The organism is Sphingomonas beigongshangi, assembly GCF_016820445.1.
Classification (GTDB): Bacteria; Pseudomonadota; Alphaproteobacteria; order Sphingomonadales; family Sphingomonadaceae; genus Sphingomonas; species Sphingomonas beigongshangi.
The window spans coordinates 336316-382617 of record NZ_JADHDT010000004.1 but is presented as its reverse complement, the minus strand read 5'-3'; the positions used below and the strand labels follow the sequence as shown (position 1 = coordinate 382617).

Genomic DNA, 46302 nt, shown 5'->3' with positions numbered 1-46302 from the left:
ACTATGCTGCCGCAAACATCGTCGATATGGCAGCGTGACTCACATCCAACGGCCTCCGGCAAACCCGGCGCGGTTCAACAGGCTGGTGCGATGCCGCTCTCAGTAGATGACGTGCTGGTCGCCATCCGTTCTTTGCCTGCAGAGGAGGAGCTTACAGCTTACCGTTGCCGAGAAGGAGTAGCAGTTAGTCACGCTAGCGAGGGTTGGTGGCTCCTTCTGCCGGAGGCGGAACATCGTCCAGATGTAGTCGAAAAGGACAATGCGTCCCTTGAACGCAGAGAGCGGGGGGCGAAGGTATGCTGATGCGCATCTACTCCCTTGGCAGCGCGTGTTTCGGGATTGCCTCGCGCATCGGAAGGAGCGGCCTAGGCGTCGGGCGGTCAAAGAGGCGCCCCGCTCTTGTTCAGCTTACCTTATTCCGCTTTGTGGTGATCCTGCCCGGCGGCGGCCTCAATGGGCGGGGCCGCTCGTGAGTACGTCGGCGCAACCCTGCATGATCGCCGTCGCTTTTAGCAGCGGAGGCGACGTTGCGATGTGGCTCGCAAACCTCACCGCGCTACAGGTGGAGCAAGTAGAGCGGATGCTGGAAAGCCTACGCCAACTGGGACATGTTGCCACCTACGCTGCAGGCCCGCTTCGCGAACTAGGCTGGGTTGACCCCATCGAAAGATTGAGGTTTCGCTGCGGTAGCCTCGCCGTTGATGCATGCCTCAACGCATCTGCCGATCGCGATCAGGCACCCCCAGGCTATTTGATGCCGGTGTGGCCATTCGATCACGAGATTGATGGCAGCCCGGCATCGACGGCCCAGTTCATTGGGCTCGATTTGACGGTCACCGCGTCACCAAGTTTCGACGAGGAAATCGGAGTGGCGCTTCCAGGCAGAGCTGGCCTCTGGCTGATCCACGCTCGTCCTATGTTCTGACGCCTTCGGCCGCAAAGTCCCCCATCGACCCTCAACAGTAGATTGTCGCCCCGCGCTGATCCGCGGGCGACGCCCTTTAGCATCGGAGAATATCGTCATGCCCGCGTTGACCCGCGGCTTGGCGTCGAACCCGCCGGCAGTGCCGGCCGGGAAGGCGAAATTGCGCCTGTTCGACGACAAGCTGATTGGCTTTTTCATGGAGGTCCGCACCTCCGGAAAGGTCACGTACTACTGCCGTTATAATGATGCCCGCGGACGGCAGCGCGAGGTGAGGATTGGCCGTCACGGCGACGTGACCGTCGACCAGGCTCGCAAGCGGGCGCAGGAAATCAAGGCTGCCGCGGCTCTTGGGGGTGATCCCGCCGCCGAGCGAGATCGCTTGCGATCCGTGCCAACGTTCGGCGAATTCGTCGAAGGCCGCTACCTCCCGCACATCAAGGGGAAGTTGCGTTCGTATCGAGATCAGGAAAGCTTCTTCCGTCTTCGGCTGAAGGCAGCGTGGGGTAATCGGTACCTCGACCAGATCCGTCCGGGTGATGTCGCCGAGTTCCAGGAGCGATTGACCCGCGAGGGTCTGTCAGGCGCCTCACGGAACCGGTACACCGCCTTCATCAAGCGAGTCTTCAACATCGCCTTGCATTGGGAGGTGTATGAGGGGCGTAATCCGGCTCAGCGAGCGCAAATGCAGCGTGAGCATGGGCGCGAGCAGTTCCTGACGGACGCGGAACTGGTTGCTTTGTTCAAGGCGCTCAATGTCGAGCCAAGCCGGACAGCCGCATGCGCGATCGCGCTGCTTGCGGCGACCGGGGCACGCCGAGGCGAGGTGCTTGGCGCTCGATGGGAAAACGTCGACATAGAGCGGCGCATCCTAACTGTGCCAGCGGCTTCGTCGAAGAGCGGGCGGACTCGTTACATACCGCTGTCGGACGCAGCGATCCGCATCCTTCAACGGTTACCCCCTACCGAAAGCCCGTGGGTGTTCCCCGGCACTGATCCGGCAAAGCCGATCAGCGACCTCAAGAAGGTGTGGGTTCGAGTGAAAGCGCGCGCCGGCATCGATCCGCGCTTCGTGCTTCATCAACTGCGTCATACCTATGCATCGCGGTTGGTTGGGCAGGGGCGAAGCCTCTACGAGGTGGGGCAACTGCTTGGCCATGCGTCGACAGCGATGACAGCCAGATACTCGCATCTGGCGCCTGCACGACTTGTCGAGGCAGCCAATCTGGCACTCCCCGACGGCGTTTGATCGCTCGCAAGCAACGTCAACATCACGGCCCCGCGGAGACCTTCCGGGGGCCGTTCTTTTTTGGAGCTTATCCCATGTCGGGCATTCAGAAGTTCAAACTCAAGGCGCGAGCATCGCAAACCTCCAGCCGGCCCGAAGCGTCGCCGGCCACCGCGCAGCCACCGGTGCGCGATGCTGATCCAATTGTGGTGGCAATGGAACAGGCATCGGCTGAGGTTCCGATGCTTCTCCTGCCCCGAACGGTCGGCGAGATGCTCGGTCTGACCGAGCGGACTTTGGAGCGGTGGCGGATTACCGGCGAGGGGCCGAGGTACGTCAAGCTGAGCCGAAGCACGGTTCGTTATCTGGCTGAGGATGTGGCCGCGTTCATTGCCGCCAGCCTTCGGGCAAACACGGCGCAGGTATCGTAGGTCGTCACGCAGACGGATCCCCCAAAAAAGATGACCCCAGCCGCTCATTGCGGCTGGGGTACTGATTAATCAAAAGGAGGGCACCTTCTCGGCGGGTTTGCGCCTCTCGACATCGGCAGCGAAGCGCTCTGCGTAGGCTTGCTGCCGTGCGGGATCATTGCCAATCAGGTCGAGGTGACGGCTGCTGGGCGACGCGACCAGCAGCGGGTATTTGGCGTCGTTGTACTGCTCGCAGTCGGGTGCCTTGATCGTGCACCAGCGTAGCTCGTTGGCGTCTTCGTTCACTGGCTGGCCGTACTTTGCCACGGCTCGGCGAGCGAACTCCGCTGACGAAATCGGCGCGCCATCCTTGGCCCAGTAGTTGATCTCGTTGACCCGGGGCCCCTCGGGCAACGCAATCAATTTGACGCTGATCTCTTCCTTACCCTTGTTCCAGAGCAATTCCTTTTCGACGTGCTCGTTGAGGCTGCCCTTGTAGTCATACGTCGTGTGCCATCGGTACACGATCGTCGCGGCGTACGAATCCTGCGTATCGCGGGGGCCTGCGTCGACGTAACCCGCTGCGCGCAGCGCGGTCTGCGCTTGCCGGACCGTCATGCCGAGGCGGACGCCGGCAATGTCGAGATTACGCGGGTCGTTGCGATTAGCCGGATCGGTCGGCCCTGCTGCTGGCTCGTAGGCGAGGGGAGGCGTCAGCTCTAGCAGCACCTTCCGCTGCTGGTTGTTGGTTGCGACCGCGTCTACCAGCCGCACCAGTGATCGCCCAAGATCGTTCGTCTGTGCAGCTAGGGCGCTTGGCACGGTCACGGCCACAATGATGGGGAGCGCGATAAACAGGCGGTGTATCATGGTAGGTCCTCGGTCATCGTTCAAAGGGAAGCCGTCGGGCTCTGTCGCGATGTTAAGGAGGCGGACTACATGGCTGTCCCGCTGGCGCCCTGGCCGAATTCGGCTGGCTTGGCTGTGACCGAGATCATGCCATCCTCGTAGGTGCCCTCGGAGCCACCGGCCTCGAATGCGATCTTGTCACCGTTGCGCCGCATTGTGCCGCGATCGTCGCAGCCGGGGATTTCCTGTCCGGGCAGCGCGCGACCATTACGCGCTCCGACAAGCACATGTGTTCCGGGGCACGCGGCTCCGCCGATGATGGTGACCCAGGCGACACTCTCCTGCGGCAGTTCGAAGACGCCGATCAGCGAGATGCCAGAGTTTGCCGCCACCGGTTGCGGAGCGTTCGTCCCGCTCGCGGTGAAGCGGGCAGGCTTGCCGTTGACGGTCAGCATGTCGACGCCGTCGACATTCTCGATGGCGAAAAGCCCCTGTTGTGCCGCAACCTTGGTGAGTGGCGCGCCGGCGTCGCCAACAGTCGTGAGCATATCGGGCCCAGCGGGTGCAGTTGGTGTGGGCGCGATGCCGCCACTAGCTGCCGTTGCTTCGGTAGCCGTGTCCGCCCGATTTGCGACGGCTTCGTTCCGCTCGCTGCAACCGCCTGCAGCCAGCATTACGACAGCAGCCGGCATGCAAGTCCAGACAAAGCTTCTTTGAGATTTCCCCATTTTACCCCTCTTCGGTTCCGGGGGCGCGGCAAAAGCCGGATGTTCAGAACCTGCAGGAACCCTCCAGGCGCGGACGCCTTTGGGCCGGAGCCTTGGACATGCGCGCCCGCCACCCGGCCGTGAAGCACGACCAGCGGGTTCCTTTCTGGGGTTCTGAAGCCCCACCCCCATTCTCGTGGAGGCAGGGGAGGGTTTCATCGCTTCTGCCGCACTTTGCAATATGCCTCCACGATTTGCTTGCGGCTGCCTGCAGGCCGCAGAGGCCGGCCAACTGGCCGCAATATCATCTGCCCGTACTTGGACGCGGAGATGAGCATGAAGACGTTCGACAGTTTGGCCGAGATGCGCGCGTTTCTGCCCGAAGGGGCCTGCGCGCCGACGGCCGCGGTGCTGACCAGCATGCGGGATTACATCGAGGGGCCGCTTGAAGAGGCCAGCTTTACTGCGCTGTTTGGCGCAACGGCCTACCTCGTAGAGCAGGTGGAGGATCTCAGTGCAGTGCTATCATTCGATGAAGTGGACGGACGTCGTGTGTCGCTCTTTGATGCGGCGTCATGCGCCTTTGACGTTGCGGAATGGATCGATGACGGCCGGTTCGCACGCTTTGTTACCATCGAAAGCGCAGAAGGGGGGCCGCAGTACCTCATCCCGCGCGAAGTCGCCGATCAATTCAAGTCTGTCCGTGAAAGCATCGAGAGTCTCAAAGCACCACTTTGAGAAACCCGGCTGCCGCGGCGGCCGGGTTTCTCGAATTTTTTTTGAATTGCGCCCCGTCCTCTTGAGTGCGCTAAATTTCCATAACCGACCGCTTATTCAACCTTGAGGTCGTGGGTGAGTACGCCGTCTCACTCGAACTGCCCCTCGCTCCGTGCGTCCTCTTCATCCCAGCGCCGGATGTCTTCTTCAAGTCGTAGCGATGCCTCTCGCGCCCAGTTGCGGACCCGTCGCTCCGCATGGCGGGCCATCGCGGCGACAAGGGGCCGGCGCCTCACGAACCTGCTTGCAAAGGTGCCGGATCCGCTCCCACTCCAAAAGCGACGCTCCAGCGTCTCTAGGACTTGCACCGGGTCGGGTGCGGTGTCGATCAGGATGAGCGCGATCGCCGACCATTCAAGCTCGTCGGCATCCTCTACCCTCCTGAAGTAGGGGACGAACTCCGCTAGCCGATTGGCCCTTGGTCCAGGATCTTGGGCCACCCAGGCGAGTGCCGCGTCTTCGTCAAGCGCGTCCTTCGCCTCGCCGTCGTCGTCATCGCGGAAGATGCCGCCGAAGAACTCGTCAATGATCCCGTCTGGGTGCGGCGCACCGACGATCTCGTCCAAGACCACCGTCGTGAACCGGCTCGTCAGCATCATGCACAACTTGCCAAACCTCTGGCCACCTTCGTTTGAACCGCTGTGGTTGGCTAAGGCACGGCAGATGGCGCGCGCGACCGCTTCGGCTCCAGAGCCGGAGAGCGCGAGCCCCGCGAGTGTCTCCAAGCCGTGATCGGCGCGTGCGTGCGCGCCCACATAGGAACGCGTGTCGGTGACGAACTCCATGGCAAGCTCGATCAGCTCGGGCGCAACGGCGCGCTTGTCCTCCCGATCGCCGAAGATGCGCATGTGTAATATCTGCAGCGCGGTCAGCGCACCCTCGTTGCTGGAAAACAGTTCGCGCAGGAATGCTGCCAGTTCGTCCGCCGGTATGGCCTTGCTTACGCCGCCATACATCAGCGCCTCGAACTTCGGCGGGGCGACCGATCCATCGCGCAATGCGGCTGTGAACCGGCGCATGGTGGGACGGTCGATCGGCACACCGAGATGAAGCGTGACGAGCTGTGGTCCGAGTTCGGGATCACCGGCCGCGTCGTCCAGCTTGCCCTGCACCCACCGCTCGTCCCGTCCCGCCATGCCAGCGAGTAGGCCGGCCAACACGGCGACGCCGCGTCCGTCTGGCGGCAGCCGCGAGTAGCAATCTCGCGCCGCAAACCAGATTTCGTCCGGATCGCTGACCGCGTCCCCGAGCCCTCGCGCGAAGTCGTAGACACTGGTCTGACCGCTGGCGCCGATCGCCCGTTCGAGAAAATTGGCGGCGACGCCTTTGCCTGCCACGCACGCTCCGAAGCGTCGTGCGAGCCTCGCCACGTCGCGCGTGGAGCGATGCTCGCGACCGCTGGGACGCCAATGCCGCCACGGCTCGCCGAGGACGAACGCCTCGAAGAGCTCGTCTGCCGTCGCGGGCCGGAAGGCGCGCTCGAGCGCGACGACCGAGGGCACGAGCTCGAGCGACAGGCTGCCGCGACGGAAGCTTAGAGCCTCGCAAATGGCGTTCCAGCCGGCATCCCAGTAGCCGAGCCCGCGCACCGCCTTCATCGCCTCGACCGGCATGCCGTTCCCGCCGGCGCTGAGCTGCTGGCGGAAGTTGTGGGCCACCACCTCGCGTGCGCGACCGGCAGCCGCCCCCGATCCGAACGCCGCAGCGACGAGACGCTCGTAGGCCGCCTTGCACCAGGCGTCGTAACCGTCCTGGCCCCGCGGGTACCATTGCCGCGTAAGCGCGCGGGCGCCGAAGCTGATATCCATGGACGAGCTGAAGTACGTGTCCAGCATCCGGTCTAGACATTCCACCCCGATCAGCCTGACGCGCTCATCGTCGTCGTCGAGGAGCCGGTCGATGAAGGCGAGGCGCGTCTCCTGGGTCGCCAGCGTGAAGGAGAGGCGCGGCCAGAACCGCTGATGGAAATAGTCCGCGACGGAGTGACGGCCTTGGTCGCCGGATTCCGCGACGACGAATGGCAGCATCGTCTCCATGGCGCGGGCGAACAGGGCGTCGTCGTGGGCAATCTGCGCGAGCAGCATCGCGAAGTCGCGCCTTGCTTCGCACCGCACGTCCACCAGCCGCTCGCGCTTTGGACCGGCCAGGGCGCGGGCGATCGCTTCGACGGCGTCCGCCGGGGAAGCCGGTGCCAAGCGCATTAAGGCGGTGCGCATTTCGCCCTGCAGCGTTGCCGGATCCCCCAGCGCACCGCCCGGGGCGAGCAGGGTCTTGGCGAGTGACACCGCCTCCGGGACCGAGTGGAGGTAGCCAAGCCGCCGCGCGAAGGACTTAAACAGCCGGGGCGGAGCTGCCTGGAACGCCGCCAGCAGGGAAGCCGGGTCGGACCTTCGGATCATAGTGGCGGCCAGCATGTTGGCGATCGGCGGCGGCATGATGGCGCGCTGTGGTCCACGGCGCTGGGCGATGCCGAAGTCGACCAGCCGGGAAACCTCTCCGTAGAAAGCGTCCGGCCCGACCCCGGCGAGCACGGCCAAGACGGGATGCTCGACCTCGGCGTGATCCCGCGCGTCGGCGTGGAAGGCGTAGACCAGCGACGCCGCATCCGCGCATCTGCGGGCGTCCGACCCCAGCCTACCGCGATCGGTCTGGAACAGCCGGTCCAGCATCTGGCTATCATTGAGCGAGGAGATGTCGACGCCGTCGCGCGACCCCTCCGCGATCTTGAGCGCGACGCGGGCATTGCCGCCGGCGAAGTCCGCTAGGTGGGATGTCTCCGTTCCGGTCAACCAGGGACACCGCTGAGCCAGCAGGCCAGCGAGCGCCTCTGGGCTGTTGTCACCCATCCTGACGACGAGTGAGCCGTCCATGCCGCTGTCGTCGAGTTCGTGGTCGATGGTCAGCAGGCTTGTGCGACCCGCCGGCCTGGACACGATCGTAGAGACCTGGGCGTGGATGCTGCCTGGGCAGTTGTCCGCGACGATGACGGCGGTCACCCCCGCGCCCGCGAGTTGCTCGGCGAGCACTGGGACACTGATTGCGAGATCGTGGCCGACGTCGGCGTAGATAGCCGCGTCGCGGTGAAGCGCGCGATTGCCGACCCGCTCGTCGAAGATGGCTTCGGCGAAGCGCGTCTTGCCCATGCCTGAAATCCCGATGAGCCTGACCGCGCCGCCTGCTTCCCGCAACGTGTCCCGCACGGTCTCGAGGGCCTCGGCCGAAGTGAACGGGACGCCGCCAATCAAGATGCGGTCCTCGCTACTCGAGATGTAGTCGCCCGTGGTGCTACCCGGGGCCGACCAATCGCCATACGGCCGCCAGCCGGTGACGCTCCGTCCGGACCGGCTGAGCAGCCACAGGGCGACGCCTATGTGCTGGTTCGTCCAGCGCGCGATGTGGTCGGCCCCGAGGAACCGCAGCTCAATCCGTTTTCCGCCGGATACTTCCGAGGCGACCTCGCGCATGGCCTTCATGCGCTCGTCAAGCCGCGTGCCCGCCGGGTCGTCGGTCGTGAAAACGACGTACGCGCCGTCGCGCTCGGCGAGATTGGCGAACAGCGGACGTGGCCCGTCTCCCGAACGCATCTCCTTGCGCAGGTCAGCCGGGCGCATGCGCTCGGCCTTGCACTGGAACGCGATGTCGCGCGCGGGCAGCCACCCGCCCGGCGCGGGATCGCCCGTCCAGTGCAGCGCTACGTCGACGCCACCGTCGGGTGCCGTCTGGTTGCCGCCCGCACGAATGGCGGACTGGTCGATGCCGCGGTTACGTGCCTCGGCCTCGAGAAGGCGGACGAGCAGTTCCCGCAACGCCTCGTCCCCAAGTGGGGCGACGGTTTCCTTCGTGACGCGGAACGGTTCCATCACGTCAGGATGGCCCTTGCCGGCCGTTCTCTCAACCACCGGATTACTCCGGCCAACCCTCCGGTAGGCCGAAGATCTCACGGAGCGATCGCCCGCCGTGAGTCTGCAGGCGATCGTCGACCACCTCGCGCACCTCCACGCCCAGTGGAACGTCGCCGAGTGGGGAGCGCGCCCAGGGATTGAGGATGAGCTTAAGCGACCGTTGGCCCACGCTCCAGGCCGACAGGCGCTCGACGAACAGGACAGCGCTTGACCGGGTGTAGACGGGTCCGCCGGGACCGCGCCATGCGCCGTCCGGGTTGCGCACGGGGCGCGGCTCGCGTCCTTCACTGAACGCGGTTGCGGTCGTCCCAAACAATGCATCGATGGCGGCGTCCACCCCGACGTAGTCCTCGAGCGCGTTGACGGCGATGACCAACGGAAGGTCGATATCGCCGTAGCGACCGGCCTTGCCCTCCACCGCGGACTTGATCGCCAGTTCGGGTCGGACGATCCCACCGGGCAGCGTCCTCCCGCCGACCGCCCTACCACCCGGTCTGCGCACGTTCTTAGGGACGGGACGGAGGACGAGCCGGCAGCCGTGCTCCTCGTGCTGGAACACCGGGGCGACATCCTGGGCCGCGGTCCCGTCCGCCGCGGCCTTCTCGTAATCGAGACCGTCCACGAACCGCTGCACGGCGCGCCGGAGCCGAGCGACCGCGATGGGCTTGCTCGGGGTTCCACTCGTGTGGAGATGGAGGAAAAAGTCCGGGGACTCGACCTCGTCGATCGCCTGCAGGGCCTGACGCAGGCGCCTATCGCCGCCCACGTCCGCGCTGGCCATGCCTGAGGCGAGCGTCGCCTCGAGATAGAAGCGCGTTCCGTCTGGAGCCTCGACGAGGAAGTCCGGGGCTCTGCCGTTCGCCAGGACCGGTTCGATGGCCACGATCGTGAAGCCCTGCCGCAGCAGCAGCGCGTGGAGCATTAGCTCGAAGACGGAGCTATTGTGCAGGGTGTCGTCGCGGGACTGGATACGGCGTGTCATCTCCGCGCGGTGCGCCGCCGGATAGTCGGCCAGCCAGCCGTCGATCAGCGCTCGCACCGCACCGGCTTCGAGTCTCGCGGAGACGTTGAGGTAGTCAAACCTGCCAACAGTGTGGCTGGCCGGTCCTTCCCCTTCGCGGGCGATGTCGTCGAAGGCGGAGATGAAGTCGTCAGGTGATTGTTGGTCACTCATCGTGCACCTCCCGGACGCAGTCGAGTTTCGCCTCAGGTGAAGTGGAAGGCACCGCCGCGGTCGAAGCGGTGAATCTGCTACGCATCACGGCGGGCTTAGCTGAACCTTAGGCGGTCTTGCTCAGCCTCGGTGTCCGCTCGCTTCGCGTCCTCGTCCCACCGGCGGGCGATCGCCGTCAGCATTGCACAGGTGCGCGGACTGGCGGCGTGCGCCCTCGCCCACGACCGGTATCGGGCCGCGAGGTCGCGCTCTTGCGGCCCCCCTTCGAACATGACCTTCGTGTAGACACCCCGCATGTTTAAGCGCTCGATCATGATCGAATGCTCAACCTCGTGCGATCTGAGGCGCTCGATGACGCTGGCGACAGGTGCCGGCGGCCAGACGCCGTCAATCTGGGCGGCGTGGGCGATGGTGCGCCCGATGTACGCGGGCACGACCTTCGTGAGCTTCGCCGTTCTGCCCTCCTCGAGCATCCCGTCGACCCAGGCGTCGAGTGAGCTCTGGTCTATTACGCCGCCGGTCGCGCCCGGGACCGCGTCGTTCGCCAGCAGGATGCGGTGCGAGATCGTGCCGCGAAGCCGCTGCGTCTCGCTGGTCTCGCTCTCGCCGCCCTGCGCGTCGTCTGAGATATAGACGTCCTTCAGGATTGAGACGAAGAACTCGGGGTCTTTCGCCATCCGGTCGAACAATTCGAGCCTTTCTTCATGGTGCTCGAGTAGCGGAAAGTAGGCATATTCCCAGCGGGCAAGGTCGAGCTTGTTGACGTCTTCGCGGCGGCGCAGCGACTTGAACAGCTCTGACACGTAGAAGCCGTCCATTTCGCCGACGATGCCGCCGCGATTGATTTCTGCGATGCGGCCGCCCAATAGGGTGGCGACCGTCGCCCATGACAGCTCGCTTTCGCGCGGGTGCACGGCCATGAGCGCCGCGCCAGCCCGGTCCGCGGCGATGAACCTGCCGACGAGCGTCTCGAGGTCCGAGGTCGGGCCTTCGAACCGCATGGGCTCACGGTGTGACCAGAACCACCGCGACGCCTCGTCGCCGAGCGCGTCGACCGCGTCCCAGGTAGTGGCCTTCTCGGGCCAATGCAGCAGCATGGACGCTGTGCGGATAGGCGACCAGGAATGTGACGCGGCTAGCCGAGCGATGTCGTCCCCGAATGTCTCGCCGCGAAGGTGTCGAAGGTTGCCGGACAGCGCTGAGCTAAGCTCGGGCGCAGGGGCATGCGGATCGCCGGCTGACAGCAGATCGTCGATTACCGCACGGTCCTGAATACCGGTCGCCGCGGCCAAAGCGGCGAGCTTCGGGAAGCGGATCGTCTCGGCTAGCCTGAGGATAGCTCCCGCGCCGCCAGTGGAGGCCAGCGCGGAGACGCTGTCGGCGCGCCGTTGCGCGATCGCCCTCTCGGCCGCCACGTAGTCGCGCTCGGCATAGGGGTTCGCCTCGTCGAACAGCGCTCGCGCCTTGTCGAATGGATCATCGCTCCTGAGGCTCCCGACGATCCGTTTCAGCCGGGAGAGCGCGGCGTTTGGCAGCGCCCACTCGGCCTCACGGAACCGCTCGTGACGATCCGCGATCCGGGTCAGCGTCCGCCGGAGTTCATTCCGCTCCTCGCCCATGATGCTGGCCACCCTTCCCGTGAGCATTTCCAGGAATTGAACGCGGCGCTCCGGCGAAAACCGCGGGAACGCCTCGGCGACCTCATTCCACCGTGTCGGGTCGTCACCAACCAGCGACAGCGCGCGGTCGGTCATCGCATCGTAGGTGTCGCCGACGATCGCGTAGGTGACCGGTTCGCGTTCGGAGGCGCCCGCCTCCCGAAAGAGCGGCCGCTGCGTTGGGCCCTTTGTGTCGTACAGCTTCGGCAGCAGCGCGACGACGAGCTGCCAGCCAGTCTCCGGATAGATCGAGATGACCTCGTCAATCACCGCCAGCCGCTCAGCGAGCGACGCATTGGTGCCCGGACTCCAGGCCACGAAGATGTCGCGGAGGCTGGCGATTGGCCTGTTACCCGCTGTTCCACCCGGGTCTAAAGACGCCAGCTTGCCTAGCAGCAGCGCTACCTGCCTGAGATAGACGGGATCCCAAGCCTGCATCTCAAGCGCCCACATCAGGTTCGGCAGCCGCGTGCGCGAAATGCCATAGTCTGACGTCTCGGCGAAGACCAACGAGGCGAGCGGAGCTTCACCCTCGAGCAGGTGCTCGAGGGCCTCCAACAAAGGGCGGGGGGACGCCTCCATCAGATGGGTGAGCTGTCTTTCAAGACCGATGACTACCCGCGGGTCGTCGCGCAAACCGGGCAAATTGGCCACCACGCTTTCGACGAAACTCGCGGGATCGTCGATCGATTCCAAACCGACCTCCTGGTGCATGGCCGCCAGGATGAGGAGCGTCGTCGCGAGCCCCTCCCGCAGCGTACTGCTGTACGGTGCGTCGGACGTTCCGAGCCGCTCCGCGCCGATATTAGGCGGGTCGTCGGTCGTGAACACCGCCGTCGCCGCCGTGGCGAGCCCCGTCAGGTGCTTGCGCGTCACTAGATGAGACAGGTTCACGAAGGCGTCGACGGGAGCCCGCAGCTTCCAAAGGCCCGACCGCTGGTCGAGCGGTGCGTCCAGCCGACTCAGGTATGCGCGCATCCCCGCCTCAAAGTCGTCGTAGTCCAAGCCACTCAAATCCGACAGGATGCGCTGGTCGCCCTCTTGCCGACTGTCCCAGCCGCCTGCGAGCAGGGCGGGGATTAGCGAGGCCGCGCCGTTGGCCCAGTCGGGCCGTTTGGCCCCGGCGGCGGGCGCGTGCCGCTCAAGGATGGTCAAGCTGCGTCCCGACTTTCTGGCCAGCGCCTCCGCCTCCTCCTCGCCGAGGCCCATTGTCCGCAGCGCCTCGCTCATCTCGCGCGTCGAGGGCCGTTCGAGGCGGGGATGCCGGCCGGCAGGGGGAAGAAAGTCGACCGTCGCCACAACCGGCCCGTAGCTGCCGAGCGTCCCAGTCACCTTCTCGACTGAGGGGGACACGACGTAGCCATAGCGGTCGGCGACGGCGACCTCCCTACCTGCCTCGTCAGTATCGACGATCAGCGTACGAGCCTCTAGAAATTTTCGGTCGAGTTCCGGCGCCGTGCGGATCGCGGCAACTGCCACCGCGCTCACCTCGTCGGGCCCGTCTCCGACGAAGATCATCTGGCCGCCCTTGCCCATCAGGTGGCTGACGATGCTTGCCGCCTGTTCGTTGCGCGCGCATAGCGCGACCGCTTCGGTGAGCCGCGGGTGAAAGCGGGCGGAATATTCTGCCCAGAACTCATCAGTGCTGCGCGCACCCTTCTGCGGCACTCGTTCGAGCACCGTTCGGGCATACTTGGCGCCGACCGCGCCATGTATTCCAAGCCATGTCTCCAGCGCGGCGCCGTCCACGAAGCGAACGTCCTTGAACTCCTTCTTGTCCTGGAATTCTTTGATGTAATCCGGCAGCTTTTTCTTCGGATTGTCCCAGTTGCGCGGGGTGACGAACACGAATGTGGTCTGCGCGCGATCCGTCTTGGCCATTGACTTCGCACGCTTGTCGTAGTCGCTCTCGAACTTTTCGATAGCGTCAGCGCCGACGCCGAACTCCCAGATCGACCGTCCTGCGGGCACGTAAGTCGTGCCGACGGCGATCGTCAGGTCACCGTCATAGCCGCGCACCTGGCTCGACTCTCCGCCTGGAAAGCGCATGTGCTTGATGTCGCCGATGTCGCGTGCTGACGCGAGTATGAGGTCGCGAACCATCACGGGGAAGTCCTCTCGAGCGCCGATGCGGCCCGCCCAATTCTTCAGGTCTAATTGGTTGATCCAGATCATGCTCGTCTTTCTTCGTGTGGCACGTCGCGGCTGGCGGGCTTGTAATCTGCTGGATATACGCCCCTGCTTCAAGTTGCTGGAACCTTAGAGCCCTCCCAAGTCAAATAGCAGAAGCTGAACGGAGGGCAGATTCGGGCGAGACCTCCAGCAGCACTGAGTAGCGCCTTCTGGGTACTCTCGGTGGCGTGCAACATCGAAGCTGCGCCAGGTGATCGCAGCCGCGAAAAGGGGAAAGTCAGGGGAGACCCAAAGCACAACGGCTTCGCATCACTGCGAAGCCGTTGAAAAAACTGGTGGACGCACTTGGGCTCGAACCAAGGACCCGCTGATTAAGAGTCAGCTGCTCTACCAACTGAGCTATGCGTCCATGACCGGTGGTTCGTGGCGCTTTGGTAGGGCGCCGACCGCGTCGGGAGGCGGCCAATTAGCAGAGTTTCGCCGCCTCGCAACCCCTTTTTAGCCCCGCATGCGGTTTTTTCTCACCAGCGGACGCGGCGGCGGTTTTCCCGATCGATCGACATGAGGATGCCGAGGCACAGCAGCACCGTCATCTGCGCCGAACTGCCGAAGCTGACCAGGGGCAGGGGAATGCCAACAACCGGCGCCAGGCCCATGACCATCGCCAGATTGATCGCAACATAGAAGAAAATCGTGGTCGACAGGCCCGCCGCCGTCAGGCGCGAGAATCGCGTGCCGGCATTCTGTCCCACGTTGATTCCCCAGCGGATGACCAGGAGGAACGCGAAGATGAGGAGACAGCCGCCGATCAGACCCCATTCCTCCGCCATCGTGGCGAAGACGAAATCGGTATGGCCTTCCGGCAGATAGTCGAGATGACTCTGCGTGCCCTGGAGGAAGCCCTTGCCCCAGATGCCGCCGGACCCGATCGCGATCTTCGACTGGCTGATGTGATAGCCCGTGCCCAGTGGGTCGCTTTCGGGATCGAGGAAGATCAGCACGCGGTTCCGCTGATAGCCATGCAGCAGGAAATTGACCGCCAGCGGCGCCGCGATGGCGATACCGATCCCGCCGCCGACGAACAGGCGCAGTGGAATGCCCGCGAGGAACATGATCGTCGCGCCGCCCGCGCAGACCATCAGCGCGGTGCCGAGGTCGGGCTGTTTCATGATTAGCGCCGCCGGGACGCCGATCAGCAGCGCGGCGGGCCAGATCGCGCTGAACCGCCGCGTCTCGCCCGCGGGCAGCATGTCGTAGAAGCGTGCGCAGGCGAGCACGATCGCCGGCTTCATCAATTCGGACGGCTGGAGACGGATGAAGCCGAGGTCGAGCCAGCGCTGGCTGCCGCCGCGCACCGCGCCGAGCAGCTCGACGAAGACGAGCAGCACGACCAGCCCGCCATACGCCGGTATGGCGCCCGCACGCCAGACGCGCTCCGGCACGTAGGACAGGGCGATCGCGCCGGCGACGAAGACGTAGAAGCGGAGGCCCTGTGACAGCGCCCATGGATGCAGCGAACCGCCCGCGGCCGAATACAGCACGACCTGGCCAAACGTGCCGATCGCGACGACGAGCAGGATGACCCGCCACGGCAGACGCGCGATCGGTTCGGGAACGATGCCCCCCCGGCTCATCGGCGCGTCCTCATCGGCCCGTCCTCATCGATCGTCGCTCCGCTCGGTCGACCCACCTTCCGCGACGGTATCGCCTGCGCTCTCGTTCGCCAGCGCCGCCTGCGTCTGGTTGGCGAGGCTGGTTGCCGCCTCCACCGCGTCCGAATCGCTCGGCACGGTGGCGTCGGTCTTGGTCGCCTCCGCCGCCGGCGCGGGTGCGTGCGCCGCCCGATAGGCCGCTGCCTCCGCCGCCATCCGCGTCGCGATGTCGCCGCCCCAGGTCGGCTCCATCTCGCCAAGGCTCGTCATCGCCCGCTGCTTGTCGAACATGTAGGTCATGATGTCCCGCCCGATCAGCGGCGCGTCGAGATTGCGGACGGTATGCCCATTGTGCTCCAGCGCGATGCCCATCGCATATTTCGGATTGTCCGCCGGGGCGAAGGCGATCAGCAGGGCGTGATCGCGCAGCTTGAAGGGCAATTGGCCGTTCTTCAGCACGCCCGCCCGCCGCTCCGCCATGGTGATGCGGCGGACCTGCGCGGTGCCGGTCTTTGCCGCCAGCGCAACGCCGGGGACGTACATGCGCGCCGCACCGCCTGTGCCCCCCGAATTGACGACGCCGAACATGGCGTTGCGGACGACGGCCAGATCCTCGGCAGGGAAGGGCAGAGGTGCGGGATTGCGATGCACCTGGTCCGCGAGCAGACTCGGCTGCACCGCCTTGCCGGACGCGAGCCGCGACGCCATCACCGCAAGCTGTAGCGGATTGGCGAGCACATAGCCTTGGCCGATCGACGCGTTGAGGCCGTCCGCGACCGTCCACTTGCTCTTGTATTTCCGTAGCTTCCAAGCGGAATCGGGGACCGTGCCATAGCGTTGCGTGGCGAGCGGAAGGTCGAACTTCTGTCCCAGTCCCATTTCGCGCGCGATCGGCGCGATCGCGTCATAGCCGTGACGGCGGATCATTTCGTAGAAATAGATGTCGCAGCTCTGCTCGATCGCGCCCTTGAGGTCGAGCGCGCCGTGACCGCCCTTCTTGTGACAGTGAAATATGCCGGTGCCTACCTTCATCGCGCCGGTGCATACGACGCGGTCGCTCGTCTTTACCCCGGCATGCAGCAGCGCCAGACCGTTCATCGGCTTGACCGTCGACCCCGGCGGGTAGAGTCCCTGGGTGACCTTGTTCATCAACGGCACATGGTCGTTCTCCGACAGCATCTGCCATTCCATGTGGCTGATCCCGTTGGAGAAGCTGTTCGGATCATAAGCGGGGACGGAGACCATCGCCAGGATCTCGCCCGTGTTGCAGTCCATCACGACGACCGAACCGGAATTGGTGCCGAGGCGCCGCGCGGCATAGTCCTGAAGGCCTGCGTCGATCGTCAGTCGCTGCGTCCTGCCCGGAACGTCGGGGCGCGTCGCGAGCTCGGCCACCAGCTTGCCGCGCGCGGTCACCTCCACCCGCTTCGCTCCCGCGGTGCCGCGCAGTTGAGGCTCGAGCATCTTCTCCAGCCCGTCCTTGCCGATCTTGAACCCCGGCGTGACGAGCAGCGGATCGTGCGTCGCTTTATATTGCTCGGCGGTCGGCGTTCCGACATAGCCGGTCAGGTGCGCAACCGCCGCGCCGCCGGGATAGTGGCGCGCGAAGCCACGCGTCGGCGCGATGCCGGGCAATTCGGGCTGGCGCAGCGACACCGCGGCGAATCGTTCCCAATCGATATTCTCGGCAGCCTGCACGGGCTGGAACCCCGCGGCCCCCTTCAGGTCGATCTTGATGCGCTCGACCTCTTCCGGAGGCAGTTGCAGGATTTGTGCGAGCAGGGCGAGCGTCCGGTCGGGGTCTTCCAACCGGTCGGGGATGATGTCGACGCGGAAATCGGTGCGGTTGTTCGCGATCGGAGTGCCGTGCCGGTCGACGATCCAGCCCCGGCGGGGCGGGATCTTGGTCAGGCTGACGCGATTTTTCTCCGCGAGCGCATTGTACTTGTCGTTCTGCGCGACGGCGAGCCAGCCCATGCGGCCTGCGAGCAGCCCGCCGATGCCCAACTGCGCCGTGCCGAGGAGCCAGGCGCGACGCGAGAAGCTGTAGGTTTGGGTCGCCTCCGTGACGATCCGCTTCGAACGCTTCACGCGGCGGCGCCCCGCTTGCGATCGATCCATGCGACGAATCGCGCGGACAGGGGGAACAAGGCGATCGTGATCACGATCTGCGCCAATAGCACGAGATCGACCCGCGCACCGAGCGGCAAGGCGATCCAGCGTCCGGCGACCAGACAGAAGGCGATGCAGCCGCTGGCGATCAACCAGTCCTGCCAGAAATCGCGAAAGACGAGCCGCTGCTCGATCAGGTCGATCGTCAGGAAGCAGGCCGACCACAGCAGGACGGCGGAACCGAGCGGCTGGCCGCTGAGCAGATCGTCAAACAGGCCGAGCGGCGCGGCCGCCCAGGCGCGCAGCGAGAAGCGGGCCAGCAACCGCCAGGTCAGCAGCAGGACGAGGCCGAGCGGCGGCAGCAGCGCGAAACTGGCGACGACGGGGACAACGGCGGTGAGGGCCGATCCGCCAATCACGGTCAGCCAGGGCACCGCCCGCGCCCGCCCGGGGGGCAGGGGCATGCGGAACGGCTGGTGGTCGATCGTGTTCATGGCGCCGGTGGGGGAGCCTGCGGCGGCACGTGCGTGGCGGCGGCCGCTCGGGGTGTCGACACGGGCATCGGCAGGAACGGCCGTTCGACCAGCGCGAAGTCGAGCGCATCCGGCGCCGCGATCGGCACCGCGATGGCCGAGTCGATCGCGCTCGCGGCGATCGCCGCGACGGGGATGCCCGGCGGATAGATGCCGCCCGTACCCGTCGTCACGAACATCTCGCCCGGCTGGAAGCGCACGTTGGTTGCGTTGACCGAGCGGATGTCGACCCGCCCGTCGCCGCGGCCGGCCGCCAGCGCGGGCAGGCCGTCGCGCGTTCTGCGGACGGGAACCAGACTTTCGGGATCGGTGACGAGGAGGACGCGCGCCGCGATCGGGCCCGTCTCCAGCACGCGCCCGACGAGGCCGACGGGCCCGCGGACCGGCATGCCCGGCCGCACGCCCTGGAAACGCCCGGCATTGAGAAGCGCGAAGCGACGCGCGCTGGTCGCGGACGACGCGACGAGTCGGGCGGTCACGACGACGTCCTCGGACCGATCCCGAAGCGCGAGCAACGCCCGCAGGCGACGGTTGTCATAGGCCATGACCCGTGCGCGCGTGAGCAGCCTCGCGTCGCGCGCGACCTGGGCGCGCAACTCGGCGTTCTCGCCATGCACGCGAAACCATGACCCGATAGCGTCCGGCACCGCACGCACCACGCCCACGGTCGCGTCGAGCCCCGACGCCACCGGCGCGGCGACGCTGGCCACGGTCATGCGCAGCGCCGCGAAGGCCGGCGGATTGAAGCTCGACACGACGAGCAGCGCAATCCCCACCAGCGCGCCCGCGATCGCGAGCACGTAGGCGAAGAAGGCCGAATATTGCCGCCGTCGCGAAAAACCCGTGCGACGGTCGCGGGCAGGCGCCATGCGCCGCTCCCCTCAGCGTTGGCGGTTAACCGTTCTGGAGCACGCCCCGGAACATCGGATCCTCCAGCGCGCGGCCGGTGCCCAGCGCGACGCAGGTAAGCGGGTCTTCCGCCACGGTCACGGGCAGGCCCGTCTCGTCGCGCAGCACCTCGTCCAGTCCCTGGAGCAGGGCGCCGCCGCCGGTCAGCACGATCCCCTGGTCGACGATGTCGGCGGCGAGTTCCGGCGCGGTATTCTCCAGCGCGACACGGACGCCCTCGACGATCGTCGCGACGGGTTCCGACAGCGCCTCGGCGATCTGGCCCTGGTTGATCTGGATTTCCTTGGGAACGCCGTTGACCAGGTCGCGCCCCTTGATGTGGATCGTCGTGCCGATGCCGTCGGCGGGCGGACGGGCGATGCCGACCTCCTGCTTGATCCGCTCGGCGGTCGCCTCGCCGATCAGCAGATTGTGGTTGCGGCGGATATAGCTGACGATCGCCTCGTCCATCTTGTCGCCGCCGACGCGGACGGAGGTGGTGTAGGCGAGACCGCGCAGCGACAGCACCGCGACTTCGGTCGTGCCGCCGCCGATGTCGACGACCATGCTGCCGATCGGCTCGGTCACGGGCATGTCGGCGCCGATCGCCGCGGCCATGGGCTCTTCGATCAGATAGACCTGGCTCGCGCCGGCGTTCGACGCGGCGTCGCGGATGGCGCGACGCTCGACCTTGGTCGAACCCGAGGGCACGCAGATGACGATTTCGGGCCAGCGAGCGAACTTGCGGGGGCCGTGCACCTTGCGGATGAACGCCTTGATCATCTCCTCGGCGACATCAATGTCGGCGATGACGCCGTCGCGCAAGGGGCGGATCGCCTCGATGTTGCCGGGCGTCTTGCCCATCATCAGCTTGGCGTCGTCGCCGACCGCCTTCACCTTCTTGATGCCGTTGATCGTCTCGACCGCCACGACGGACGGCTCGTTGAGCACGATTCCACGGCCGCGGACATAGACCACGGTATTCGCGGTGCCGAGGTCGATCGCCATGTCATGCGACATGAATTTGAACAAGCGGGGGAGGGCCATCGGGCGAAAGGTTCCGTCTTCGGTGCGAGGGCTCCGCCAGCGCCGCCGTACGCCACGGTATCGGCCAAGGGGTCGTTCCGTCACGTCGTTGCGGGAGGCTCGCGGGATGCCGTCGCTTGGTATAGAGCTTGGCCGGTGTCAATACGTCGCCTGCCCGAACAACTCGTCAATCGCATCGCCGCCGGTGAAGTGGTGGAAAGGCCCGCCAGCGCGTTGAAGGAGCTCGTCGAGAATGCCATCGACGCGGGCGCGACCCGGATCGCGGTCGTGCTCGCGGAAGGCGGGCTGGCGCGGATCGAGGTCGCGGACGATGGGTGCGGCATGGCGCCTGCCGACATGGCGCTGGCGCTGGAGCGGCATGCGACGTCGAAGCTGCCCGACGAGGCGATCGAAAACGTCACCACGATGGGATTTCGCGGCGAAGCCCTGCCGTCGATCGCCAGCGTCGCGCGGCTGACGCTGGAGAGTCGCGTGCGGGGGGCGGAGGGCTGGGCGAGGACGGTCGACAACGGCGCCCTCTTGCGGGAGGCACCGGCCGCCTTGCCGCCGGGGACCCGCGTCGTGGTCGAGCAGCTGTTCGGCCGCGTGCCGGCGCGGCGCAAGTTCCTGCGCAGCGCACGCGCGGAATATGCTGCCTGTCTCGATGCGGTACGCCGTCTCGCGATGGCGCGACCGGACATCGCCTTCTCTCTGGAGCATGACGGCAGGCGGGCCCTGTCGGTCGCGGCCGGAGAGGATCGCCCCGGCCGTGTCGCGGCGCTGACCGATCGGGCGCTCGCCGGCAATGCGGTGCCGATCGACCTAGCGCGCGATGGCCATGTCCTCGGCGGGGTGGCGAGCATCCCGACCTACAATCGCGGCGTCGCGGACCACCAATATCTGTTCGTCAACGGCCGCCCCGTGCGCGACCGGCTGCTGATGGGGGCGATACGCGGCGCCTATGCGGAAATGCTGCCGCGCGACCGGCATGCGGTCGTCGCGCTGTTCCTCGACGTGCCGCCGGACCAGGTCGACGTCAACGTCCATCCCGCCAAGACCGAGGTCCGCTTTCGCGATCCCGCACTGGTGCGCGGGCTGATCGTGTCCGGCCTGCGCCGCGCGCTGGACGAGGCCGGCCATCGCAGCGTGCAGCGGCCGGCGGACTCGGCGCTGGCGATGTGGCAGGCGGAGCCGCTTGCGCGACGCGATACCGCTGACGCCATGGCCGGCGGGAGCGCGGCGGCATCGGGACTGCACGCGCTTCACGCGGGCGCGGGAGAAGGACTGTTCGCGCGGAGCGTCCACGACCGCCGTCCGGCCTTCCTCGCCCCGCCGCCGGCCGCGCGCGCCGAGCCCGCGTGGCAGCCGCCGCCGCAGACCGCCGCGCATCCGCTCGGTGTCGCGCGCGGGCAGGTGGCGAAGACCTATATCGTCGCGGAGGCCGAGGATGGCCTCGTGCTGGTCGACCAGCATGCCGCGCACGAGCGGCTGGTGCTGGAGCGTATGCGCGCCGCCCTGGCCGGCGGGCGGGTCGCGAGCCAGGCGCTGCTCATCCCGGAAGTGGTCGAGCTCGACGAGCCCGGCTGCGACCGGCTGGAGGCGCGAGGCGAAGAGCTCGCCGAGCTCGGCCTCTTGCTCGAACGGTTCGGACCGACCGCGATGCTGGTGCGCGCGACGCCGGCGCTGCTCGGCCAGGCGAACCCGGCCGGGCTGGTGACCGACCTTGCCGACGAACTCGCTGCGTTCGATGAGGCCTTGTCGCTGCGCGAAAGGCTGGATGCGGTGGCGGGGACGATGGCCTGCCACGGCTCGGTGCGCGCCGGGCGCATCCTGTCGGTCGCCGAGATGAACGCGTTGCTGCGCGAAATGGAGGCGACGCCGCATTCGGGCCAATGCAACCACGGCCGCCCGACCTGGGTGAAGCTGGCGCACGGCGACATCGAGAAGCTTTTTGGTCGTAGATGAAAGACTTGGCGCCAACTTGTGACGTGCGTCATAACCCAAACGCTCATGACAGGATGACGGGTGGCTTACACCCGAATACAGTCACTCAATTTCCGCCACGGGCGATCCGTTGAGCCACTTTACCCCCGTTGCCGATACCTCAAGGACTGGCTCGTCCTCGACTTTCCTCCAAGGCTCGGCCGAGACGTCAAACTTGATCAGGTGGAAACGTCGCCCACATGTCCGCCAACTTGTGCATGGACAAACATTCGGTGGCTCGTTCCAGGGTAAATTTGCCAGCTTCTGAAGCGCGTCGTGAGCATCGTCTCGGCTGGCATACTCTCCAAGCCATTCAGCGTGCCACTCGTCTTCGATCACAAACATGGCTCGGTCTACCGCCGGAGCCGTCGGCGCTCCACCGATTTCAGCGATTCAGGCATAGCGTTTATCGGTTGACGTTGGTGAGGCTGGCGCACGGCGGCACCGAGAAATTGTTCGCCGGAAGTGACCCGGGCGATCAGGGGCGCAGTCCCCGCTGGAGCAGATCCAGCGCCAGGGTCAGGTCGCCGTCGATGTCCTGGTCCGTGAACCGTTGCTTGGCGAGGCCGCTGAGCATGCGGACGACGAGGACGAGATCGAGCGCGTCGATGTCACGCCGCAACGTGCCGTCCGCGTGGGCATGATCCGCGAGGGGAGCGAGAAGCCGGGCGAGCTGCTGACGCAGCACCTCGAACCGGTCGCGGTTCTCGCCGGTCGGGGGGATGTCGATCGCGATCCGCTGGAACATGGCGCTCGCCCGCGTGCCGTGGCGCACGAGGTGCAGCAGCGTATCCGCGATCGGCGCAGCCGGGTCGATCAGCGCGGCGGCGGCATCGATCTCGCGTTCGAGGATCGCGATCGCCAGCGCCAATCGATCGGGAAAGTTGCGATAGAGCGTACCCCGGCCGACACCGGCCCGCTCGGCAATCTGTTCAAGCGGCACTTCGAAGCCGGACTCGCGAAAGCATTCCGCCGCGGCCGTGAGCAGCGCCTCGCGCCTGACCTGCGCATCGCGGCGTTGTACCCGACCGGTCGCCGTCCGCATCAAGATCCGTCGTCCATAAATCCCTGCATCCCCACCGTTCGATCCGGCGGTTTGACGTGTTCGTGGTTCGTGGAACCCTTGCCGAATACGGGGGTTCCTGCAATAGCGGACACGGCGTCCGCTTTCGGGTTGCGGGGCCCTCGCTTTCCACCACGACGGAACGGATGACAGATCGATGAGCGACACGCCGCATTCGGGGCAGGGCGAAGGGCAGGAGGCGGACGCCGACGCGGCGTCGGCCGGCGACGGCAAGCCGGGAAAGCGGCTGAGCGGCCGGGCGAAGGCCATCCTGCTGGCGCTTCTCGCCATCGTCGTCGTGGTCGGTATCGTCTGGTACCTGCGCTACGAGAGCCGCGGGAAATTCCTGCAGAACACCAACGACGCGACGATACAGGCGGACGCGGTCACCGTCGCGCCCAAGGTGAGCGGCTATGTCGCCGAGGTCATGGTCGGCGATAACCAGGACGTGAAGGCGGGGCAGCCGCTCGTCCGCATCGATCCGCGCACCTATCGCGCGCAGGCGGCGCAGGCGGAGGCGCAGATCGCCCAGGCCCGCGCGAGCGCCGATGCCGCGCGCGCCTCGATCGACGAACAATATGCGACCATCGCGCAGGCGCAGGCGCAGCTCGATTCGGCGCGGATCAAGGCGGCGCACGACGCGGCGGAAGTCGCGCGGTATCGACCGCTCGCCGCCTCGGGCGCCGAGACGCGGGAACAACTGTCGCAGCTGGAGCTCGCCGCGCGGCAATCGGCCGAGGCCGTCCGCGTGCAGGCCGCGGCGGTCGCCATGCAGCGCCGTCGCGTCGCGTCCTTCGCGGCGCAGCTGCGGCAGGGGCAGGCGCAGGCGCAGGGCGCCCAAGCGCAACTGGCGGCGGTCAACGTCGACGTCGGCTCCACGCTGATCCGCGCCGCGACCGACGGCCGGATCGGCGACAAGACGGTGACGGTGGGCCAGTTCGTCCAGGCCGGGACGCGCCTGATGTCGGTCGTACCGCTCGACAAGCTCTACGTGACCGCCAATTTCAAGGAGACGCAACTCGCGCTGATGCGTCCCGGCCAGCCGGCGACGATCAAGGTCGACGCGCTCGACGGGATCGAATTGAAGGGCCAGGTGCAGAGCGTGTCGCCGGGCACGGGCGCGCAATTCTCGCTGATCCCGCCGCAGAACGCGACGGGCAACTTCACCAAGATCGTGCAGCGCGTGCCGGTGCGGATCGCGATTGAAGCGAGCCCGGATGCGCGCCGGTTGCTCGTACCGGGCCTGTCGGTCACCGTTACGGTGGACACGATCGGCGCCAAGGGCCAGCTGGATCGGCTGCGCGAGCAGCAGAAGCAGCTCGACCAGCGGGGTCGCTGACATGGCCAGCGCCGCCGCGCGCCAGACGGGCGCGGGACGCGCCGCCGACCAACCGGCCGGCGGCGCGCAAAAGGCCGATCTGTCCGCATGGCTCGCGGTTGCGGCGGGGACGCTCGGTGCGCTGATGGCGACGCTCGACATCTCCATCGTCAATTCGGCGCTGCCGACGATCCAGGGCGAGATCGGTGCGAGCGGTACGGAGGGCACCTGGGTGGCCACCGCCTATCTGGTCGCGGAGATCGTGATCATCCCGATGGCGGCCTGGCTGGAACGGTTGCTGGGCCTCAGGACGTTCCTGCTCATCGCGGCGGGTCTGTTCACCGGCTTTTCGATGATCTGCGGCACCGCGACGTCGCTGACCGCGATGATCATCGGTCGCGTCGGGCAGGGGTTCACCGGCGGCGCGATGATCCCGACCGCGCAGACGATCATCGCCACGCGCCTGCCGCGGAGCCAGCAGCCGATCGGCATCGCCGCCTTCGGCGTCACGGCAATCATGGGGCCGGTGATCGGCCCGCTCATCGGCGGATGGCTGACGGAGAATATCAGCTGGCACTACAGCTTCTTCATCAACCTGCCGATCTGTGCCGCCCTGGTCATCCTGCTGCTCGTCGGCCTGCCGCACCAGAAGAGCCGGCTCGACCTGCTGGGGGAGGCGGACTGGCTCGGCATCGCGGGGCTCGCGCTGGGGCTCGGCGGCCTCACCGTCTTCCTCGAGGAAGGGCAGCGCGAACAATGGTTCTCCTCCGGACTGATCCGGCTGATGGCGCTGGTGACGACGGTCGGCTTCGCGCTTATCTTCGCGGGGCAGATCACCGCCAAGCGGCCGGTCATCAAGCTCAAGCTGCTGCTCGATCGGCAGTTCGGCGCTGTGGCCCTGATGGGGATGGTGCTCGGCGTCGTGCTGTACGGCACTTCCTATGCCATTCCGCAATTCCTCGCCTCCATCGCCGACTATAACGCGCTGCAATCGGGCAAGGTGGTCCTGTTGTCGGGCATCCCCAGCCTGTTCATGATGGCGATCGTGCCGATCCTGCTGAAACGGATCGACATCCGCCTCGCGGTGTCCGCGGGGCTCGTCATCATGGGCGGCGCCGCCCTGATGGACGCGCACCTGACGATCACGTCGGACGGCAGCGACTTTACGGCGTCGCAGCTGCTGCGCGGCGTCGGGCAGATCCTGGGCATGTTGTTCCTCAGCCAAGCGGTCGTGCGCTCGGTGCCGCCGCAGGACGCGGGCGACGCGTCCGGCCTGTTCAACGCGGTCCGCAACCTCGGCGGCAGCTTCGCGCTCGCCGGCATCTCGATCCTCCAGGACACGAGGACCTGGTTCCATTCGCGCCGGATCGAGGAAACGCTGAACGCCAATGCGGTCGCGGTGCAGGATTACGTCCACAGCCTCGGCGGACCGGGCGCGCTGCCGCTGATCGAACGCCAGATCCAGGGGCAGGCGCTGGTGATGACGTTCAACGACATCTTCTGGATCATGGGCATCGGCACCTTCGTCGTGCTGCCCCTCGTCCTGTTTCTCCGCCCCTTGCCGAAGGACGCCGCGCCCGCGGCGATGCATTGATGCGACAGACGCTCCCGCTTCTATCCACCGTCGCGCTGCTCGCGGGCTGCACCGTCGGACCCGATTACAAGGGGCCGCCGTCGGTCGCCTCCGACGCGGTGACGCGCGGCCGCTTCGTCCGGGCGCAGGATGCGGCGCTGACGCCGGCCCCCGGTCTGGCGCGCTGGTGGGAGACGCTGAACGACCCCACGCTCACCGCCCTGGTCGACGATGCCCTGGCGCACAGTCCGACGATCGACGCCGCGCAGGCGCGGATACGGGCGGCCGAGGCGCAATTGCGTGCCCAGAGGACGGCGGCGCTGCCCAATGTCAGCGCCAGCGCCACCTATCTGCACGCGCAACTGCCGGGCACGAGCCTGGGCGGCAGTGGTGGTAACGGCGTTGCTTCGGGCGGCGGCAGCGCCACCGGCGGCGCAACAAGGCTGTCCAGCCTCGACTTCTTCAATCTGGGCGGCACGGCGTCGTGGGAGCCGGACCTGTTCGGCGGTACGCGCCGCGGCGTCGAGCAGGTACGGGCGACCGTCGGCCAGCGCTTCGCCGATCTTGCCGATGCGCAGGTCAGCCTGTCGGCGCAGGTCGCGCAGGCCTATGTCGCCCTGCGCGATGCGCAGGAGCGGGCCAGGCTCAATGCCCGATCGACCGCGCTCCAGCGGCAGGCGCTCGCGCTCACGCGCCAGCGTTTCGCGGCGGGTACCGCGTCCCAGCTCCAGGTCGACCGGCTGGAGCAGCAGTTGCAAAGCACCGACGCGCAGAACATCCCGCTCGCCGCGCAGATCGACGAATACAAGGGTCAGCTCGCGATCCTGACGGGGCGGACGCCCGGCGCGCTCGATGCGACGCTGGCGACCGAAGTGCCGGTGCCGTTGCCGCCGCGCGAGGTGCCGATCGGCGATCCCGCCGCCCTGATCGCCCATCGTCCCGACGTGCGCGCGGCCGAGCGCGCGCTGGCGGCAAGCAATGCGCAGATCGGCGTGAACACGGCGAAGCTGTTTCCGTCGCTCAAATTCATGGGCCTGTTCGGCCTTGGCGGTACGAGCATCGCCGACGTCGTCGACCCCGGCAAGTTCACCGCGCTGCTCGCGCCGATGCTGAGCTGGAACATCCTCGACTTCGGTCGCGCGCGCGCGGGTGTCCGGCAAGCGGAGGCCCAGCGCGATGCCGCCGACGCGCAATATCGCCAGACCGTCCTCGAAGCTCTGCAGGATGCCGAAACGTCGCTGTCGCGATTCGGCAACGTGCGCCTTCAGCTCGCGCAGCTCGCCCGGGCGGAGGCGACCGCGACGCGGGCAGCGCAGCTCAACGACCAGCGCGTGCGCGCGGGTACGAGCACGCTGATCGACCAGCTCGACATCGAACGCCAGCGCCTGGCCGCGTCGATCGGCGTGGCGCAGGGAAAGGCCCAGCTGACCAACAGCTATATTGCCGTGCAGAAAGCATTAGGCCTCGGCTGGACCGATCCGGTGCACGCCATGCCGAACCGGGACGCCGCGGAACCATCTCGTTCACCCTCTTGAAACCTTTTGCTTCAGCGCGCATTTACATTGCGATTGGCAACGGATTTCTACGGATCATGAAACAGATTGTCCCCTTGGTGCTTGCCCTCATCCCGCTCGCGGCGGTGGTCAGCGCCTGCGTTACCTGCCCGTAAGGGAAGGCACCGGCCCGGTCAGGGCAACCCTGGAAACGAAAAGGCCGCTTCGTCGCATGACGGAGCGGCCTTTTTCTTTTGAAAGGGCCGCGATCCGCCTGAGCACGGACGGCACCGGAGCCGTATGCCGGCGCGGAGGCGGTCGTGGCCTTCATGCGTGACCGCGCGACACGAAAAAGCCGCCCGGTCGCGCGGACCGGACGGCTCTTTCGTTTCGGGAAAAGCAACGAGGGGCGATCAGCCCTCCGCCTGCTCCTCCGACTGAACCTCGGCGGTTGCGCCCGGCTCGGCGTTCGGATCGTAATCCTCGGTGAAGCCGGCCTCGTCACGCTCGAACATCTGCGCCATGACGTCGACGCCCTGCGCCTGCATCTCGGCCTCTTCGGGCGAACGGGCGACGTTGACCTTGACGGTCACCGCGACCTCGGGGTGCAGCGCGACGCGCACGTCATAGACGCCGATCGACTTGATCGGCTTGTCGAGGACGATCTGGCTCTTCGTCACCTTGTGGCCGGCAGCGTCCAGCGCCTCGACCAGGTCGCGCACCGCGACCGAGCCGTACAGCTGGCCGGTGTTCGAAGCCTGACGGATCAGCGTGACCGACGCGTCCTTGAACGAACCGGCATCCTTTTCCGCGTCGCTGCGACGGGCGGCATTGTCCGCCTCGATGCGGGCGCGGTTCGCCTCGAACACCTTGCGGTTGGCTTCGTTGGCGCGCAGCGCCTTCTTGTTCGGCAGCAGGAAGTTGCGGGCGAAACCGTCCTTCACCTTCACCACGTCGCCGATGGCGCCGAGCTTCTCGACGCGCTCCAGCAGAATAACGTCCATGTGGCTCGCTCCTTACTTCACGACGTAGGGCAGCAGGCCCAGGTGGCGGGCGCGCTTGATCGCCTGGGCGAGCTCACGCTGCTTCTTGGCGCTCACCGAAGTGATGCGCGACGGCACGATCTTGCCACGCTCGGACACGAAGCCCTGCAGCAGGCGGACGTCCTTATAGTCGATCCGCGGCGCATCCTTGGCGCTGAACGGGCACGACTTGCGGCGGCGGAAAAACGGGCGAGCCATTATGCGGCCTCCTCTTCACGGTCACGACGGGGACCACGGTCGCCGCGCGGCGCGCCGTCACGGCCGCCTTCGCGCCCACCTTCACGGTCGCTGCGACGCTCGCGGTCGCGCTCCTGCTTGCGCATCATCACGGTCGGGCCCTGCTCCAGCTCGTCCACGCGGACGGTCATGTAGCGGATCACGTCCTCGTTGATCTGCGTCTGGCGCTCCAGCTCGGCGACCACCGAACCCGGTGCGTCGATCTCGAGCATCACGTAATGCGCCTTGCGGTTCTTCGCGATGCGATAGGCGAGGCTGCGCAGGCCCCAGGTCTCGGTCTTGACGACCTTGCCGCCATTGTCTTCAATGATCTTCGTGGCGTTTTCCGCCAGCGCGTCCACCTGCGCCTGTGCCAGATCCTGGCGCGCAAGGAACGTGTGCTCGTACAGAGCCATGCCTTGTCCTTCGTTGGCCGATCGCTGACGCATGCCCCATGCAGCGCCCCTCCGGCTGTCGTCCATGCAATCGGGGCGACGAGCAAACGCCCGCCGCCCCGTTTCCATCGGTGGCCCTTAGCACAGGCCGGCCGAAAGGCAAGCCTCAAGCCGCAGCTATACCGCTGCTTACCGGAAGAGGCCGGGCCGAACCTCGACGATCGTGCCGTTGGGCCGGACCAGCAGCGCGTCGCGGCCCGAGCGCACCCAGTACATGCCGCGCGCCGGCGCGCGCAGGCGATAGGTACGGTATTCGTTCACGCGGCGATAGTTGGGCGCGTAGCGGCGATCGAAGCGCTGGCCGGTGCGCCACGTGCGCGTCGTCACGACGGTGGTGCCGTTCGGCCGCTCGCGCACGGTGGTCACTTCCTGGCGCTGCGGGGCGGCCTCCGCGGCGGTCGCGGCGAGCGGGCCGGCCACCAGCGTGGCGGCGATCGCGGTAAGAACGAGCTTTTTCATGATTGCATACTCCCATCTGCGAACAGGCGCCGTCTGTCGGCGTCGGGAAGGAAAATGGGGTCCGGTTGTCGCAGACCTCTCCCGCCCAACCGGCAAAACGGTCGCAGGATGTCGCAACTCCGACAGGTTCGTTCAGGTTGCGTGAGGGCCGCCACGGCCCTAGGGGCGCGCACCAGGATTGGCGATGAGCGCGGCCTCCGGGCTTGCGCGCGCCATTATTTGCGAGGAGAGCGCGTGATGCGGGCATTCATCTTTCCGGGCCAGGGCAGCCAGTCCGTTGGCATGGGCAAGGCGCTGGCCGACGCCAGTCCCGTCGCGCGCGAAGTTTTCGGCGAAGTCGACGAGGCGCTGGGCCAAAACCTGTTCCGCCTGATGACGGAAGGACCGGCAGACGCGCTGACGCTGACCGAGAACGCCCAGCCGGCGATCATGGCCAATGCGATCGCCACGCTGCGCGTCCTCGAACGCGAGGGCAACGTGCGTCTCGCCGACAAGGCCGAGTACGTCGCCGGCCACAGCCTGGGCGAATATACCGCCCTGTGCGCGGCGCAGGCATTCGACCTGTCGACCACGGCGCGGCTGCTCAGGCTGCGTGGCCAGGCTATGCAGGTCGCGGTCCCGGTGGGCGAGGGGGCGATGGCCGCTTTGCTCGGCGCGGACCTCGACAAGGCGCGGGCGATCGCCGCCGCGGCGGTCGAGGCGGTCGTCGCGGACGGGGGCGGGGCGCAGGTCTGCACGGTCGCCAACGACAACGATCCGGGGCAGGTCGTCATCTCCGGCCATCGCGCCCCGGTCGAACGCGCCGTCAGCCTTGCAAAGGAGATGGGGGCGAAGCGCGGCGTCCTGCTTCCCGTGTCCGCGCCCTTCCACTGCCCGCTGATGCAGCCGGCCGCCGATGCCATGGCGGCGGCGCTCGCCGATGCCCGGATCGCCGCGCCGCTCGTCCCGGTCTTCGCCAACGTCCATGCGGCGCCGATCGCCGATCCCGACGCGATCCGCGCCGCGCTCGTCGAGCAGGTGACGGGCATGGTGCGCTGGCGGGAATCGGTGCTGGCGATGGTCGAGGCCGGCGTGGCGCAGTTCGTCGAGTTCGGTGGCAAGGTCCTCGCCCCCATGGTCAAGCGCATCGCGCCGGACGCCGACGCCGTCAGCGTCGTGACGATGGACGACCTGGAGAATCTGCTTAAGACGATGTGATGGTCCCGCGGAGCCGGAGCGGAGCGAAGGGCCACGGCCGCCAAGGCCGTCGCCTCGGCGGTCTTCGACGGCTTCGATCCCGCCGTATCGTCGCGCGACCCGATAAGGATTATGAAGCATGTTTGATCTGACTGGCATGACCGCGCTCGTGACGGGCGCTTCCGGGGGCATCGGTTCGGCGATCGCCCGTGCCCTCGCGGCGCAGGGCGCGCGGCTGGCGGTGTCCGGCTCCAACGCCGACAAGCTGGAGGGCTTTCGCGCGTCGCTGGGCGGCGACCATGTCGCGCTGCCATGCAATCTGTCCGATGCGAGCGCGGTCGATGCGCTGGTGCCGCAGGCGGTCGAGGCACTGGGCGGCAAGCTCGACATCCTGGTCAACAACGCCGGCGTCACGCGCGACAACCTCGCGATGCGGATGAAGGATGACGAATGGGATCAGGTGATCCGCGTCAACCTGGAGGCCGCCTTCCGCCTGATCCGCGCCGCCGCCAAGCCGATGATGAAGGCGCGTTTCGGCCGCGTCGTGTCGATCACCTCGGTCGTCGGGCAGACGGGCAATCCGGGGCAGGCGAACTATGCGGCGTCCAAGGCCGGCCTGGTCGGCATGTCGAAGGCGCTGGCGCAGGAACTCGCCAGCCGCAATATCACGGTCAATTGCGTCGCGCCCGGCTTCATCCGCTCGGCGATGACCGACGTGCTGCCGGATGCGCAGAAGACCGCGCTGCTCGGCCGCATTCCGGCGGGCGACCTTGGCACGGGCGAGGACATCGCGGCGGCCGTCGTCTACCTCGCCAGCCGCGAAGCCGGCTACGTCACCGGTCAGACCCTGCACGTCAACGGCGGCATGGCGATGATCTAACTTGCTGGGATCGCTGGCGAACGCCGGCGACTCTTAACAGACGCTTGCCAGCCGGACGGCCCCGTTCTACGGGCGGTGCGGCAACTTTTAAAAACACCCCCAACGTGAAGAGGGAAAATACCATGAGCGAGACCGCCGACCGCGTGAAGAAGATCGTCGTCGAGCATCTCGGCGTCGAAGCCGACAAGGTGACCGAGGACGCGAGCTTCATCGACGATCTCGGTGCCGACAGCCTCGACATCGTCGAGCTCGTGATGGCGTTCGAGGAAGAGTTCGGCGTCGAGATCCCGGACGATGCCGCCGAGAAGATCACGACCGTCAAGGACGCGATCACCTACATCGACGAGCACAAGGCGTAAGCCTTTAGCCCGATGGCATCATCGGGCCGGAATTGAGCGGCTCCCCGTCCCCGGCTAGAGGGCGGGGAGCCGTTTTGCGTTGAATGAAGCAGCCGCTCCGCCGCGGGCGGAGCCACCCCGGGGCGGGGGATGCCGGTGAAGGCCGGCTGGGCGCCCGAGAGGAAGAAGAACATGCGTCGCGTCGTCGTCACCGGTCTCGGCCTCGTCACTCCGCTGGGAGCGGACGTGGAGACCGCCTGGGCCAATATCATCGCCGCAAAGTCGGGCGCGGGCACCATCACCCGCTTCGACGCGACCGATTTCCAGTCGAACTACGCCTGCGAGGTAAAGCCTGCGGATCACGAATATGGGTTCGACGCCGGCAAGCGCGTCGACCACAAGATCCAGCGGCAGGTCGATCCGTTCATCGTCTACGGCATCGATGCCGCCGGCCAGGCGCTCGAGGATGCCGGGCTCGTCGACATGCCGGAGGAGGCGCGCTACCGCGCCGGCTGCTCGATCGGGTCGGGTATCGGCGGCCTGCCGGGAATCGAAAGCGAATCGCTCGTGCTCGCGGCCAAGGGGCCGAAGCGCGTCAGCCCGCACTTCGTCCACGGTCGCCTGATCAACCTGATCTCCGGCCAGGTCAGCATCAAATACGGGCTGATGGGGCCGAACCACGCCGTCGTCACCGCCTGCTCGACCGGCGCGCATTCGATCGGCGACGCTGCCCGCATGATCGCGATGGACGATGCCGACGTGATGCTCGCGGGCGGCGCGGAGAGCGCGATCTGCCCGATCGGCATCGCCGGCTTCGGCCAGGCGCGCGCGCTGTCGACCGGCTTCCGCGACGAGCCGTGGCGTGCAAGCCGGCCGTACGACAAGGATCGGGACGGCTTCGTCATGGGCGAGGGGGCGGGCGTCGTCTGCCTCGAGGAATATGAGCATGCCAAGGCGCGCGGCGCCAAGATCTATGCCGAGGTGATCGGCTACGGCCTGTCGGGCGACGCCTATCACGTGACGGCGCCGCATCCGGAAGGTTCGGGCGCGTTCCGATCGATGCAGATGGCGATGCGCAAGTCGGGCCTCGCGCTGGAGGACATCGACTATATCAATGCCCATGGCACGTCGACGCCGCTGGGCGACGAGCTGGAGCTCGGCGCCGTCCGCCGTCTGTTCGGCAATGCGCTGGACGGCCTTTCCATGTCGTCGACCAAGTCGGCCATCGGCCACCTGCTGGGCGGCGCGGGCGCAGTGGAGAGCATCTTCTGCATCCTGGCGATGCGCGATCAGATCGTGCCGCCGACGCTCAACCTCGACAATCCGTCCGACAATTGCGTCGGCGTCGATCTCGTCCCGCATGTCGCGAAGAAGCGGAAGGTGCGGGCGGTGCTGAACAACTCCTTCGGATTTGGCGGCACGAACGCGTCGCTGGTGATGAAGGCGGTCTGACGACCGGGCCCGGGAGAGCTGACGTGCGCAAGGCCGGCTGCATCGGATTGCTGATCGCGCTCGTCGCGATCCTCGGCGCCTTCTGGGTCGTCCATGGCTGGGGCGGCAGCGGCCCCGCGCCGCGTACGCTCACCGTCCAGGTCGCGGAGGGCAGCACGCTCGCCGCGGCCGCGCGCGAACTGGAGAAGGCGGGCGCGATCCCGTCCGCCTCGCGGTTCCGCATGCTCGCGCGGCTGTTCGGATCGGGCGAGCCGATCAAGGCGGGCGAATATCGCATTCCCGCGCACACCAGCCAGTCGGACATCCTCAAGATGCTGCAGGGCGGGAAGGTCCTGCAGCGTCTGGTCGTGGTGCCAGAAGGCTATCCGTCGGTGCTCGTCCACGACGCGCTGATCAAGGCGGACGGGCTGGTCGGACCGGTCGCGGTGCCCGCGGAGGGATCGGTCCTGCCCGACAGTTACGCCTTCCAGCGCGGCGATACGCGCGCGGCCGTGGTGGCGCGGATGCAGAATGCGATGCGCACGTACCTCAAGGCAGCCTGGGCGAAGCGCAAGCCCGGCATCGCCGTGTCGACACCGGAACAGGCGATCATCCTCGCCTCGATCGTCGAGAAGGAAACGGGCAAACCCTCGGAGCGCCGGATGGTCGCGGCGGTGTACGGCAACCGCCTGCGCGCCGGCATGCCGTTGCAGGCCGATCCGACGGTGATCTATCCGATCACTAAGGGCAGGCCGCTCGGCCGGCGCATCCTGCGGTCCGAGCTGCGCGCGAAGAACGGCTACAACACCTATGCCGAGACCGGGCTGCCGGTGGGTCCGATCGCCAACCCGGGGCGTGCCTCCATCGATGCGGTTCTCGACCCCGCCCAGTCAAAGGCGCTGTACTTCGTCGCCGATGGAACGGGTGGTCACGTCTTCGCGGACACGCTCGCGGAGCACAACGCCAACGTCCAGAAGTGGTACGCCATCCGTCGCGCCCGCGGCGAGATGTAGCCCTGACGCCGACCGCCGCCCGCCTATTCGCACGCAGTTGACGCAGCTGGCGTCACATATAGTATACGATGATGAGCTTCCATCTTCGTATAGCCGGTTCCGCCCTACTGCTGTCACTGATCGCGCCGCGTGCCGCAGCGGCCGAAGACATGCCGCGGGTGGAATGGCGCGACGGACGGATGATGCTGCGCGTCGACGGCAAGCCCTTCCTCATCCTTGCCGCGCAACTGCACAATTCGAGCGCCTGGCCTGCGCGGTTGGCGGCCGCTTGGGCAGCGGCGGAGGCCATGGCGGCCAATACGATCGAGGCGCCCGTCTATTGGGAGCAATTCGAGCCGGCGCGCGGCCGATACGACACGACGAACGTCGACGCGCTGGTCGCCAAGGCGCGCCTCTCGGGAAAGCGGCTCATCCTGTTGTGGTTCGGGACGTGGAAGAACGGTCAGAACCATTATGCGCCGACCTGGGTGCGGGCCGATCCCATCGCATTTCCCCGCATGATCGACGCGCGCGGCGAGCCGATCGACGTGCTGTCGCCGCACGCACCGTCCAACCTCGACGCCGACCGGACGGCCTTCGTCGCGCTGATGCGGCACCTCAGGACGACGGATGGCGACCGCCACACCGTCATCGCGGTGCAGGTCGAGAACGAGCCCGGCGCGATCGGTGCGATCCGTGACCATGGTGCGGCGGCGGAGGCGGCCTTCGCGGACGCGGTGCCCGCCGATCTCGTCGCCAGACTGGGCCGCAAGCCGGGTCGTTGGCGCGATGTCTTCGGTCCCGATGCGGAGGAGGCGTTCGGTGCCTGGGCGACCGCGCGCTACATCGAGCGCGTCGCCGCAGCAGGCAAGGCGGCCAATCCCTTGCCCGTCTATGTGAACACCTGGCTGCGCTACAAGGACAAGAAATATCCGGGCATCGATTATCCCAGCGGCGGCGCGGTCTGGACGATGCTGGATCTGTGGAAGGCGGCGGCGCCCTCCGTCGATTTCATCGGGACCGATATCTATACCGACGACGCCGGCGAATACCGCAAGGTGCTCGACCAATATGCCCGTGCGGACAATCCGTCCTGGGTTTCCGAAACGGGCTTCGACGCCAAGACCGCGCCGTTCCTGTTCTACGTCCTCCAGCGTGGCGGCGTGGGCTTTTCCGTATTCGGCATCGACGCCGACCCCGTCACGCCGGCGACGGAGGCCGCGACCGCGGCGCATCGCGCCAATTTCCTGATGCTCGATCCGATACGCGCTCTCGTCGCCCAGGCAGCGTTCGACCGGCGTCTCTATGCCGCGGTGGAAGAGCCCGGCCGCGCCAAGCAGATGCTGTCGCTCTCCGACGGCTGGGCAGCGCAGCTCAGCTTCGGACCGCCGCCCTGGGGCGATACGCCTGCCATCCTTGCCAATTCGCCGTCACAATCGGGCCGCGCGATGGTGATCCGGCTTGGGACGGACGATTGGCTCGTCAGCGGTATCGACACGCGGGTCGAATTCGTCCGCACCGCCGCCGACGGCCGCCATGGGCAGCTGCTGCGCGTCGAGGAAGGCGAGATGCGCGACGGGGTGTGGCACGCCACACGCTGGTTGAACGGTGACGAGACCGATTACGGTCTCAATTTCGGCCCCGTCCCCAAGTTGCTGCGCGTCAGGACGGGCAGCTACTGAGCGGACGTCCGCCGTCCCGATGGCCGGGCGGGGCATCGGGAAGGCGGTCATCCGGACATTTCAGCCGTAAAGCGGGCGGATAACCCGGGTCGAAGCCGTCATGCCCCGTCAGCGGCGCAGTCCGCTCGCCGCCCGCGCCTTCGCCTCGACCTCGGCCATCGTGCCGCCCGTGACCCAGCTGCCCCCGACGCACAATACCGGATCGAACGCCAGCCAGTCGGGCGCGCTCGCTTCGGTGATGCCTCCCGTCGGGCAGAAGCGGCACTGGTAGAAGGGGGCGGCGAGCGCCTTCAAGGCCTTCAGCCCGCCGGAGGTCTCAGCTGGAAAGAACTTGAAGTGCGTGAGGCCAAGGTCGAGCCCGCGCATGATGTCGCCCGCGGTGGCGGTGCCGGGCAGATAGGCGACGCCCGCGTCGATGATCGGCCTTGCCAGACGTTCGGTCAGGCCGGGGGAGACGATGAACTCGACGCCCGCATCGATGACGTCGCGCGCCTGCCGTTCGTTGACGACCGTGCCCGCGCCGACGATCGCGCCGGGAACCGTCTTCATCTCGGCGATCGCTTCCATCGCGGCACCGGTGCGCAGAGTCACCTCGAGCACTTTCAGCCCCCCGGCGACCAGCGCCTCGGCCAGCGGTCGCGCGGTGGCGGCGTCGTCGATCACCAGCACCGGGATGACGGCGCTGGTCTGCATGATGGTGGCGATTTCGGTCATGGCGTACGTCCTTATTGGCCGGTGTGCTGCTGCGCGAAGGCGGCTGCGGCGCCGAACAGGCCGGGCTGGGGATGGGTGATGAGCTTGACTGGCAGGCCGGCCATCATCGACTGGAATCGACCCTTGGCGACGAACCGCTGATCGAAGCCGGAGCGGATCAGCTTGTCCTTGATCCTCAGGCCCAGGCCCCCGGCGATCACGACGCCCTTCGCACCATGCGCCAGCGCGAGATCGCCCGCGACCGCGCCCAGCGAGAGACAGAACCGGTCGAGCGCGGCAAGCGCGATCGAATCGGTGCCGTCGAGTGCCTCCGTCCAGATCGTCTTGTCGTCACGGCTGGGGACGGGGCGCGCCTCCATTTCCGCCAGCGTCTCGTAGATCGCGACGATGCCGGGGCCGGAGCAGATGCGCTCCGCCGACACGCGCGTATAGGTGCGGCGCAGGCGGCGCAAAATCGCATCCTCGATCGCGTCGAGGGGCGCGAAGTCCATGTGCCCACCCTCGGTCGCAAGCACGTGATAGGTGGCCGGGGTCTTCAGCACCTGCGCAACGCCAAGGCCCGTGCCCGGCCCGCAGACCGTCGTGATGCCGTCAGTCGGGATCGGGATGTCCGGCCCGCAGAGGTGGATGAAATGCTCCTGCGGCAGCTGCGCCACCGCGTGGCCGACCGCGCCGAAATCGTTGATGACGGTATAGATGTCCGCGCCCAGCCGCTCCGGGATCAGCGACGGGCGGATCACCCAGGGGTTGTTCGTCAGGCGGATGACGTCGCCGGTGATGGGCGAGGCGACCGAGATCGCCGCCGCGTTCGGCAACACGCCGCCCCGCGACGCGGCGAACGCCTGCCACGCCGTCTGGAGACTGGCGTGATCCGCCGTCTTGAGCGTCATCGGGTCGCCGATCGCTGTCACGCGACCGCCGTCCACCTCCGCGATCGCGAAGCGCGCGTGCGTCCCCCCGATGTCCACGGCTACGATGTGCATTCATCCCTCCCTAAAGGCTCGACCCGCGCCTCGCACCTCCCGCCGATCGTTCGGTCGGGGAAGACCATCGCCCGCAGGCGATGGGAGACGCGCAATCCCGTATCCTACAGTCCCGCCGCCGCGAGCATCGGCGACGCGCCCAGCTCGGCCGCATCGGCGAACTGGCGGAACATCGCAAACAGCTCGCGACCCATGCCCTCTGCCGGCGGCGGCGCGTCGGCGAGCGGCCGTGCCGCCCATTCCGCCGCATCGACCAACGCCTCCAGCGTACCGGCCTCGGCATCGAGGCGGATCACGTCGCCGTCGCGAAGCTTGCCGATCGCGCCGTTCCCCAGCGCCTCCGGCGAGCAATGGATCGCGCATGGTACCTTGCCGCTCGCGCCCGACATGCGCCCGTCGGTGACCAGCGCGACCTTGAAGCCGCGGTTCTGCAGCACGCCCAGCGGCGGCGTCAGTTTGTGCAGCTCCGGCATGCCGTTGGCGCGCGGCCCCTGGAAGCGGACGACCACGACGACGTCGCGCTCCAGCTCGCCCGCCTTGAACGCGGCAAGGACCTCCGCCTGGTCGGCGAAGACGCGCGCCGGTGCCTCGACGATCCAGCGCGATCGCTCGACCGCCGACACCTTGATGCAGGCGCGGCCGATATTGCCGGTCAGGATGCGCATGCCGCCATCGGCGGAGAAGGGGGCCGAGACAGGGCGCAGGATCGTATCGTCGCCGCTGTCGCCCACCGGCTCCCAGGCGAGCGCGTCGTCCTGCATCACCGGACGCTGCGCATAGGCGTGCAGATCGCCGCCGCCAATCGTCGGGATGTCGCCATGGAGCAGGCCGGCCGACAGCAGTTCGCGGATCACGAACGGCATGCCGCCCGCTTCCTCGAAGCCGTTCACGTCCGCCGAACCGTTCGGATAGACGCGCGCGATCAGCGGCACCGCCTGCGACAGGCGATCGAAATCCTCCCAGTCGATGACGATGCCCGCCGCCCGCGCGATGGCGGGCAAGTGCATCAGATGATTGGTCGATCCGCCCGTGGCGAGCAGTCCGACCGCGGCGTTCACCACCGCCCGCTCGTCGACGCAATGGCCGAGAGGCCGGTAATCGTCGCCACGCCAGCCGAGCCGCGCCAGCCGATGCACCGCCGCCCGCGTCAGTTCCTGACGCAGCTTGGTCTGAGGCTGGACGAAGGCGGCGCCGGGCATGTGCAGGCCCATCACCTCCATCATCATCTGGTTGGTGTTGGCCGTGCCGTAGAAGGTGCAGGTGCCCTTGCCGTGATAGGCCTGGATCTCGGTGTCGAGCAGTTCGTCGCGTGTCGCTTCGCCGACGGCATAGCGTTCACGAACCGCCGCCTTCGCCTTGTTCGCGATGCCGGTCGGCATGGGCCCGCCCGGGATCAGCACCATCGGTAGATGTCCGAAGCGCAGCGCGCCCATCAGCAGGCCGGGCACGATCTTGTCGCAGATGCCGAGCAGCGCCGCGCCCTCGAACGTGCCGTGGCTCAGCGCGATCGCAGTCGAGAGCGCGATCGTATCGCGGCTGAATAGCGACAGTTCCATGCCGGCATAGCCCTGCGTCACGCCGTCGCACATGGCGGGCACGCCGCCCGCGACCTGCGCGGTCGCGCCGACCTCGCGCGCCCAGACCTTCATGAGTTCCGGGTAGCGATAATAGACGGCGTGCGCCGACAGCATGTCGTTGTACGCCGTCACGATACCGATGTTCATGCCCGCGTCGGCGCGCATCGCGTCGCGGTCCTCGGCGGTGCCGGCATAGGCGTGGGCGAGATTGGCGCAGCCGAGGTTCGGGCGGCGCACGCCATTGTCCCGCTCGCGCTCGATCAGCGCGAGATAGGCGGAACGGGTCGGCCGGGATCGTTCGATGATCCGGTCGGTAACGGCGGAAACGGCGGGATTCATGGGGAGGAAATCCGTCCGAGAGGGTGGGGCGCCGGTCAAGGAGCCCAGTGGATGTCGACGGGCAGCTCGACGTCTGCGAGTACCCGACCGATGGGATAGGGCGAGGACGGCCCCTGGTCGATGGCCTTTTCGATCACATCGCGCTTCGCCTGGCCGGTCACCGCGATCATCAGCGCGCGCGCGCTGGCGATGGCGGCGCGCGACAGCGACACGCGGGCGACGGGCGCCTCCGGCGGCAGCGGATCGGGCATCACGCCGAGCATGCGCCGCTCCTTGGGGCCGTTCAGCGCCTCGTCGAAATCGGGGCCTGGAAAGATGGAGGCGGTATGGCCGTCGCCGCCGACCCCCAGCAGACACAGGTCGAGCGGCCAGTGCAGGTCCTGCATCAGCGCGTCGGCGGAACGGCCGGCGGCCTTATAGTCCTCGGTCTGCTTGGGGACGATCGGGATGACACGCGCGCCCTTGGGGATGAACAGCTTGCCGAGCTGCGTGACGTTCGACAGCGGATCGCCGAGCGGTACGATCCGCTCGTCGCCCGGAACGATCGTCACGCGCTTCCAGTCGAGCTTGGCCTGCGCCAGCTTCTCATAGGCGGGGAAGGGCGTCTTGCCGCCCGCCAGCGCGATGACCGCGGAGCCGCGTGCATCGATCGCGCTTTCGATGACGAACTGGATGTCGCCGGCGATCGCCTCGGCGAGTTCGCCCGCGTCGTCATAGTCCCACCATTCGATCTCGGTCATAATGCTTCTCCATCCCGGCAGTACGCGCTGCCGCGCTCCTGCGAAGGCAGGAGCCCAGGGCCACGAGCGGCCCGGCTGATCACTCTGGGTCCCTGCGTCCGCAGGAACACGTGGGTCAATCGTCTTGCCAGGTCACGCCGTCGCGTTCGGTCAGCGCGATGGCGCCGGCCGGACCCCAGGTGCCGGCGGCATAATGTTTCGGCTTGGTCTGGTTCGCCGCCCAGCCGGCGCGGATCGCATCGATCCACTTCCACTGCGCCTCGACCTCGTCGCGGCGGACGAACAGTGTCTGGTCGCCTTCGATCAGGTCGAGCAGCAGCCGCTCATAGGCGATCCGGCGGCGCGTGCCGGCAAATTCCGCGTCGAGGCTGAGGTTTAGCGGGACTTCGCGCAGGCGCAGCCCGTCGCGATCGAGCCCCGGCTCCTTGGTCATCACCAGCAGCTGGATATATTCCTCCGGCTGGAGGCGGATCACCAGCGTGTTGGGCTGAAGGATCCCGCCGCGGCCGGAGAACATCGAGTGCGGTACCGGCTTGAACTGGATCGCGATCTCGCTGCGCCGCTTGGCCATGCGCTTGCCGGTGCGCAGGTAGAAGGGTACGCCCTGCCACCGCCAGTTGTCGATGAACGCCTTGATCGCGACGAACGTCTCCACGTCGCTGTCGTAGCCGAGCTCCTCGTCATAGCCCTTGACGACCTTGCCGCCGACGGCCCCTTCTTCATACTGGCCGGTGACGGTGCACGACTGGACCGCCTCCGGACTGATTTGGCGCAGCGAGCGGAACACCTTCGCCTTCTCGTCGCGGATCGCGGTGCCGTCATAGAGGGCGGGGGGCTCCATCGCGATCAGCGCGACGAGCTGCAGCATGTGATTGGCGACCATGTCGCGCAGCGCACCCGCGCCTTCGTAATAGCCGGCACGGTCCTCCAGCCCGACCGTCTCCGCGATCGTGATCTGGACATTGTCGATACCCTGCGCGTTCCAGATCGGCTCGAACATCGAATTGCCGAAGCGCAGCGCCAGGATGTTCTGGACGGTTTCCTTGCCCAGATAATGGTCGATGCGGAAGATCCGGTCCTCCGGAAAGGCGCGCGCGACGGTGTCGTTGATCTCGATCGACGAGGCAAGGTCGTAGCCCAGCGGCTTCTCGAGCGCGATTCGGACAGTCGATCCGGTCAGCCCGACCTTCTCCAGTCCCTCGACCGCCGATTCGAACAGCGACGGCGCGGTCGACAGGTAGATGGCGAGGCCGCCCGAGATGTCGCCGATCTTGTCGGCGAGCGGCTGGAAGCTGTTCGGGTCGGACAGGTCGGCCGGCTGGAACTGGATACGCTCCATGAAGGTGCCGAGGGCGCTCTCGTCCTTGCGATCCGCCGGCAGGAACTCGTCGAGCGCCTTCTTGACCACGTCGCGATAGCCGTCGTCGTCCATGTCGCCACGCGCCGATCCGGTGATCGTCAGGTCCTTGGGCAGCAGCCCGTCGGCGTGGAGGCCGTACAGCGAGGGCAGCAGCATCCGCTTGGCGAGATCGCCGGTCGCGCCGAACAGCAGGAGCTTGCCAACGGGATTGCGCTGCATGTCGCTATTCCTTCGTCAGGGTCAGGCCGGCGAGCGGATCGAGGCCGGCCATGATGTTGAGATTCTGTACCGCGGCACCGCCGGCGCCCTTGCCCAGATTGTCCAGCGTCGCGACCAGTCGCGCCTGCCCGGTGCCCGCATTGCCGCAGACGCGCAGGCTCATGCCGTCGGTGCCGGCGTGCTCCTCGATCACCGCGGTCGCGACGTCGCCGGGCATCACGCGGACCAGCGGGCTCGCCGCATAGGCCTCCCTCAGCACCGATTCGATGTCCGCCAGGGTCGGCGCCGCGGGCAGATGCAGGAGGGGAAGGGGCACCTCGCCGAGCATGCCGCGCAAAAGCCGGGCGACGGCCGGTGCGAAGATCGGCGGATGCGTCAATCCGGCATGCGCGCGCATTTCGGGCAGGTGCTTGTGCGCGCAGCCGAGCGCATAGGCCCGAAAGGCCGTGTCCGTCGCGCCTTCCTCGAACTCCGCGATCATCGCCTTGCCGCCGCCCGAATAGCCCGACACGGCGTTGAACGACAGCGGCCAGTCCGGGGGCACCAGGCCGGCGCGGACCAGGGGCCGCACCAGCGCCAGGAAAGCCGTCGGGTAGCAACCTGGGTTGGCGACGAACCGGGCCGCCGCGATCCGATCGGCCTGATCCGGCTCCAGCTCCGCGAAACCATAGGTCCAGCCCTCCGCGACGCGGTGGGCGGTCGACGCATCGATCACGCGCGTGCGGTCGTTGCGAATGAGGGCGACCGCCTCGCGCGCAGCGTCGTCGGGCAGGCAGAGGATCGCGATGTCGCAGTCGTTCAGCGCCTCCTCGCGCGCCGCCGCATCCTTCCGGCGCGCCTCGTCGAGCGTGACGACGGCAAGGTCGGTCCGCCCCGCCAGGCGCTCGCGGATGTCGAGCCCGGTCGTGCCGACCGCACCGTCGATGAAGACGGAGACGCTCACGCCGCGGAGTCCAGCACGGTCCGGTCGACATAGCCGACAAGGCCAGTGGCGGGTGCGCGACCCCAAGCGTGATCGCCGGCCAGTTCGAGCACCTCGAAGGCGTCACCCGCCTTCATCTCGCCGATCGGCTCGCTGCGCGTGCGATCCCCGTACAAGGTCGCCTGCGACGTCACGACGGTCGGCAGGGCAGCGGCATAATGCGGCGCGAACACCTGATCGGCGAGGCGCACGTCGGCCAGGTCACCGCGCACGGCATGCGTACGGGGATCAAGCACGACCGACCGTCCGGTCAGCGCGAAGGCCTTACGCGCCGAGTCGGGCTGGCTGGAGGGCGCCGCCGCGGTGGGCTGGCGATCCGGCGTCGCCGAGGAAATGCCCGAACTCTTCAAGAAACTCTGCCCCTTCGGAAGTACGCGCGACGAAGATGTTGCGCTTGTCGCTGTCGTCACGTTGGCGGCGCAGATAGCCGAGCGCGCCCAACCTATTCAAGGCGCGCGTGACGACGGGCTTCGATACGTTCAATGCGCGCGCCAGACCGCGCACCGTATGGGGGCCGGGATTCAGATAGACCAGCAAGAGCAACGCCATTTGCCGGTTGGTGAGATCCGGCTCGCCGGACCGGACGTAATCGACCAGGGCGGTCATCCACGTCGACAAGGACTGAGCAGCTGTTCCCACGTGCAAATACCCGCATCTGCGCCGTTTCCGGGCGTCGTTTCGCGTTCATAACGCCGCGCGTTGCCGCTGGTTTCCGCAGAAAATTAACGAAACGACAGGGACGCCGCGCGACCGGGCGACGGCAGGGTATGCGGACGCCCGGTTGATCCTCCCGCGCTTCCCGCTTATGTGCGCGCCTTCACCGACAATTCGGGTCTCTCGATGTTCACCTTCCTTCTCGTCGTCCATGCCATCATCGCCGCCGCGCTCGTGACGGTGATCCTGATGCAGCGGTCGGAGGGTGGCGGCCTCGGGATGGGCGGCAGCCCGTCCGGCCTGATGTCGGCACGCGGCGCGGCCGATTTCCTGACGCGTATGACTTCGATCCTCGCGACGCTGTTCGTCGCGATGTCGATCGCGCTCGCCTTCCTCGCGGCGAGCAGCAAGACGCAGACGATCGACACCTCGCTCGCCCGGACGGTTCCCGCGCCGCGGCAGGACGCGGTGCCGAACGCGCCGGCCGATGCCGCGCCGGTGCCCGCGAACGGCGTCGCTCCGGCGACCGCACCCGCCGACAACGGCGCGGTCCCGCTCGCCCGCTAAGACCGTTCTGCGGTTCGCCGCATAAACGCGCGTCCCCGTGGCGCGCGCTCTTGTCGTTTGCCCCCCATCCAAGCTAGGCGTTTCTTCCCATGGCGCGGTATATTTTCATCACCGGCGGCGTGGTTTCGTCGCTCGGCAAAGGCCTTATGGCGGCCTCTCTCGCAGCTCTGCTCCAGGCGCGCGGCTATCGCGTCCGGATCCGGAAGTTCGATCCCTATCTCAACGTCGATCCGGGCACGATGAGCCCGTATCAGCATGGCGAGGTCTATGTGACCGACGACGGGGCGGAGACCGACCTCGACCTTGGCCACTATGAGCGATTCACCGGCGTCGCCTCTCGCCAGTCGGACAACGTCACCTCGGGCCGCATCTACAAGACGATCATCGAGCGCGAGCGGCGTGGCGATTATCTCGGCGCGACGGTGCAGGTGATCCCCCACGTCACCGACGCGATCAAGGCCTTCGCCAAGGCGGAAACCGACGATCTGGACTTCGTGCTGTGCGAAATCGGCGGCACGGTCGGTGACATCGAATCGCTGCCGTTCATCGAGGCGATTCGCCAGCTGAAGAACGAGGTCGGACGCGGCAACGCGATCAGCATCCACGTCACGCTGGTGCCCTATATCTCCGCTGCGGGCGAGCTGAAGACCAAGCCGACGCAGCATTCGGTGCGCGAGCTCGCCGCGCTCGGCGTCGCGCCCGATGTACTCGTCTGCCGCTGCGAGAAGCCGCTGCCGCCGTCGGAGCGGGCCAAGATCGCGCTGTTCTGCAACGTACCCGAAAGCGCGGTCATTCCCGCGCTCGACGCGAAGAGCATCTATGCGGTGCCGCTGCAATATCACGGCGAAGGCCTCGATTCGGAAGTGCTGCGCGCGTTCGGCATCACGCCCTCGTCGGCGCCGGACCTGTCGCGCTGGACCGATATCGTCGACCGGCTGACCAATCCGGAGGGCGAGGTGACGGTCGGCGTGGTCGGCAAATATGTCGGGCTGCAGGATGCCTATAAGTCCTTGAACGAGGCGCTGGTCCACGGCGGCATCGCCAATCGGGTCAAGGTCAATGTCCGCTGGATCGATGCGGAACTGTTCGAGAATGACGCGGACGAGATCGTCGCGCAGCTCGAGCCATGCGATGCGATCCTCGTGCCGGGCGCGTTCGGCGAGCGCGGCGCGGAAGGCAAGATCAAGTCGGTGAGGTTCGCCCGCGAGCGCGAAATCCCCTATTTCGGCATCTGCTTCGGCATGCAGATGGCCTGTATCGAGGGGGCCCGTGATCTCGCGGGTATCGCGCAGGCATCTTCCACCGAATTCGGCCCGACCGAGGAACCCGTCGTCGGTCTAATCACCGAATGGATGGGGCGTGACGGTCTCGAGAAGCGCGAGGCGTCGGGCGACCTGGGCGGCACGATGCGGCTGGGTGCGTACGAGGCCGCGCTTGCGGGCAATTCGGTCGTCGCATCGATCTATGGCGGCACGACGATCCATGAGCGCCACCGCCATCGGTACGAAGTGAACACGCACTACAAGGACGCGCTGGAGAAGGGCGGGCTGGTGTTCAGCGGCATGTCGCCCGACGGCACGCTGCCGGAAATCGTCGAACGGCCCGATCATCCCTGGTTCGTCGCGGTGCAGTTCCATCCAGAGCTGAAGAGCAAGCCGTTCGATCCCCACCCGCTGTTCGCGAGCTTCATCGCGGCTGCGGTAAAGCAGAGCCGCCTGGTCTAGGGCTCAAACCCAATCAGCGGGTTGAATGGGGGGCGTTTTTCCTGATCCACTGTAGGCGTGGGTCACGGAAGTGCGGGCATCGCGCTGTTTTGGTTGTCGGATGAAGCGTGGGCGGCGATCGTGACGCACCTGCCCAAGGATCAGCCTGGAGCGCGACGGGTGGACGATCGGCGGGTGATCTCCGGCATCCTGCATGTGCTCAAGATCGGCTGTCGCTGGTGCGATTGCCGGCCGAGTACGGGCCCGCGACGAGGGTCTACAATCGGTTCATTCGGTGGCCGCCACGAGGTTTCTGGCTCAAGCTGCTGGATGCGCTGGTGGACGCAGGCGCGGTGACGAGGAGCACCGCCATCGGCAGCCACCGCCTTGG

39 protein-coding genes, 1 tRNA gene and 1 pseudogene are annotated in these 46302 nt (G+C 67.1%); 17 read left to right on the top strand and 24 right to left on the bottom strand.

The features are described 5' to 3' along the window. The first annotated feature begins 493 nt into the window (after nt 1-493). From IQ292_RS09545 to IQ292_RS09535, 3 genes are all read left to right on the top strand, one after another. The gene (locus tag IQ292_RS09545; protein ID WP_203310072.1) at nt 494-925 is read left to right on the top strand and encodes a hypothetical protein; all 432 of its coding nucleotides are present in this window, start codon (nt 494-496) and stop codon (nt 923-925) included. A gap of 97 nt (nt 926-1022) precedes the next feature. Next, on the top strand, nt 1023-2171 hold the full coding sequence (locus tag IQ292_RS09540) for a site-specific integrase (protein WP_203310071.1): 1149 nt from the start codon (nt 1023-1025) through the stop codon (nt 2169-2171). Nucleotides 2172-2245: 74 nt separating this feature from the next. Then, nucleotides 2246-2581, top strand: coding sequence for a helix-turn-helix transcriptional regulator (locus IQ292_RS09535; RefSeq protein ID WP_203310070.1), 336 nt, complete (start codon nt 2246-2248; stop codon nt 2579-2581). 69 nt (nt 2582-2650) lie between these two features. Here the strand turns inward: IQ292_RS09535 and IQ292_RS09530 are convergent, their stop codons facing one another. Both IQ292_RS09530 and IQ292_RS09525 read right to left on the bottom strand, forming a co-directional pair. Beyond that, complete coding sequence (locus tag IQ292_RS09530) at nt 2651-3430, bottom strand: hypothetical protein (protein ID WP_203310069.1); 780 nt, start codon at nt 3428-3430, stop codon at nt 2651-2653. A 65-nt stretch (nt 3431-3495) separates the two neighbouring features. Beyond that, complete coding sequence (locus IQ292_RS09525) at nt 3496-3957, bottom strand: hypothetical protein (RefSeq protein ID WP_203310068.1); 462 nt, start codon at nt 3955-3957, stop codon at nt 3496-3498. A gap of 495 nt (nt 3958-4452) precedes the next feature. Here IQ292_RS09525 and IQ292_RS09520 point away from each other — a divergent pair, with 495 nt between their 5' ends. Further along, the gene (locus tag IQ292_RS09520; RefSeq protein ID WP_203310067.1) at nt 4453-4854 is read left to right on the top strand and encodes a hypothetical protein; all 402 of its coding nucleotides are present in this window, start codon (nt 4453-4455) and stop codon (nt 4852-4854) included. A gap of 128 nt (nt 4855-4982) precedes the next feature. Here IQ292_RS09520 and IQ292_RS09515 read toward each other — a convergent pair whose 3' ends face one another. The 9 genes from IQ292_RS09515 to IQ292_RS09475 form a co-directional block, all read right to left on the bottom strand. Beyond that, nucleotides 4983-8756, bottom strand: coding sequence for a hypothetical protein (locus tag IQ292_RS09515; protein WP_203310066.1), 3774 nt, complete (start codon nt 8754-8756; stop codon nt 4983-4985). A 40-nt stretch (nt 8757-8796) separates the two neighbouring features. Further along, nucleotides 8797-9969 carry a hypothetical protein gene (locus IQ292_RS09510; protein ID WP_203310065.1) on the bottom strand — a complete coding sequence of 391 codons (1173 nt, stop codon included), beginning with the start codon at nt 9967-9969 and terminating at the stop codon, nt 8797-8799. 95 nt (nt 9970-10064) lie between these two features. Further along, nucleotides 10065-13802, bottom strand: coding sequence for a hypothetical protein (locus tag IQ292_RS09505; RefSeq protein WP_203310064.1), 3738 nt, complete (start codon nt 13800-13802; stop codon nt 10065-10067). Between the two features lie 291 nt (nt 13803-14093). Further along, a tRNA-Lys gene (locus tag IQ292_RS09500) sits at nt 14094-14169 on the bottom strand. 112 nt (nt 14170-14281) lie between these two features. Next, nucleotides 14282-15394: a rod shape-determining protein RodA gene (rodA, locus tag IQ292_RS09495; RefSeq protein ID WP_203310063.1), complete on the bottom strand. Its 1113-nt coding sequence runs from the start codon at nt 15392-15394 to the stop codon at nt 14282-14284. Between the two features lie 24 nt (nt 15395-15418). Beyond that, nucleotides 15419-17503, bottom strand: a complete 2085-nt coding sequence (gene mrdA / locus IQ292_RS09490; RefSeq protein ID WP_288938484.1) for a penicillin-binding protein 2 — start codon at nt 17501-17503, stop codon at nt 15419-15421. Then, nucleotides 17500-18018, bottom strand: a complete 519-nt coding sequence (mreD, locus tag IQ292_RS09485; protein ID WP_203310061.1) for a rod shape-determining protein MreD — start codon at nt 18016-18018, stop codon at nt 17500-17502. Before mreD ends, mrdA begins: the two co-directional genes overlap by 4 nt. Beyond that, entirely contained in the window at nt 18015-18926 is a 912-nt protein-coding gene (locus IQ292_RS09480; protein ID WP_203310060.1) for a rod shape-determining protein MreC, read from the bottom strand. Before IQ292_RS09480 ends, mreD begins: the two co-directional genes overlap by 4 nt. Nucleotides 18927-18951: 25 nt before the next feature. Next, nucleotides 18952-19992: a rod shape-determining protein gene (locus tag IQ292_RS09475; RefSeq protein WP_203310059.1), complete on the bottom strand. Its 1041-nt coding sequence runs from the start codon at nt 19990-19992 to the stop codon at nt 18952-18954. A gap of 135 nt (nt 19993-20127) precedes the next feature. Between IQ292_RS09475 and mutL the strand changes: the two genes are divergently transcribed. Next, entirely contained in the window at nt 20128-21936 is a 1809-nt protein-coding gene (gene mutL, locus IQ292_RS09470; RefSeq protein WP_203310058.1) for a DNA mismatch repair endonuclease MutL, read from the top strand. A 496-nt stretch (nt 21937-22432) separates the two neighbouring features. Here mutL and IQ292_RS09465 read toward each other — a convergent pair whose 3' ends face one another. Then, entirely contained in the window at nt 22433-22999 is a 567-nt protein-coding gene (locus tag IQ292_RS09465) for a TetR/AcrR family transcriptional regulator (protein WP_238940969.1), read from the bottom strand. Nucleotides 23000-23174: 175 nt separating this feature from the next. On the opposite strand from IQ292_RS09465, the gene IQ292_RS09460 reads away from it, so the two are divergent. From IQ292_RS09460 to IQ292_RS09450, 3 genes are read left to right on the top strand one after another with little or no spacing between them, the layout of a single operon-like run. After that, a complete protein-coding gene (locus tag IQ292_RS09460; protein WP_203310056.1) occupies nt 23175-24356 on the top strand; it encodes an HlyD family secretion protein in 1182 nt (393 codons plus the stop codon). Between the two features lies 1 nt (nt 24357). Further along, nucleotides 24358-25929, top strand: a complete 1572-nt coding sequence (locus IQ292_RS09455; protein ID WP_203310055.1) for an MDR family MFS transporter — start codon at nt 24358-24360, stop codon at nt 25927-25929. After that, nucleotides 25929-27443 (top strand): efflux transporter outer membrane subunit, encoded by a 1515-nt coding sequence (locus tag IQ292_RS09450; RefSeq protein ID WP_203310054.1) that lies wholly within the window; start codon nt 25929-25931, stop codon nt 27441-27443. The genes IQ292_RS09455 and IQ292_RS09450 overlap by 1 nt, the downstream gene beginning before the upstream one ends. Nucleotides 27444-27814: 371 nt before the next feature. Here IQ292_RS09450 and rplI read toward each other — a convergent pair whose 3' ends face one another. From rplI to IQ292_RS09430, 4 genes are all read right to left on the bottom strand, one after another. Continuing rightward, nucleotides 27815-28405: a 50S ribosomal protein L9 gene (rplI, locus tag IQ292_RS09445; protein ID WP_203310053.1), complete on the bottom strand. Its 591-nt coding sequence runs from the start codon at nt 28403-28405 to the stop codon at nt 27815-27817. Nucleotides 28406-28417: 12 nt separating this feature from the next. Next, nucleotides 28418-28642 (bottom strand): 30S ribosomal protein S18, encoded by a 225-nt coding sequence (rpsR, locus tag IQ292_RS09440; RefSeq protein WP_007403456.1) that lies wholly within the window; start codon nt 28640-28642, stop codon nt 28418-28420. Continuing rightward, nucleotides 28642-29076 (bottom strand): 30S ribosomal protein S6, encoded by a 435-nt coding sequence (gene rpsF, locus IQ292_RS09435; RefSeq protein ID WP_203310101.1) that lies wholly within the window; start codon nt 29074-29076, stop codon nt 28642-28644. Before rpsF ends, rpsR begins: the two co-directional genes overlap by 1 nt. A gap of 168 nt (nt 29077-29244) precedes the next feature. Beyond that, nucleotides 29245-29574, bottom strand: coding sequence for an RcnB family protein (locus tag IQ292_RS09430; protein WP_203310052.1), 330 nt, complete (start codon nt 29572-29574; stop codon nt 29245-29247). A 237-nt stretch (nt 29575-29811) separates the two neighbouring features. Here IQ292_RS09430 and fabD point away from each other — a divergent pair, with 237 nt between their 5' ends. The 6 genes from fabD to IQ292_RS09400 all read left to right on the top strand — a co-directional run bounded on the left by fabD (nt 29812) and on the right by IQ292_RS09400 (nt 36073). Further along, nucleotides 29812-30771 (top strand): ACP S-malonyltransferase, encoded by a 960-nt coding sequence (gene fabD, locus IQ292_RS09425; protein ID WP_203310100.1) that lies wholly within the window; start codon nt 29812-29814, stop codon nt 30769-30771. A 118-nt stretch (nt 30772-30889) separates the two neighbouring features. Beyond that, nucleotides 30890-31630, top strand: coding sequence for a 3-oxoacyl-[acyl-carrier-protein] reductase (gene fabG / locus IQ292_RS09420; protein ID WP_203310051.1), 741 nt, complete (start codon nt 30890-30892; stop codon nt 31628-31630). 122 nt (nt 31631-31752) lie between these two features. Then, entirely contained in the window at nt 31753-31989 is a 237-nt protein-coding gene (locus IQ292_RS09415; RefSeq protein WP_017979028.1) for an acyl carrier protein, read from the top strand. Between the two features lie 171 nt (nt 31990-32160). Next, nucleotides 32161-33420, top strand: a complete 1260-nt coding sequence (fabF, locus tag IQ292_RS09410) for a beta-ketoacyl-ACP synthase II (RefSeq protein ID WP_203310050.1) — start codon at nt 32161-32163, stop codon at nt 33418-33420. A gap of 23 nt (nt 33421-33443) precedes the next feature. Beyond that, complete coding sequence (gene mltG, locus IQ292_RS09405) at nt 33444-34412, top strand: endolytic transglycosylase MltG (protein WP_203310049.1); 969 nt, start codon at nt 33444-33446, stop codon at nt 34410-34412. Nucleotides 34413-34483: 71 nt separating this feature from the next. Then, nucleotides 34484-36073 (top strand): DUF5597 domain-containing protein, encoded by a 1590-nt coding sequence (locus tag IQ292_RS09400; protein WP_203310048.1) that lies wholly within the window; start codon nt 34484-34486, stop codon nt 36071-36073. A gap of 108 nt (nt 36074-36181) precedes the next feature. On the opposite strand, the gene eda is transcribed toward IQ292_RS09400, so the two are convergent. From eda to IQ292_RS09360, 8 genes are all read right to left on the bottom strand, one after another. Then, nucleotides 36182-36787, bottom strand: a complete 606-nt coding sequence (gene eda, locus IQ292_RS09395) for a bifunctional 4-hydroxy-2-oxoglutarate aldolase/2-dehydro-3-deoxy-phosphogluconate aldolase (protein WP_203310047.1) — start codon at nt 36785-36787, stop codon at nt 36182-36184. An 11-nt stretch (nt 36788-36798) separates the two neighbouring features. Further along, nucleotides 36799-37770, bottom strand: a complete 972-nt coding sequence (gene glk / locus IQ292_RS09390; protein WP_203310046.1) for a glucokinase — start codon at nt 37768-37770, stop codon at nt 36799-36801. A 104-nt stretch (nt 37771-37874) separates the two neighbouring features. Beyond that, nucleotides 37875-39686: a phosphogluconate dehydratase gene (edd, locus tag IQ292_RS09385; protein ID WP_203310045.1), complete on the bottom strand. Its 1812-nt coding sequence runs from the start codon at nt 39684-39686 to the stop codon at nt 37875-37877. A 35-nt stretch (nt 39687-39721) separates the two neighbouring features. Further along, nucleotides 39722-40426: a 6-phosphogluconolactonase gene (gene pgl / locus IQ292_RS09380; protein WP_203310044.1), complete on the bottom strand. Its 705-nt coding sequence runs from the start codon at nt 40424-40426 to the stop codon at nt 39722-39724. A 115-nt stretch (nt 40427-40541) separates the two neighbouring features. Then, the gene (gene zwf, locus IQ292_RS09375; RefSeq protein WP_203310043.1) at nt 40542-42005 is read right to left on the bottom strand and encodes a glucose-6-phosphate dehydrogenase; all 1464 of its coding nucleotides are present in this window, start codon (nt 42003-42005) and stop codon (nt 40542-40544) included. A gap of 4 nt (nt 42006-42009) precedes the next feature. Further along, on the bottom strand, nt 42010-42948 hold the full coding sequence (argC, locus tag IQ292_RS09370; protein WP_203310042.1) for an N-acetyl-gamma-glutamyl-phosphate reductase: 939 nt from the start codon (nt 42946-42948) through the stop codon (nt 42010-42012). Further along, entirely contained in the window at nt 42945-43337 is a 393-nt protein-coding gene (locus IQ292_RS17645) for an SH3 domain-containing protein (protein WP_238940942.1), read from the bottom strand. Before IQ292_RS17645 ends, argC begins: the two co-directional genes overlap by 4 nt. Next, nucleotides 43252-43593 carry a MarR family transcriptional regulator gene (locus IQ292_RS09360; RefSeq protein WP_203310041.1) on the bottom strand — a complete coding sequence of 114 codons (342 nt, stop codon included), beginning with the start codon at nt 43591-43593 and terminating at the stop codon, nt 43252-43254. The genes IQ292_RS17645 and IQ292_RS09360 overlap by 86 nt, the downstream gene beginning before the upstream one ends. A 234-nt stretch (nt 43594-43827) precedes the next feature. Between IQ292_RS09360 and secG the strand changes: the two genes are divergently transcribed. The 3 genes and pseudogenes from secG to IQ292_RS09345 all read left to right on the top strand — a co-directional run. Further along, nucleotides 43828-44208, top strand: coding sequence for a preprotein translocase subunit SecG (gene secG / locus IQ292_RS09355; protein WP_203310040.1), 381 nt, complete (start codon nt 43828-43830; stop codon nt 44206-44208). Nucleotides 44209-44297: 89 nt separating this feature from the next. After that, on the top strand, nt 44298-45932 hold the full coding sequence (locus IQ292_RS09350) for a CTP synthase (RefSeq protein ID WP_203310039.1): 1635 nt from the start codon (nt 44298-44300) through the stop codon (nt 45930-45932). Between the two features lie 78 nt (nt 45933-46010). Next, nucleotides 46011-46297 (top strand): annotated as a pseudogene (locus IQ292_RS09345) (transposase); the annotation flags it as partial. Nucleotides 46298-46302 lie beyond the last annotated feature (5 nt).

Excerpts from the sequence above, each read along its gene's own strand:
- IQ292_RS09430 (WP_203310052.1), bottom strand. The coding sequence starts at position 29,574 with ATGAAAAAGCTCGTTCTTACCGCGATCGCCGCCACGCTGGTGGCCGGC.
- IQ292_RS09520 (WP_203310067.1), top strand. The coding sequence starts at position 4,453 with ATGAAGACGTTCGACAGTTTGGCCGAGATGCGCGCGTTTCTGCCCGAA.
- IQ292_RS09360 (WP_203310041.1), bottom strand. The coding sequence starts at position 43,593 with ATGACCGCCCTGGTCGATTACGTCCGGTCCGGCGAGCCGGATCTCACC.
- rpsR (WP_007403456.1), bottom strand. The coding sequence starts at position 28,642 with ATGGCTCGCCCGTTTTTCCGCCGCCGCAAGTCGTGCCCGTTCAGCGCC.
- IQ292_RS09535 (WP_203310070.1), top strand. The coding sequence starts at position 2,246 with ATGTCGGGCATTCAGAAGTTCAAACTCAAGGCGCGAGCATCGCAAACC.
- IQ292_RS09455 (WP_203310055.1), top strand. The coding sequence starts at position 24,358 with ATGGCCAGCGCCGCCGCGCGCCAGACGGGCGCGGGACGCGCCGCCGAC.
- fabG (WP_203310051.1), top strand. The coding sequence starts at position 30,890 with ATGTTTGATCTGACTGGCATGACCGCGCTCGTGACGGGCGCTTCCGGG.
- eda (WP_203310047.1), bottom strand. The coding sequence starts at position 36,787 with ATGACCGAAATCGCCACCATCATGCAGACCAGCGCCGTCATCCCGGTG.
- IQ292_RS09450 (WP_203310054.1), top strand. The coding sequence starts at position 25,929 with ATGCGACAGACGCTCCCGCTTCTATCCACCGTCGCGCTGCTCGCGGGC.
- IQ292_RS09350 (WP_203310039.1), top strand. The coding sequence starts at position 44,298 with ATGGCGCGGTATATTTTCATCACCGGCGGCGTGGTTTCGTCGCTCGGC.
- pgl (WP_203310044.1), bottom strand. The coding sequence starts at position 40,426 with ATGACCGAGATCGAATGGTGGGACTATGACGACGCGGGCGAACTCGCC.
- mreD (WP_203310061.1), bottom strand. The coding sequence starts at position 18,018 with ATGAACACGATCGACCACCAGCCGTTCCGCATGCCCCTGCCCCCCGGG.
- IQ292_RS09530 (WP_203310069.1), bottom strand. The coding sequence starts at position 3,430 with ATGATACACCGCCTGTTTATCGCGCTCCCCATCATTGTGGCCGTGACC.
- fabF (WP_203310050.1), top strand. The coding sequence starts at position 32,161 with ATGCGTCGCGTCGTCGTCACCGGTCTCGGCCTCGTCACTCCGCTGGGA.
- edd (WP_203310045.1), bottom strand. The coding sequence starts at position 39,686 with ATGAATCCCGCCGTTTCCGCCGTTACCGACCGGATCATCGAACGATCC.
- IQ292_RS09400 (WP_203310048.1), top strand. The coding sequence starts at position 34,484 with ATGAGCTTCCATCTTCGTATAGCCGGTTCCGCCCTACTGCTGTCACTG.
- IQ292_RS09465 (WP_238940969.1), bottom strand. The coding sequence starts at position 22,999 with ATGCGGACGGCGACCGGTCGGGTACAACGCCGCGATGCGCAGGTCAGG.
- fabD (WP_203310100.1), top strand. The coding sequence starts at position 29,812 with ATGCGGGCATTCATCTTTCCGGGCCAGGGCAGCCAGTCCGTTGGCATG.
- IQ292_RS09525 (WP_203310068.1), bottom strand. The coding sequence starts at position 3,957 with ATGCTCACGACTGTTGGCGACGCCGGCGCGCCACTCACCAAGGTTGCG.
- IQ292_RS09510 (WP_203310065.1), bottom strand. The coding sequence starts at position 9,969 with ATGAGTGACCAACAATCACCTGACGACTTCATCTCCGCCTTCGACGAC.
- IQ292_RS09415 (WP_017979028.1), top strand. The coding sequence starts at position 31,753 with ATGAGCGAGACCGCCGACCGCGTGAAGAAGATCGTCGTCGAGCATCTC.
- secG (WP_203310040.1), top strand. The coding sequence starts at position 43,828 with ATGTTCACCTTCCTTCTCGTCGTCCATGCCATCATCGCCGCCGCGCTC.
- IQ292_RS09545 (WP_203310072.1), top strand. The coding sequence starts at position 494 with ATGATCGCCGTCGCTTTTAGCAGCGGAGGCGACGTTGCGATGTGGCTC.
- glk (WP_203310046.1), bottom strand. The coding sequence starts at position 37,770 with ATGCACATCGTAGCCGTGGACATCGGGGGGACGCACGCGCGCTTCGCG.
- rpsF (WP_203310101.1), bottom strand. The coding sequence starts at position 29,076 with ATGGCTCTGTACGAGCACACGTTCCTTGCGCGCCAGGATCTGGCACAG.
- IQ292_RS09480 (WP_203310060.1), bottom strand. The coding sequence starts at position 18,926 with ATGGCGCCTGCCCGCGACCGTCGCACGGGTTTTTCGCGACGGCGGCAA.
- IQ292_RS09505 (WP_203310064.1), bottom strand. The coding sequence starts at position 13,802 with ATGATCTGGATCAACCAATTAGACCTGAAGAATTGGGCGGGCCGCATC.
- IQ292_RS09475 (WP_203310059.1), bottom strand. The coding sequence starts at position 19,992 with ATGGCCCTCCCCCGCTTGTTCAAATTCATGTCGCATGACATGGCGATC.
- zwf (WP_203310043.1), bottom strand. The coding sequence starts at position 42,005 with ATGCAGCGCAATCCCGTTGGCAAGCTCCTGCTGTTCGGCGCGACCGGC.
- rodA (WP_203310063.1), bottom strand. The coding sequence starts at position 15,394 with ATGAGCCGGGGGGGCATCGTTCCCGAACCGATCGCGCGTCTGCCGTGG.
- IQ292_RS09460 (WP_203310056.1), top strand. The coding sequence starts at position 23,175 with ATGAGCGACACGCCGCATTCGGGGCAGGGCGAAGGGCAGGAGGCGGAC.
- IQ292_RS09540 (WP_203310071.1), top strand. The coding sequence starts at position 1,023 with ATGCCCGCGTTGACCCGCGGCTTGGCGTCGAACCCGCCGGCAGTGCCG.
- rplI (WP_203310053.1), bottom strand. The coding sequence starts at position 28,405 with ATGGACGTTATTCTGCTGGAGCGCGTCGAGAAGCTCGGCGCCATCGGC.